57 protein-coding genes and 1 tRNA gene (2 of these 58 running past the window's edge) are annotated in these 57,671 nt (G+C 42.9%); 45 read left to right on the top strand and 13 right to left on the bottom strand.

Annotation, left to right across the window (positions count from 1 at the left end):
- Positions 1–231, bottom strand: the 5' portion of a protein-coding gene (locus tag Q0R52_RS23460; protein WP_295799365.1) for a GNAT family N-acetyltransferase. It extends 207 nt beyond the left edge of the window; 231 of the gene's 438 nt are visible here — the first part of the coding sequence; its start codon is at positions 229–231; the stop codon falls past the left edge of the window.
- A gap of 208 nt (positions 232–439) precedes the next feature.
- On the opposite strand from Q0R52_RS23460, the gene Q0R52_RS23465 reads away from it, so the two are divergent.
- Positions 440–1,087, top strand: coding sequence for a hypothetical protein (locus Q0R52_RS23465; protein WP_295799368.1), 648 nt, complete (start codon positions 440–442; stop codon positions 1,085–1,087).
- Positions 1,088–1,173: 86 nt separating this feature from the next.
- On the opposite strand, the gene gap is transcribed toward Q0R52_RS23465, so the two are convergent.
- The 3 genes from gap to Q0R52_RS23480 form a co-directional block, all read right to left on the bottom strand.
- Positions 1,174–2,166: a type I glyceraldehyde-3-phosphate dehydrogenase gene (gap, locus tag Q0R52_RS23470; protein WP_295799371.1), complete on the bottom strand. Its 993-nt coding sequence runs from the start codon at positions 2,164–2,166 to the stop codon at positions 1,174–1,176.
- 145 nt (positions 2,167–2,311) lie between these two features.
- Complete coding sequence (locus Q0R52_RS23475) at positions 2,312–3,415, bottom strand: MraY family glycosyltransferase (RefSeq protein ID WP_295799374.1); 1,104 nt, start codon at positions 3,413–3,415, stop codon at positions 2,312–2,314.
- A 114-nt stretch (positions 3,416–3,529) separates the two neighbouring features.
- On the bottom strand, positions 3,530–4,276 hold the full coding sequence (locus tag Q0R52_RS23480) for a glycosyltransferase family 2 protein (protein WP_295799377.1): 747 nt from the start codon (positions 4,274–4,276) through the stop codon (positions 3,530–3,532).
- An 83-nt stretch (positions 4,277–4,359) separates the two neighbouring features.
- On the opposite strand from Q0R52_RS23480, the gene Q0R52_RS23485 reads away from it, so the two are divergent.
- The 43 genes from Q0R52_RS23485 (at position 4,360) to Q0R52_RS23695 (ending at position 47,793) form a co-directional block, all read left to right on the top strand.
- The gene (locus Q0R52_RS23485; protein WP_295799380.1) at positions 4,360–5,142 is read left to right on the top strand and encodes a polysaccharide biosynthesis/export family protein; all 783 of its coding nucleotides are present in this window, start codon (positions 4,360–4,362) and stop codon (positions 5,140–5,142) included.
- A complete protein-coding gene (locus tag Q0R52_RS23490) occupies positions 5,143–7,578 on the top strand; it encodes a tyrosine-protein kinase family protein (protein WP_295799383.1) in 2,436 nt (811 codons plus the stop codon). It begins immediately after the preceding gene.
- Between the two features lie 12 nt (positions 7,579–7,590).
- The gene (locus Q0R52_RS23495; RefSeq protein ID WP_295799386.1) at positions 7,591–8,106 is read left to right on the top strand and encodes a UpxY family transcription antiterminator; all 516 of its coding nucleotides are present in this window, start codon (positions 7,591–7,593) and stop codon (positions 8,104–8,106) included.
- Between the two features lie 146 nt (positions 8,107–8,252).
- Positions 8,253–10,040: an asparagine synthase (glutamine-hydrolyzing) gene (gene asnB, locus Q0R52_RS23500; RefSeq protein ID WP_295799389.1), complete on the top strand. Its 1,788-nt coding sequence runs from the start codon at positions 8,253–8,255 to the stop codon at positions 10,038–10,040.
- A complete protein-coding gene (locus Q0R52_RS23505) occupies positions 10,033–11,154 on the top strand; it encodes a glycosyltransferase family 4 protein (RefSeq protein WP_295799392.1) in 1,122 nt (373 codons plus the stop codon). Before asnB ends, Q0R52_RS23505 begins: the two co-directional genes overlap by 8 nt.
- Positions 11,147–12,010 (top strand): ABC transporter permease, encoded by an 864-nt coding sequence (locus Q0R52_RS23510; RefSeq protein WP_295799395.1) that lies wholly within the window; start codon positions 11,147–11,149, stop codon positions 12,008–12,010. Before Q0R52_RS23505 ends, Q0R52_RS23510 begins: the two co-directional genes overlap by 8 nt.
- 75 nt (positions 12,011–12,085) lie before the next feature.
- Positions 12,086–13,387 carry an ABC transporter ATP-binding protein gene (locus Q0R52_RS23515; RefSeq protein WP_295799398.1) on the top strand — a complete coding sequence of 434 codons (1,302 nt, stop codon included), beginning with the start codon at positions 12,086–12,088 and terminating at the stop codon, positions 13,385–13,387.
- The gene (locus Q0R52_RS23520; RefSeq protein WP_295799401.1) at positions 13,384–14,478 is read left to right on the top strand and encodes an FAD-dependent oxidoreductase; all 1,095 of its coding nucleotides are present in this window, start codon (positions 13,384–13,386) and stop codon (positions 14,476–14,478) included. Before Q0R52_RS23515 ends, Q0R52_RS23520 begins: the two co-directional genes overlap by 4 nt.
- Complete coding sequence (locus Q0R52_RS23525; protein ID WP_295799404.1) at positions 14,475–15,011, top strand: methyltransferase domain-containing protein; 537 nt, start codon at positions 14,475–14,477, stop codon at positions 15,009–15,011. The genes Q0R52_RS23520 and Q0R52_RS23525 overlap by 4 nt, the downstream gene beginning before the upstream one ends.
- A complete protein-coding gene (locus Q0R52_RS23530; RefSeq protein ID WP_295799407.1) occupies positions 15,011–15,661 on the top strand; it encodes an SDR family oxidoreductase in 651 nt (216 codons plus the stop codon). The genes Q0R52_RS23525 and Q0R52_RS23530 overlap by 1 nt, the downstream gene beginning before the upstream one ends.
- On the top strand, positions 15,645–16,613 hold the full coding sequence (locus Q0R52_RS23535) for a glycosyltransferase family 2 protein (protein WP_295799408.1): 969 nt from the start codon (positions 15,645–15,647) through the stop codon (positions 16,611–16,613). The genes Q0R52_RS23530 and Q0R52_RS23535 overlap by 17 nt, the downstream gene beginning before the upstream one ends.
- Positions 16,614–16,639: 26 nt before the next feature.
- Entirely contained in the window at positions 16,640–17,287 is a 648-nt protein-coding gene (locus Q0R52_RS23540) for a CatB-related O-acetyltransferase (protein WP_295799411.1), read from the top strand.
- Entirely contained in the window at positions 17,280–18,161 is an 882-nt protein-coding gene (locus Q0R52_RS23545; RefSeq protein ID WP_295799413.1) for an alpha-1,2-fucosyltransferase, read from the top strand. Before Q0R52_RS23540 ends, Q0R52_RS23545 begins: the two co-directional genes overlap by 8 nt.
- Entirely contained in the window at positions 18,154–19,092 is a 939-nt protein-coding gene (locus Q0R52_RS23550; RefSeq protein ID WP_295799415.1) for a glycosyltransferase, read from the top strand. The genes Q0R52_RS23545 and Q0R52_RS23550 overlap by 8 nt, the downstream gene beginning before the upstream one ends.
- 8 nt (positions 19,093–19,100) lie before the next feature.
- Positions 19,101–19,685 (top strand): acyltransferase, encoded by a 585-nt coding sequence (locus Q0R52_RS23555; RefSeq protein ID WP_295799416.1) that lies wholly within the window; start codon positions 19,101–19,103, stop codon positions 19,683–19,685.
- Positions 19,686–20,867, top strand: coding sequence for a glycosyltransferase family 4 protein (locus Q0R52_RS23560; RefSeq protein WP_295799421.1), 1,182 nt, complete (start codon positions 19,686–19,688; stop codon positions 20,865–20,867). It abuts the gene before it with no gap.
- Positions 20,867–21,748 carry a glycosyltransferase gene (locus Q0R52_RS23565; RefSeq protein WP_295799425.1) on the top strand — a complete coding sequence of 294 codons (882 nt, stop codon included), beginning with the start codon at positions 20,867–20,869 and terminating at the stop codon, positions 21,746–21,748. The genes Q0R52_RS23560 and Q0R52_RS23565 overlap by 1 nt, the downstream gene beginning before the upstream one ends.
- Positions 21,749–21,753: 5 nt before the next feature.
- Positions 21,754–22,500 carry a glycosyltransferase gene (locus Q0R52_RS23570; protein ID WP_295799428.1) on the top strand — a complete coding sequence of 249 codons (747 nt, stop codon included), beginning with the start codon at positions 21,754–21,756 and terminating at the stop codon, positions 22,498–22,500.
- Positions 22,501–22,527: 27 nt separating this feature from the next.
- Positions 22,528–23,226, top strand: coding sequence for a methyltransferase domain-containing protein (locus Q0R52_RS23575; RefSeq protein WP_295799431.1), 699 nt, complete (start codon positions 22,528–22,530; stop codon positions 23,224–23,226).
- Positions 23,227–23,234: 8 nt separating this feature from the next.
- Positions 23,235–24,179 carry a hypothetical protein gene (locus Q0R52_RS23580; RefSeq protein ID WP_295799435.1) on the top strand — a complete coding sequence of 315 codons (945 nt, stop codon included), beginning with the start codon at positions 23,235–23,237 and terminating at the stop codon, positions 24,177–24,179.
- Positions 24,140–24,631 (top strand): DapH/DapD/GlmU-related protein, encoded by a 492-nt coding sequence (locus Q0R52_RS23585; RefSeq protein WP_295799436.1) that lies wholly within the window; start codon positions 24,140–24,142, stop codon positions 24,629–24,631. Before Q0R52_RS23580 ends, Q0R52_RS23585 begins: the two co-directional genes overlap by 40 nt.
- Before the next feature lie 4 nt (positions 24,632–24,635).
- Positions 24,636–25,532 carry a glycosyltransferase gene (locus Q0R52_RS23590; RefSeq protein WP_295799439.1) on the top strand — a complete coding sequence of 299 codons (897 nt, stop codon included), beginning with the start codon at positions 24,636–24,638 and terminating at the stop codon, positions 25,530–25,532.
- On the top strand, positions 25,533–26,537 hold the full coding sequence (locus Q0R52_RS23595; protein ID WP_295799442.1) for a glycosyltransferase family 10: 1,005 nt from the start codon (positions 25,533–25,535) through the stop codon (positions 26,535–26,537).
- On the top strand, positions 26,537–27,520 hold the full coding sequence (locus Q0R52_RS23600; RefSeq protein ID WP_295799444.1) for a glycosyltransferase family 2 protein: 984 nt from the start codon (positions 26,537–26,539) through the stop codon (positions 27,518–27,520). The genes Q0R52_RS23595 and Q0R52_RS23600 overlap by 1 nt, the downstream gene beginning before the upstream one ends.
- The gene (locus tag Q0R52_RS23605; protein WP_295799447.1) at positions 27,517–28,371 is read left to right on the top strand and encodes a hypothetical protein; all 855 of its coding nucleotides are present in this window, start codon (positions 27,517–27,519) and stop codon (positions 28,369–28,371) included. The genes Q0R52_RS23600 and Q0R52_RS23605 overlap by 4 nt, the downstream gene beginning before the upstream one ends.
- Positions 28,364–29,335 carry a hypothetical protein gene (locus tag Q0R52_RS23610; protein WP_295799450.1) on the top strand — a complete coding sequence of 324 codons (972 nt, stop codon included), beginning with the start codon at positions 28,364–28,366 and terminating at the stop codon, positions 29,333–29,335. Before Q0R52_RS23605 ends, Q0R52_RS23610 begins: the two co-directional genes overlap by 8 nt.
- Positions 29,336–29,365: 30 nt before the next feature.
- A complete protein-coding gene (locus Q0R52_RS23615; RefSeq protein ID WP_295799453.1) occupies positions 29,366–30,490 on the top strand; it encodes an acyltransferase in 1,125 nt (374 codons plus the stop codon).
- Entirely contained in the window at positions 30,474–31,424 is a 951-nt protein-coding gene (locus tag Q0R52_RS23620; protein WP_295799455.1) for a glycosyltransferase family 2 protein, read from the top strand. Before Q0R52_RS23615 ends, Q0R52_RS23620 begins: the two co-directional genes overlap by 17 nt.
- Positions 31,421–32,569, top strand: coding sequence for a glycosyltransferase (locus Q0R52_RS23625; RefSeq protein ID WP_295799457.1), 1,149 nt, complete (start codon positions 31,421–31,423; stop codon positions 32,567–32,569). Before Q0R52_RS23620 ends, Q0R52_RS23625 begins: the two co-directional genes overlap by 4 nt.
- A complete protein-coding gene (locus Q0R52_RS23630) occupies positions 32,569–33,549 on the top strand; it encodes a glycosyltransferase (RefSeq protein ID WP_295799462.1) in 981 nt (326 codons plus the stop codon). Before Q0R52_RS23625 ends, Q0R52_RS23630 begins: the two co-directional genes overlap by 1 nt.
- Positions 33,546–34,577: a glycosyltransferase family 4 protein gene (locus Q0R52_RS23635; protein ID WP_295799465.1), complete on the top strand. Its 1,032-nt coding sequence runs from the start codon at positions 33,546–33,548 to the stop codon at positions 34,575–34,577. Before Q0R52_RS23630 ends, Q0R52_RS23635 begins: the two co-directional genes overlap by 4 nt.
- Before the next feature lie 12 nt (positions 34,578–34,589).
- Entirely contained in the window at positions 34,590–35,309 is a 720-nt protein-coding gene (locus Q0R52_RS23640) for a methyltransferase domain-containing protein (RefSeq protein WP_295799468.1), read from the top strand.
- 1 nt (position 35,310) lies between these two features.
- The gene (locus Q0R52_RS23645) at positions 35,311–36,534 is read left to right on the top strand and encodes a glycosyltransferase (protein WP_295799471.1); all 1,224 of its coding nucleotides are present in this window, start codon (positions 35,311–35,313) and stop codon (positions 36,532–36,534) included.
- Positions 36,531–37,820, top strand: a complete 1,290-nt coding sequence (locus Q0R52_RS23650) for a glycosyltransferase (protein WP_295799474.1) — start codon at positions 36,531–36,533, stop codon at positions 37,818–37,820. Before Q0R52_RS23645 ends, Q0R52_RS23650 begins: the two co-directional genes overlap by 4 nt.
- Positions 37,817–38,977 carry a glycosyltransferase family 4 protein gene (locus tag Q0R52_RS23655; RefSeq protein ID WP_295799477.1) on the top strand — a complete coding sequence of 387 codons (1,161 nt, stop codon included), beginning with the start codon at positions 37,817–37,819 and terminating at the stop codon, positions 38,975–38,977. Before Q0R52_RS23650 ends, Q0R52_RS23655 begins: the two co-directional genes overlap by 4 nt.
- The gene (locus Q0R52_RS23660) at positions 38,964–39,809 is read left to right on the top strand and encodes an FkbM family methyltransferase (protein ID WP_295799479.1); all 846 of its coding nucleotides are present in this window, start codon (positions 38,964–38,966) and stop codon (positions 39,807–39,809) included. The genes Q0R52_RS23655 and Q0R52_RS23660 overlap by 14 nt, the downstream gene beginning before the upstream one ends.
- A gap of 3 nt (positions 39,810–39,812) precedes the next feature.
- Entirely contained in the window at positions 39,813–41,216 is a 1,404-nt protein-coding gene (locus Q0R52_RS23665) for an exosortase Y-associated Wzy-like protein (protein ID WP_295799483.1), read from the top strand.
- Positions 41,213–42,346, top strand: a complete 1,134-nt coding sequence (locus Q0R52_RS23670; protein ID WP_295799484.1) for an XrtY-associated glycosyltransferase XYAG1 — start codon at positions 41,213–41,215, stop codon at positions 42,344–42,346. The genes Q0R52_RS23665 and Q0R52_RS23670 overlap by 4 nt, the downstream gene beginning before the upstream one ends.
- Entirely contained in the window at positions 42,339–42,956 is a 618-nt protein-coding gene (locus tag Q0R52_RS23675; RefSeq protein ID WP_295799487.1) for a class I SAM-dependent methyltransferase, read from the top strand. The genes Q0R52_RS23670 and Q0R52_RS23675 overlap by 8 nt, the downstream gene beginning before the upstream one ends.
- Positions 42,956–44,377 (top strand): exosortase Y, encoded by a 1,422-nt coding sequence (gene xrtY, locus Q0R52_RS23680; RefSeq protein WP_295799489.1) that lies wholly within the window; start codon positions 42,956–42,958, stop codon positions 44,375–44,377. Before Q0R52_RS23675 ends, xrtY begins: the two co-directional genes overlap by 1 nt.
- Positions 44,364–44,918 (top strand): WcaF family extracellular polysaccharide biosynthesis acetyltransferase, encoded by a 555-nt coding sequence (locus tag Q0R52_RS23685; RefSeq protein WP_295799491.1) that lies wholly within the window; start codon positions 44,364–44,366, stop codon positions 44,916–44,918. Before xrtY ends, Q0R52_RS23685 begins: the two co-directional genes overlap by 14 nt.
- A 6-nt stretch (positions 44,919–44,924) precedes the next feature.
- Positions 44,925–46,223 carry a hypothetical protein gene (locus Q0R52_RS23690; RefSeq protein WP_295799494.1) on the top strand — a complete coding sequence of 433 codons (1,299 nt, stop codon included), beginning with the start codon at positions 44,925–44,927 and terminating at the stop codon, positions 46,221–46,223.
- The gene (locus tag Q0R52_RS23695; protein WP_295799496.1) at positions 46,213–47,793 is read left to right on the top strand and encodes a hypothetical protein; all 1,581 of its coding nucleotides are present in this window, start codon (positions 46,213–46,215) and stop codon (positions 47,791–47,793) included. Before Q0R52_RS23690 ends, Q0R52_RS23695 begins: the two co-directional genes overlap by 11 nt.
- A 74-nt stretch (positions 47,794–47,867) precedes the next feature.
- Here the strand turns inward: Q0R52_RS23695 and obgE are convergent, their stop codons facing one another.
- From obgE to Q0R52_RS23725, 6 genes are all read right to left on the bottom strand, one after another.
- A complete protein-coding gene (gene obgE / locus Q0R52_RS23700) occupies positions 47,868–48,866 on the bottom strand; it encodes a GTPase ObgE (RefSeq protein WP_295799499.1) in 999 nt (332 codons plus the stop codon).
- 92 nt (positions 48,867–48,958) lie between these two features.
- Positions 48,959–49,531, bottom strand: a complete 573-nt coding sequence (locus Q0R52_RS23705; protein WP_295799502.1) for an adenylate kinase — start codon at positions 49,529–49,531, stop codon at positions 48,959–48,961.
- Positions 49,532–49,675: 144 nt separating this feature from the next.
- Positions 49,676–49,749 (bottom strand) — tRNA-Arg (locus tag Q0R52_RS23710).
- Entirely contained in the window at positions 49,740–49,982 is a 243-nt protein-coding gene (locus Q0R52_RS23715) for a GIY-YIG nuclease family protein (protein WP_366520939.1), read from the bottom strand. Before Q0R52_RS23715 ends, Q0R52_RS23710 begins: the two co-directional genes overlap by 10 nt.
- On the bottom strand, positions 49,958–50,131 hold the full coding sequence (locus tag Q0R52_RS23720; RefSeq protein WP_295799508.1) for a hypothetical protein: 174 nt from the start codon (positions 50,129–50,131) through the stop codon (positions 49,958–49,960). Before Q0R52_RS23720 ends, Q0R52_RS23715 begins: the two co-directional genes overlap by 25 nt.
- Before the next feature lie 52 nt (positions 50,132–50,183).
- Positions 50,184–50,645: a redoxin domain-containing protein gene (locus Q0R52_RS23725; RefSeq protein ID WP_295799511.1), complete on the bottom strand. Its 462-nt coding sequence runs from the start codon at positions 50,643–50,645 to the stop codon at positions 50,184–50,186.
- A 134-nt stretch (positions 50,646–50,779) separates the two neighbouring features.
- Between Q0R52_RS23725 and Q0R52_RS23730 the strand changes: the two genes are divergently transcribed.
- Positions 50,780–53,167, top strand: coding sequence for an ABC transporter permease (locus tag Q0R52_RS23730; RefSeq protein WP_295799513.1), 2,388 nt, complete (start codon positions 50,780–50,782; stop codon positions 53,165–53,167).
- Between the two features lie 195 nt (positions 53,168–53,362).
- Here Q0R52_RS23730 and Q0R52_RS23735 read toward each other — a convergent pair whose 3' ends face one another.
- From Q0R52_RS23735 to Q0R52_RS23745, 3 genes are all read right to left on the bottom strand, one after another.
- A complete protein-coding gene (locus Q0R52_RS23735; protein WP_295799517.1) occupies positions 53,363–54,979 on the bottom strand; it encodes an ATP-dependent DNA ligase in 1,617 nt (538 codons plus the stop codon).
- The gene (locus tag Q0R52_RS23740; RefSeq protein ID WP_295799520.1) at positions 54,976–56,103 is read right to left on the bottom strand and encodes a ligase-associated DNA damage response exonuclease; all 1,128 of its coding nucleotides are present in this window, start codon (positions 56,101–56,103) and stop codon (positions 54,976–54,978) included. Before Q0R52_RS23740 ends, Q0R52_RS23735 begins: the two co-directional genes overlap by 4 nt.
- 190 nt (positions 56,104–56,293) lie before the next feature.
- Positions 56,294–57,671 carry the 3' portion of a carboxy terminal-processing peptidase gene (locus Q0R52_RS23745; RefSeq protein ID WP_295799523.1) on the bottom strand. The gene runs 773 nt beyond the window's last position, so the window shows 1,378 of its 2,151 coding nt (coding positions 774–2,151); its start codon lies beyond the right edge, outside the window; its stop codon occupies positions 56,294–56,296.

The raw sequence follows: 57,671 nt of genomic DNA on the forward strand, positions 1-57,671 counted from the left end.
AACTGTAGCCATGCCGCGTAACTGGTACCCAACGCCTGTAAACTCTCCATAAGACTGCGGATGAAAGGACGCTATGCAAACAAGTTCATCACCAACGTAATAGCCCAAATGAAATGCACCGGGTAACATGTCAGTTGGAAAAATGCATTCTTCGTGGCTTAGTTTCGCTTCGCGCAAAACATTGTTTCGTATGGCTAATAGTGTATCATCAATCTTAATAAACTTAATCATAGTTTTTAAAAATAACTCCCGCGAGGCAAAAATGGGCAATTTTTCCCCAACTGTGCTAACTTATCGCCACGGGTTAATGCTACCACAAACGCGGCCTCCGGGTAAATAAGTGCCATTTCGGCGTCAATAGGCGGTTTTTTACAGCTTCGGCAAAAATAGCACAAGTATTGCATTAATATTTACGCAGGGCCTATAGAATCACAATTTTATGAAAACAGTATTTTCGTTATTATTAATTTCCGTTATTCTTTGGGGCTGCAGCAAGAAAGCTGATGTAACGCCTGTAAAATCAACAGATACGAGCAAAACTGCCGGCCCTACAAATCCCATTTCGGCAAAACCAGATTCGACTGTAAAATTAACAAAGGACGACACCGCACATATGGCCGCCTTTATTATCTATGCCCAAAAAGTTAAAACCAACGTATCGGGCAAAACCCTGGTGATGGCGTTTGACGAAAATGTAAATATATTTTTACTGGCTGAAGGGTATCAAAAGACTTCAGCCATACATTTGAAAGAGGACTGGAAAAAAACGGCGCTGGCAGCTTTTGATTTTACAACGGTAAACCAGGACGGCCAAACCACATTTAACTCAATAGATGATAACTTAAACAATGTGAAGTTTAAGACTATTTCAGATACCACCATAAACGGGGTTCCTGTAAAAAAAGTTAACGTTCATCGCAAACTTACTTTTTCAAAAGTTTACGGGTCGGCACAGCTTGCAACTGATCAGCAAAACCTGCTTCTTGCCAAAACCGATGAGTTGATTACTTTTTCATCGTACACTTATTATAATCAGAAAAACTACCCTGTTACCAGCGCTGTGGCATATGTGCAGTATGTGAAGTAAGTTGTAAATGTTGGGAAACGTCGTATAGGTTGTAAAAGTTGAAGATATGAATTGCTCAACAGCTGCAACTTTTATAACCTATACAACTATCCTTTCGCGATAAGCTCCACCAAATCAGCAAGGCGGCCCGAGTAGCCCATTTCGTTATCATACCAGCCCACAACTTTTACCAGGCCACCAACTATCGAGGTAAGCTGAGCGTCAAAGATGCAACTGTGGGTGTTGCCTAATATATCAGTCGATACGATTGGGTCTTCGGTGTATTCCAAAACATTCTTCATTGCGTCCTCTGCCGCGTGTTTAAAGGCTATGTTTATAGCTTCAACGGTAGGCTGTTTTTTGAGGCTGCAGGTAAAATCAGTTAGTGAGCCATTTAGCACAGGTACTCGTATTCCCGCCCCGCCGAGCCGACCCTCCAAATGCGGGAAGATGGCCGTTATGGCTTTAGCAGCCCCGGTTGTAGTTGGTATAATTGAACCGGATGCGGCCCTTGCCCTGCGTAAATCTTTGTGCGGCGCATCGTGCAGGCTTTGATCGCCCGTCATGGAGTGCACGGTGGTGATATAACCATCAATAATGCCCCAGTTGTCGTCAAGTATTTTAACCATGGCCGCAACATTATTAGTGGTACATGATGCGTTTGATAAAATTGTCGACGTCAGGTCTATTTGCCCATCGTTAACCCCAAGTACAACCGTAGGTATACTCTTATCGGTAGCGGGGGCCGATATAATTACCTGCCTGGCCCCGGCTGCTAAGTGCTGCTCGGCACCCTGCTTTGAGGTGAATTTCCCGGTTGATTCTATTACCAAATCGATATCCAGCTCTTTCCACGGCAAATTTGACGGACTGGCTTCTGTAAGAATTTTTATAGGCCGGCCATTAACAATTAAATGGCTTTCATCAAAATCAACTGTCCCTTTAAAGCCACGGTGTACCGAATCGTATTTAAAAAGGTGTGCGAGGGTTTTGGTATCAGTAAGGTCGTTAATGGCAACAACCTCTATGTTTTCCCGGGTTAAAATATTACGTAAAAAAACACGGCCTATACGCCCGAAGCCGTTTATGGCAATTCTCATAGTAGCGGTTTATAAAGGCAACAAATTTACGGTTTAACAATCAGAGACAAGAAAGAACCGTGGCAATAGGATTTTAATATTACAATAAAATAAAAAAGCCGGGATATTTCCCGGCTCCGTTGTTGTTGTTATTTATTGCTTGCAATCAAACAAATAAATTCCGGAGTGCCAGGCTTTCGCGTTCTTTTGAGCGCAGGAAAAAGGTAATCAGCCAATTAAACGCCATGGACATTAATACAATTAAAATAATAAGTACTGTATTGCCATATTCTTTTAATAACAGTACCATAAATATGGTTAAAATATTAGCGGCAGTTAAAATAAGCGTAGTTTGTAAGTGGCTGAAACCCAGTTTTAACATACGGTGATGTATGTGGTTACGATCAGCCACAAAAGGCGAACCGCCGTTGGCAATACGCACAACAAAAACCCTGATTGTATCAAATATCGGGCCTATTAAAATGGCAACTGCCAGTGCCGGGGCTTCGTAGATTCCGGGTAGCTTGTTAGGGGTAAGCATATTTACCTGTATAAACTTTAATGCCATCACTGCCGATATTAAGCCAATCAGCAATGAGCCGGTATCGCCCATAAATATTTTAGCGGGGGTTATATTAAAGCGTAAAAAGCCTAAAATTGAGCCAGCCATTGCAAATGAAACAGCCGCCAACTCATACTGTTTAATGTATATGAATAATATTGCAAAGGCGCCGTTTGCTGTGATTCCGGTAGTTGCGGCAAGACCATCGATACCATCAATTAAATTGAAAGCGTTAACAACCAGCAGGATTATTAAAATTGACAGACCTGCGCTTACTACGTAAGGCATCTCGTAAATTCCAAATACACCATACATGCCTGTAAGGCGGATATCGCCCAGTATCACCAATATGGCACAAACAACAAATTGTATTACAAATTTTGTGTTAGAGTTTACACCCGAAAGATCGTCTTTTATGCCCATCGCAAATAATATAATACATGCAGTGAGCAAGTAATTTATCGGTAACGATTTATCTGTCATGCAAAACAGGAGCGAAGTAATAGTAAAACCAACAAAAATAGCTACCCCGCCAAGCCTTGGTATACCGTGGTCATGCTCTTTTCTGAAATGTCCAAGGTCATCGTATAGGTGGCGAAAGCGGGCTACGTGTAAAATTGATGGGATTGCAAATGAAGTTATCAGCAGGGATACGGCGATAATGAAAATGTAATATATAAATGTGTAATTATGTAGAAAATCCATCATCTTTAATCGTTTACGCTAATTATACAATAGTTAAATTTGGTGAGTGCAAGTAAATAACAATTGTTAAGTTACCCATCCACTTATTATTAACATATTAACATTATTTCATACTGATTAAAAGTATTGAGTTATCTTACGTATCGGCTTAACTATTAATGCTATAAAAGGGAGCCTGATACCGTTATTCCTCATGGCCTTCAAATCAAAGAACATTCCTTTTACGCGGGCGGTTATGCTTTTGTTGCTCTTTCCGCCTAATTTCATCTTAATTATTATTTTTTTTAAATAGTGTGTAGTTAACTTATTGACATACAGATATCTGGTCATTAATTCATAGTCTGCTGCAGTCCCGTAATCAAGGCGATAAAGGCCGAATTGATCAAATAAATTGCGTCTGCAATAAAACGTTGGGTGTGGTGGCATCCATCCGAATTCGAGCTTTCTGCGCGAAATTTGTCCCGAGCGCCATTTTCGGACTACAGCGTCTTTTTCGTTTATATAATCAAGATCGCCATAAATAATATCTGCATTATATTTGCGGAAAGCATCTGCAATATGGCTTAATACCGAATTATCGGTAAAATAATCATCGGCATTCAACATGCCAACAATATCCCCGGTGGCTAATTTGATGCCTTTGTTCATCGCATCGTATATCCCGAGGTCCGGCTCCGAAACAAAATGATTTACATAATGTGCATAATTATTAACGATGTTGATAGTTTTATCCGTCGAACCTCCGTCGATAATTATATATTCGATGTCGGTATAATTCTGGCTTTTAACTGACTCAATGCAGCTTTTTATAGTGCTTTCGGCGTTAAAACAAACCGTTATTATAGATATTTTTAAATCGTGCACGTAGTGGGATTGGGTGTTTATGACGGCAAATTTATGTAAATTTGGGTCGATACCTGGTAAACATTAAGCATGCCGTTAATTTTATGCATAAATTAATCTATAGTTTTTCAGTTTTGGGTTTGCTATTGGTATTTGCTTCGTGCTCCACCACGCAATATCAGGTGCTCTTTCAGCAAAAGAAATCGCTTACCGACACCGCCTATCAAATGGCCGATGCTACCGGTGAATATCATATTAAGTCGCAGGATATTTTACAGGTTAGAAATTTACAGGACACCAAATACCTTGTTGATAACTCGGCCAAAAACAATGTGAATAACAATGTTTTAAATAGCCCTACAGATAACCAGAATTTCCAGGTTGATGATGAGGGGTTTGTAATATTGCCGGCGATAGGCCGCATAAAGGTGGCTGGCTATACCAGGGGCGAGGCGCAAAAGCTGGTTGAAGATGCTTATCGCAAAAGCGTTTTAGTAAACCCCATCATCGAGCTTAAAATAGTAAACCTTAAAGTGATAATGTTAGGCGAAATACGTTCGCAGGGCAGTTTTCCGTTAACCAAGGATCATACCAGTTTGATTGAAATGATTGGGGCTGCGGGTGGTATTACAGAAAAAGCAAGCGAAAGTAATGTTAAAATTATACGTGGTACCGAAAAAAATCCAAAAGTAATTTTGGTGGACCTTAGCAATATTCAATCTATCAACGACCCGCGAACTATTCTGCAAAACGGGGATATTATTTACGTTGCGCAAAACAAGCGCGCTACACGCACCGATAACCTGCAAAGTTTTTCAACCGTTTTTCAGCCTATCCTTTTGTTGTTTAATACAGCCTTAATTGTTCTTACACTTATTCGTCATTAAATGGAAGAAACAGATAAGATTAAGCCCAGATTACCCAGCCAGGAGATAGATTATTTAAAAATAGTGAAAATACTCCTAAGCCGTTGGTATTGGGTTGTAGGATCGCTTGGAGTTTGCCTGATAGTTGCTAATGTGTATTTGTGGTACACCCCTAAAACCTACGCTACGGGAGCAACCCTGAAGTTTGAAGAAAAAAAGTCAGAAATATCTGACCTTATAAGCGTTCCTGGTGTTAACGATCGGGGAACAGTTTCGAAAATTCAAAGCGAAACAGTTGTTTTACAGAGCTCCGCGCTTTTGCTTAATGCAATTAAGCATCTTGACTACCGGATTAGCTTTTTCGTAGTTGGCAGGGTGCTTAACCGTACAAGCGAGTTATATCCGCAAAAGCCGCTGGATATAGCGCTTGTAAAATTTGATAGCCTGAACTTTTTTCACGACCTTATTACCTTTAGGCCCATTAATAGCGGCAACTTTAGCATCAGTCACAAAGTATCGGGGCGCGATGTTAAAATCAACTGCAAATACAATACGCCATTTACCATCGGGCCTACTGCTTTTAGCATTAAATACCCGGGATATATGCCCAATACGGCCTTATACCTTTTTAAGTTAAACGCCCCGGAAGATTTTATAGGCAGAGTTCGGGGTGGGCTTCACACGGCCGAAACTGCCAAAAACTCGAGCATAATTTCGCTGCAGGAAGTAGATTCAAACCCCCAGTTTGCGGCCGATGCTTTAAATGCCGTAATGAAGGAATACCTTAACTACGACCGTAACCAGCGCACGCAGTCGGCCTCGCAAATGATAAAATTTATTGACAGGCAGTTGGATTTCCTTGCAGGCGAGGTAAAGGGATCGGAAAAATCGATTCAGGATTATCAAAATAAAAAAAAGATAATGGATGTTTCGACGGCTTCAACACGCGCAATTAACAAGGCCACCGAACTTGAGTCGCAAAGTTCATTGTTGAAAATTGAACTGCTTGCTATAGATCAGCTTAAACAAGACATAGTTAAATCTGACAATAATGAGCTTCCTAACTTTAATATGGGCGGCGCAGAGTATAACCAGCTAAACGCAGCAATTACAAGCCTTAATACGCTTATAACGGACAGGAAAATTGCATTAAAGACTTTCACCAGCAACTCGCTGACCGTACAGGACATTAATCAGCAGATATTACAGGTTAAAAATAACATCTTAAACAGCCTGGCATCAACACACCAGTTAATAGCCAATAAAATAGATTACCTGCAAAAACAATTGGGCCCTGTAAATCAACAGTTATCAGAACTGCCTTCGGCAGAGCGTGACATGGTTAGCTTAAAGCGCGATTTTGATATTAATGATAAAGTTTATTCATTTCTTTCGGAAAAGAAACTCGACGCACAGATAAGCAGCGCCGGAATTTTGCCCGGTGCCACTATAATTGATTTAGCCCAACCCAATTTTAGTCCAATCTCACCAGACGAACACGGGGTAAGACGCTCTGCAGAAATTTTTGGCCTTGCCATAGGGTTGGGGTTAATTATCCTGATAAGGATACTAAACCCTTACATTTATGATAAAGAGACTATTGAAAGCCTGACGACAATACCCATAATAGGCGTGATACGAAAATTTCCCGAGGAAATTGATGAGTACAGCACACAGATTTTAGCAGTGAGCAAGCCTAAATCAATTTTCGCCGAGTCGGTGCGGTCGGTCCGGACCAATTTAAGTTTCCTTGCGTCCGAAAAGAAGAGCAAAATTATCTGCATTACATCGGAAGTGGCAGGCGAGGGGAAATCATTTGTCGCAGTGAACCTTTCAAGTACTTTGTCGCTTATCGACAAAAAAGTAATTTTGGTTGCTGCGGATTTGCGGCGGTCAAAACTGCATAAAACATTCCACGTACCAAACGATCTTGGACTGAGCAATTACCTGGCAAACCAGTGCACCGCTAACGACGTAATTTCGCACTCAAATCAAGAGAACCTTGATTTTATAGTTTCGGGCCCTATCCCGCCCAATCCTTCGGAGTTATTGCACTCAGTCCGGATGACTGAGTTGATTGCCGAGCTTACTTCGAGGTATGATATAGTAATGATTGATACCGCACCGATAGGACTGGTATCTGATGCAATACCTTTAATTAGGGCCAGTGATGTCAACTTGTTTGTTATTCGTTCGGGTAAATCAAAATTTTACGCCGCTACTGTTCCCCAACGGATTGCGCAGGAGTATCACCTGGACAACACTGTAATTGTACTTAACGCGTTTGCCCAGGATTTGCTGCACTCCAGGTATTATACCACCAAGTTTACGGGCGAAAATTATGGAACTAAATATTATTATTATTCCGACTACACCGGATACGAAAGTTCGGGCTACTATATTGATAAGGATGAAGACAAATGGTGGCGCATAAAAAACTGGTTTAAAAAAGGCTGAATGCAATAAAGTATGACTTTATTAACAAATAAAGATACCGCCAAATGGTACCCGGTTTATACTAATCCACGTGCCGAAAAACAAGCTTGCCAGGCATTAGTGAGCAAAGGCATTGAAACCTACCTGCCGTTACACCGCCAACTTAAGCAGTGGAGCGACAGGAAAAAATGGGTTGAAGAACCCTTTATTAAATCGTACTTGTTTGTGCGGATAAATGAGCACGAACAAACAGAAGTATTAATGACAAAAGGCATAGCCCGGTTTATATATTTTTCGGGCAGGATAGCATCAATGCCCGACCGGCAGATTGATGAACTTAAACTATTGATGGCAAGCCCCTATGAGTTGGAGGTTACCGCGGAGCATTTGCAGCCAGGGGAGAAAATTGTAATTAAAGCGGGCCCGCTTAAAGGGCTCACGGGCGAAATAATATCATATCGCTCACAAAAACAATTGGCATTGCGCCTTGAAAACCTGGGTTATTCCATAGTGGTTTATGTGGCATCATCTTTACTTGAAAGATTTTAAAGCAGATACTATAACGTTACGTACTGGTTGATATTTCGGTTTTTAGCCGGAATACATCTTAGTAATAATACTTAAACACCTGATTGATAATAAGTTTCAATTTTAAATTGTGACTTACGAAGCGAAGCTATGAATAAATATAACCTATGTGCAGGATTGCCGGAATAATTTCAAAACAGCTTTCAACTGCCGAGATTAGTAACAGCGTACAGATAATGTGCAATGCATTGAAACATGGCGGGCCGGAAGATGAAGGCATATTTTTAGCAGAGAAGGTAAATATGGCTTTTGGCCACCGCCGCCTTTCAATAATTGATTTGAGCCAGAATGGCCATCAGCCGATGGCAGATATGCAAAAGCGAGCCTGGATTACTTTTAACGGCGAAATTTATAATTATCCCGACTTAAAAAGGGAACTATTAAAGTTAGGTGTGCAATTCCATTCGGAGAGCGACACCGAAGTTATTTTAATGGCATATTTGCATTGGGGCACAGCAGCGTTTGCGATGTTGCGTGGCATGTTTGCATTTGCGCTATATGATGTAGATAAAGCAGTAACTTACCTGGTTAGAGATTCGACGGGGATAAAACCACTTTATTACCATGCGGCTAACAGGCAGTTGATTTTTGCATCAGAAATTAAAGCCATTAAAGCAGCAAACCCCACAATTGGACCCGACCAAACGTGGCCGGTAAGATTCTTGGCCCTCGGCCATATACCAGAACCATATACAACTTTAAAGGATGTATTCAGCCTGGAAAAGGGACACTTTTTAGCCTGGAAACATGAGGAAAATAGCTTCACGATAAATTCATATATCAATACTCAACAGGTAACCGCGTATATAACAGACATTGAGACAGCGCGGCAGCAAATTCATGACTGCCTAAAAAAAGCAATAAAGCGCCAGCTTATATCTGACGCGCCTTTAGGGGTTTTTTTGAGCGGAGGGATTGATTCAAGCCTGATTTCGCTACTGGCGAATGAAGAAACCGAACATCTCAAAACAATTTCTATTTATTTTAATGAGAAAAACTATGATGAGCGTGTTTATCAGAACACAGTATTGGGTAAACTGAAGGGCGAAAAGCTTGCACATCTGGTACAACAGGCCGATTTTGAATCGAACTTTCCGCACATAATTTCGGATATGGATATGCCAACTACTGATGGCATTAATACTTGGTTTATAAGCAAGTACGCACGCCAGGATGACTTAAAGGCAGTGCTGTCGGGCGTTGGAGCGGACGAGCTTTTTGGCGGCTACCCATCATTTAACAGGATCGGATACCTGCAATATCTTCGAAAAATACCGGCTGCTTTACTTGGCGCAACCAACCTCCTCGGCGCCGATAGGTACCGGAAAATTTCCTTTCTAAAACACAATCATCCGTTGGCTGATTATCTTTTGTTGCGCGGGCTGTTTGTTCCTGACGATATTGCCAGAATACTTGACGCAGACGTAAGGCAGGTTAATGAAATTTTGTTTGGTGAAAATTTAATACCCGATTTGGGGCCTTATGATAAAGAACACGCCGCCTGGTTTGAAACCAACATCTATATGCAAAACCAATTGCTGCGTGATACCGATGTGCTGAGCATGAGTCACGGACTTGAAGTAAGGGTGCCGTTTTTAGACGAAGATTTTCAGTGCCTGGTAAACAGCATTTCGCCCGAGATAAGATTTAACCAGCATCAACCCAAAAAGCTGTTAATTGATAGCTTCAATGGCCTGCTGCCCGAGACTATTTGGAACAGGCCCAAAATGGGCTTCACCTTTCCTTTGCAGGAGTGGATGAGCAAGCATACAGAAATAAGTAATGCCAATTTATATAAAGGAAAATTGGCGCAAGATGTGGTTAAAAAATTTAAAAAAGGCCAGTTGCATTGGTCAAAAATATTCGCCCTGTACCAAATTCAATTGAATGATTAAAAGGGTAATCCTGTTTTCGTTGCAAACATTCAGCACTACCGGCGGCATCCAAAAAATGACACGGACGCTTGCCCATTCACTGCATTTACTTGCCTTGCGTAAAAACTGGGACTTCTGCCTTTGGTCGGCATATGATTCTGATAGTGATTTAATGCCGCAATACCTGCCCGCAGAAAAGTTTACCGGCTTTGGCACTAACCGTATGGCGTTTGTATTAAAAACTATAACCGGGGCCAAAAAACCCGACGTTATTATTATCAGCCACATTAATCTTGCCCTTGTTGGCCTGCTTATAAAAATTATTAATCCTAAATGTAAGATATGGTTGATTGCGCACGGCATTGAAGTATGGCGTCCGTTGTCAGTATTAAAAAATGCTTTTTTAAGGCGATGTGATAAAATTATATGTGTAAGCGACTTTACAAAGCAGCAGATGATAAAACGGCATAAAACCGACGCTGAGTTATGCGAAGTGCTTAACAATGCAGTTGACCCTTTTATTAAATTACCGGAAACGTTTACAAAACCCGACAGGCTGTTAAACAGGTACCGATTACTAAGTACTACTCCTGTTATTTTTACGCTGACGCGCCTGGCATCGACTGAGCAGTATAAAGGGCACGACCAGGTTATAAAAGTTATAAGTAGATTGAAAGATAAATACCCGGGGATAAAGTATATTCTTGCCGGCCAATATGACCATAAAGAAGAAATCCGGATACAGAAGCTTATAAGTGAGGCCAAGGTTGAGGAGCAGGTAATACTTACCGGTTTTATTGCCGAGGAAGAAATTCCGGATTATTTTTTACTGGCCGACCTTTTTGTTTTACCAAGTAAAAAGGAGGGGTTTGGAATTGTTTTTATTGAAGCGATGGCTTGTGGCTTACCTGTTATTTGCGGTAATGCCGATGGAAGTGTAGATGCCATTTGTAACGGTGAACTTGGGACGGCAGTAAATACCGACGATTTGCCCGAGTTAGAAAACGCGATAACAGAGTATTTAAATTGCCCGCTAACTACCGCAAAACGGCAGCACTTGCAGCAGGAATGCTTGCGGCACTTTAATGAAACCGAATACATAAACAGGCTTGAAAAAATGTTGACTAATGATTGAAGCACCTCCCGACAAGTGGGATATTGAATTAACCGCCGAAAACAACCTGCTTGATTTAAAGCTGAAGGATGTATGGCATTACCGCGACCTCCTTGTGTTGCTGGTGCGGCGCGATTTTGTATCATTTTACAAGCAAACTATATTGGGCCCATTGTGGTTTTTTATACAGCCGCTGTTTACTACCATTATTTACACGTTTGTATTTGGCAGCCTTGCCAATATATCAACGGACGGGCTTCCGCAGCCGCTGTTTTATTTAGCCGGCATTACCGCGTGGAATTACTTTGCCGACTGCCTTACCAAAACCTCCAGCGTGTTTACTGCAAATGCGGGGCTATTTGGCAAAGTGTATTTTCCACGACTTATTGTGCCGTTAAGCATCGTGGTATCAAACCTAATCCGATTTGGGGTGCAAATGGCCTTATTTGTTTTAATGATGATAATTTATTGGGTTAAGGGCGCTTCCTTTCACCCTAATGCATACCTGTTACTATTTCCGTTCTTGCTGATTTTGATGGCAATGCTGGGCCTGGGGCTGGGCATGATAATTTCGGCGATGACCACTAAGTACCGTGATTTGACATTCCTGATCACCTTTGGTATACAACTGATGATGTATTTAACCACCGTTATTTACCCGCTGTCAACAGTAAAACAGAAATACCCGCATTATCAATGGATGGTGGAATACAACCCCATGACATCAATTATTGAGGCATTCAGGTACGGCTTTTTGGGGCAGGGTACTTTTACTATGCTGTCATTAGCTATAACAACTATTATCACGATAGTAATTATGCTATTAGGTATCATCGTTTTTAACCGGGTTGAGCGCAATTTTATCGATACCGTATAAAGTGTTCCACGAAACATGTGGAACAGCCTGGAACACTTTGGAACAGTTGGAACACCTCACATTTAATAAATTTTAATGTCCGTAGTAATTAAGGTTGAAAATTTATCAAAAGCTTACCAGTTAGGCGATATCGGTACAGGCACCATTAGCCGCGACCTGGAGCGCTTTTGGGCAAAAATGCGGGGGAAAGAAGATCCTTTTTTAAAAATAGGTGAGGTAAATGACCGCGCTGTTAAAGGTGAAAGTGATGTGGTTTGGAGCCTGAAAGATATAAACTTTGAAATTCAACAGGGCGACGCAGTAGGTATTATAGGGCGAAATGGCGCTGGCAAAAGTACGCTGCTTAAAATTTTAAGCAGGGTTACGGCCCCTACAACGGGCTCGGCAAAATTAAAGGGGCGCATAGCCAGCTTGTTAGAAGTTGGTACCGGCTTTCATCCCGAATTAAGCGGCCGGGAAAACATTTATTTAAACGGCGCCATACTAGGCATGCGCAAAGCTGAAATTAAAAGAAAGTTTGACGAGATTGTTGATTTTTCGGGTGTTGAGCGTTATGTGGATACCCCGGTTAAACGCTATTCATCGGGTATGTACGTACGGTTGGCTTTTGCTGTTGCCGCACATCTTGAAAGCGAGATTATGATTGTTGATGAGGTGCTGGCGGTTGGCGACGCCGAGTTCCAGAAAAAGTGCCTCGGCAAAATGGGCGATGTAAGTAAAGGCGAGGGAAGAACAGTACTGTTTGTGAGCCATAACTTAACTGCCATAACGCGCCTTTGCAGCTCATCAATGCTATTGCGGAACGGCCTGCTGATAGACCATGACGCAACTCATAAAATTATCACCAACTATTTGAGCACCGACGAAGTATCAACCTCCTTCATGCAATGGGAAATTGGTAATGCCCCGGGGAACGGCGTTGCCCGTATTCTAAGTGCCGGGGTATTTGATGAAAGCTACGAGGTGTATGAGTATATCGACATCCGGAAACCTGTGATAATTAAAATGGAGTATGATGTATTGGTTGACGATGTTAAATTAACCCATGCGTTTGTTTTTTATAATGAGCACGGCATACGTCTATTTGACTCGCATGATGTTAACTCTGCCTGGAGCAGCAACTCGGTGCGAAAAAAAGGCAGATATACTGCGGAAATGTTGATACCCGGCAATTTCTTTTCAGAAGGCAAAGTGAAAATCAGTCCGGCGGTCATCACCTCCGACCCCTTTGAGCTGCACGCCTATGCCGAAGATTCTATCTCGTTTTTAGTAAAAGACAGCATGGATGGCGACTCGGCCAGGGGTGAGTATGCCGGTAGCTATGGAGGGGTAATTAGACCATTGTTTAACTGGAAAGCTGATTTTACAGGGCGATGAGAATTTTGATTATAGGTGCGGGTCTTTTTGGCACATCAGCAGCCAATATATTGGCTGATAAAAATAACCAAATTGATTTGATTGAGGCTGAAAGCGATATTATGCAATTAGCATCAAGGGTTAACCATAACCGGATACACCTTGGCTACCATTATTTGCGCAGCATCCAAACAGCCGAACAAAGCATCGAGGGCCTGTTGTCATTTTTATTTAATTATGGTAAATCAGTAATTCATCAATTGCCCAATTACTATGCCATTGCAAGGGAAGGGAGCAAAACCACGCCTGCCGAATTTGTTAGCTTTTGCGACAATGTTGGTATTGGTTACGATAACGAATATCCTGATAGTAAATTCTTAAACAGGGATAAAATTGAAGAATGCTTTAAAGTACCCGAACCGGTTTGGGACTACGAAAGATTAAAGAAAATCATTAAAAGCAATCTGAAAAAATCTAAAATCAACCTGCTGCTGGGCACCGAATGCACTAACCTAAAACAGCTGCCTGATAAAACCTTTGAAGCAACATTTAACAATGCAGTAAAGCATTACGACGTTGTAATAAACACTACTTATTCAAACATCAATAAAATAAATAAATACCTTGGGGTTGAGCAGAAAAGGCTGCTTTTTGAAAATGTGATTATCCCGGTTTTTAGATACCCTACACCGGCAAAGGGCTTAACAATTATGGACGGGCCGTTCTGCTCAGTAATGCCACGGGGCAGGGTAAAAAACGAATTCCTGCTTTACCATGTGAGGCAGTCTGTTACCCAATCGCAGCTGGCAATTAATAACCCCGGTTTTGGGATAAGCGATATTTTAGACAAGGATGCGGAAAGTGTCATTTACCAACAATCTGCATTGTTTATGCCGTTTTTAAACGACGCAGTACACGCAGGGTATAATAAAACCACCAGGTTGGTTTATGAAAACTGCGATGACGCGCGTATAACCGAACTACATGTTTACCCGGAAGTGAAAAATTACTTTTCGGTACTATCAGGCAAGGTTACAACCTGTATACAGGTGGCACTAGAAATTAAGCATATACTGCAAGGCAAACAAAAATTAAAAAGGGCAAAAATATGAAACTCCACTTAGGCTCGGGCAAAAACGTTAAAGAAGGGTATATTAATATTGACAAGTATGTTGACTTTCCGGGTGTGGAAAAGCTGGATATATTTAATTTGCCTTATGCCGATGACTCTGTCGACGAAATTTTATCAGAACATTTGGTGGAGCACATAGGGTTTAAGGACGAAGAAAGGTTTTGGCGGGAATGTGCAAGGGTATTAAAGCCCGGTGGAAAGCTGGTAACAGAAACGCCGGATATGGAATGGTTATGCAAACAGTTTTTAGAAGCTGAAGACTCGTTTAAGGAGTTTTATAAAGTAGGTGCCAAAGATCATTACTTTGGCAACGGCCGGTCGGTTGAGCAGCGCTGGGGAATGATAACCACCCACTTTTTTGGCAATCAAAACGGTGATGGGCAGTTTCATTATAACGGCTATACCAAACAAAAACTAATACGTATTGCAGATATGATTGGCTTAAAAGACTGCACTGTTGTGAAAATATTTAATAAAGGCGCGCAGGCACTGGTAGCCACCATGATAAAATAATGAAGGAAGATGTTTTGATTTTTGGCGGCAACAGCTTTTTGGCGAAAGCCTTTAATGACAAATACAAAGATGCCTACGCCATACATAACGTTTACCGCAACGACCAAACCAAACAGCTGAATTTCGACTTTGAAAGCGATGATACCGAAAGTATAAACAATAAACTAAATGGCAATTATAAAGCTGTGTTATTTTTCCAGGGGTTAAACCCGTCGGTTGGCGCAAAAGATATTGACGTTGAACATTTTTCAAGGATGTTGAAGGTAAACCTTGTTACCCCCACGCTGCTCATAAAAAATTTGGCCGGCAAATTAAGTGAAGGCGCATTGGTATTATTTATATCGTCAGTCGCCAAAAAGAAAGGCAGCTATGACCCTGCATATGGAAGCGCCAAAGCCGGGTTAATTGGCCTGATGCATAGTTTGGCAAATGCCTATAATCAACTAAGGTTTAATGTTGTTTCATTGGGCCTTGTTGAAAATTCGCCGGTTTTTAATAATATGACGGAAGATTTCAGGCAGAAACATGCCGGCAGGATGTTTAATGATGAATTTATTAAGGTTGAAGATGTAATAAACATTGTAGCCGAACTGATAAATAATAAAAGCATAAACAGGGCAGATATTGAAATAGATGGCGGATACAATTAATCATCAGCCTTTGGTAACCGTTGGCATTTGCTGCTATAACCGAGAAGAGGGTTTTAAGCACACTTTACAATGCATAACCAACCAAACATATAAAAATCTTGAAATAATTATTTCGCAGGATTTTAATGAAACGCTTGATTTCGGCCCTATTGCCAGCGCGGCCCACGACGAAAGAATAACATTTTATAAACAACCAAAGCGGTTATCAATGTATAACAATTTTTGCTTTTTGCTTGAAAAGGCAAATGGCCAATATTTTATGTGGGCCGCTGACGACGACTGGTGGGCGCCTGAGTTTATTGAAAAAATAATAGCGTCGCTGCTTGCCAACCCTGCGGCCGTTGCCGGGTTCTGCGATTTTATGGAGGTTGATGAGGACAATAACAGGATTACATCGTACCCAAACCATCTGCCCCTGTTACAGGAATTTGTTACCGGTAATGATGTTAAGCGGGTGAAAAATTATATAAACCAGTTTGAAGGTTTCGGTAAGGCAAATCTTTTTTATGCCATATTTAAAACCAGCGTATTACGCTCGCAACAGGTAATTGATATTTTAAAAAAAGGCGATTTGCCAGGGGATATGCTGATTAACCTGGCAGTATTACTGCAGGGCGAACTGGTTGTTGTACCCCAGCTACTGCGTACATGCACATATACACCTGTTAAGGGTTATATACAGGAGACGCATGTCCCAAGGTTAAAAAACCTGTTATTTATAAAAGTAAATTTTGGCGGATTGCGGTACCTGAAGAAAAAATGGAGCGACTATCTTTACAGCCATTTTGCCGTTATCCGAAACTCGGGGCTGGACTTTCCCCAAAAAGTCAGCATATACCTTGCTGTAATAAAGAAAATAGCGCTTTTCTATTATGATCTGCTTTGTATTAATGTTTACCTGAGGGGCTATAACATATTTTCTAAAATGAGAAGGCAAAACACGCTTAGTTAAATACTTGCATGTCGTTAAAAAGCTATTTGAAGAGAATTTTGGGTAAATTGGTTAAAAAATCAACAGAGGCAACGTGCAACCCGGAACCCGTGTTAAACTACTCTTTTCACAACAGCACTATGGGCCACAACTGTGCTATAGGTAAGGATTGTTACGTTTATAATACAAACATTGGCGATTATACTTATCTAAGCTCGGCCGTATCGGTAATGAATACCGCGATTGGTAAGTTTTGTTCTATTGCTCAGGGCGCTTGCATAAGTTTGGGCATGCACCCATCGTCAGAATTTGTAAGCACGCACCCCGCTTTCTTTTCCCTAAACAAACAAAACGGCATGACGTTTAGCGATCAAAATTATTTTGCAGAAATGGGCGAAACCAAAATAGGCAATGATGTTTGGATTGGGGTTAATGCGATTATTATGGATAACATTACAATAGGCAATGGAGCCATCGTCGGCGCCGGGGCTGTTGTAACGCATAATATCCCGGCGTATGCCATTGCTGTTGGGATACCGGCAAAAGTTATAAAATACCGGTTCGAAAAAGACGAGATAGAATTTCTTGAAAATTTTAAATGGTGGGATAAAGAGCACGATTGGCTAAAAAATAATTTCAAGGATTTGCACGATATTAAATTGTTTATGAAAAAGCATGCAGCCGTTGGTGATTAAACTACAAGGCGGGCTTGGCAACCAAATGTTTCAATATGCATTTGGCTTATCAGTTGCTAAAAAAATGAACGCACAATTGTATCTCGATTTATCTTTTTACAATCAAAACCACGGCCTTACGCCGCGAAGCTATGCCCTGGAGGTTTTCGGAGGCCAAACAAAAATTGCTGAGCGTAAAATTGTCGATAGTTTTTTTCGTCCCGGTTTATTGCAAAGGGTACTAAAAAAAGCCGGGTTGGATAGGCATACCCTATACCGCGAAAAAACGATGCGGTTTGACAAAAGTGTATTTGATATAACTCCACCAGTATACTTTGAAGGCTTTTGGCAAAGCGAGCAATATTTCAATTCGATAGAAAACGAAATAAGAAGTGCTTTTGCTTTCAAAAAGCCGTTAAACACGCAATCCCAAAAAATTGCCGGCGAAATTGCGCAACAACAGCATCCGGTTAGCATACACGTGCGCCGGGGGGACTACGTAACCTCAGCAAGTACAAATGAATTGCACGGCATTTGCTCAATTGCTTATTACCAAAAGGCTATTGCTTTAATTAAGCAAAAGGTAACAAACCCAACATTCTACTTTTTTTCGGACGATGCAGAATGGGTGGCCAAAAACCTCATTGCCACCGACGATAACGCAGTACTGGTACAACATAACGAGGGCGATGACAGCTGGCAGGATATGGCCTTAATGAGCAAGTGCCGCCACCATATTATAGCTAATAGTAGCTTTAGCTGGTGGGCTGCCTGGCTTAACCCAGGTAGTGAAAAGATGGTTATTGCACCCGCTAATTGGTTTGCGGCAAAGGTATCTAATTTAGATACTTTGGATTTAATCCCTAAAAATTGGATACAACTACCCAATGACTGAACCATTAGTATCTGTAATTATGCCTGCCTTTAACGCGGGGCAATTTATTGCAGAGGCAGTAGATTCGGTTATCAAACAAACTTTTACCGGTTGGGAGTTAATTATCGTAAACGATGGCTCGACAGATGATACCCAAGCCATTGCCGAGCGATATGTTGCGGGCGATGCAAGAATTAGACTGGTAAAACAGCAAAATAAAAAATTAAGCGCCGCGCGCAACACCGGGATAGCAAATGCAAAAGGCGAATGGGTTGCATTTTTGGATGCCGATGATTTTTGGGTCGCCGGGAAACTGGAAAAGCAATTGGTTGCCGCGGGAAAATACCCCGCAGCGGGCGTTGTTTTTAGCGATGGCTTTACCTATTATAATAACGACGTAAAAACGGCACAACCCTATGGTACCATTGCTGGTTACTTTGCGCCTGCCGATATTTACAAATTGGAATACCAGGGTAATTACATTCCTGTTTTATCGGTACTGGTAAAAAAAAAAGAACTGGATACAGTGGGCCTGCAGGACGAAAAACTGCGCGCGTGCGAAGACTGGGACTATTGGCTACGACTGGCCTTACAGGGCGTTGGGTTTTACGGAATGGAGGAAAAGCTGTTCTACTACCGCAGGCATGCCGCCAATATGTCGAACGACAATAGTTTAATGAGCTTGGCTAACGCGACAATCTTTATTAAAAATTTTAAGCCGGAATTGTTACCGGCCGAAGATATTAAGCGTGTTACAGGTTTTATAAACCGGACCATTTGCAGCCTTATCAAGCCAGGTAAAATTAACGAGGCACTGTTTTTGAACAATGGCATGTATAATATTACAGGCAGCGGCCTTAGGAAATGGGGCTCTTTTATTATGGAAAAGCTGGGTAAACAATCATACTACCCTGTAAGATTGATTTTTAAAATGGATAGGATACTGACCTGATATTGACGATGAGACAGGCCCTGAAAGACATGATCGGTAAAATTATCACAAAGCTTAAGCGGGTTTACGAGGGGTATAAGTTGAAGGTAATATACAATAACCCCAACATAAGCATTGGAGGCAGCCTTATAATAGAAGAATATTTTTCGGCCTCGATACCTGCCGGTAACTTCGCTCTAAAGCTTGGTACGGGCGTTCATTTTAAAAAGTATTGCGCTATTTTACTGGCGCCAAAAGCTGAATTAACTATCGGCGCAAATGTTTTTTTTAACAATTACTGCTCCATTAACTGCCTCGAAAAAATCAGCATTGGCGAAAACACCCAGTTTGGGGAAGGGGTAAAGATGTACGACCATAACCATACCTACACCTATGCGAACGATGTGCTGGATGTGGACAGGCATAACTTTAAAACTGCGCCCATCACCATCGGCAAAAACTGCTGGATTGGCAGTAATGTGACCATATTGAAAGGCGTAACCATAGGCGATAATGTTATTATCGGTGCCAATAACCTTGTTTATAAATCGGTGCCGCCAAATACTGTTTTAAAGTTTAAGGCGGATTACATCATTCAAAATCATACCGGATAATTGGCGAAAACCCAGGTAAATAAAACTCTGTTTATAAGCCACGAGGCATCACGCAGCGGTGCGCCGATAGTACTATTGCACCTGCTGAAATGGATTAAGAAAAACACGGACTTGCAGTTTGATGTATTATTATTAACCGATGGCCCATTAAGAAGTGATTTTGAAACGCTTGCAGAAACGTTCGTTTTGAGTAAGCTTACGCGGCAGCACAGCTATCAATCGCGCATAAAAAGAAAGCTGCGTAAAACAACGCTGAACGACGAATACAAAAAAGCAGCGGCCACGCTGGCAAAAAATAAGTATAGCCTGGTATATGGCAATACCATTGTGAGCCTGCCATGGTTGACCATATTTAAAGAAAACCACGGTATTAAAACCCTTTGCTGCATCCACGAACTGTCGTATGCTACCGGGTATTTTTTTACTAATGCTTATATCGAAGAAAACCTGGCGCTCACTGACGGAGTTATTGCGGTGTCGGGTGCAGTAAAAACGCATTTAATGGCATCGTTTAATGTAGTGTCTGAAAAAATCAGCCTCCATTACGAGTTTATTGATACTGATGTAACGCCTGCATTTAATAATGATTTGCAGGCAGTATCGGGCATTGATAAGGGGCAGTTTGTAATTGGTACGGGCGGTGCGCCATCATGGCGAAAAGGTACCGACCTGATTATCCTCCTGGTTTTAAAACTAACGGAACTGTATCCGGGTTTCGATTTTAAAATAGCCTGGCTGGGAGCTGATGCCGGCGACGAATGGGCAAAACTACTCAGGTACGATGCAGTTAAATGTGGCGTTGATGATAAGCTGCTGTTTATATCAAATAAACCCGACCCGCTTAACTATATTAATTTGTTCGATGTTTTTGTGCTTTTGTCGCGCGAGGACCCGTTCCCGTTGATAGTGCTGGAGGCTGCGTTTTTAAAGAAACCGGTTATTGCATTCGAAAACAGCGGGGGTATACCTGAATTTGTAACCCAGGGTGCCGGGCTGCTTGCCCCGTATTTAAACATAACCAAACTGGCAGAACTGGTTTATCAGCTTAGCCGCGATAGCGATGCCGCAAAGCAGATGGGTATTAAAGGAAATGAACTGGTAGTAAATAACTACAGTATTGATCAGGTAGCGCCGGCCATTTATAAACAGATTGATAAGTTGACAAGCCCGGCTGTAGCATAATGCTTTCGTTAATAATTTGCGCAAGGGCAAGCGATATACCGCCATCATTGAAAGAAAATATTGCAAAGACCATTGGTGTTGAATACGAAATTGTTGTGATTGATAATTCGGATAACCGTTACAGCATATTCAGTGCGTATAACCTGGGGGCGCAAAAAAGCAAATATCCTTATTTGTGCTTTATGCATGATGATATTGCTTTCCATACACCAAATTGGGGCGCAAAAGTTGTCGCCCATTTTATTGATGAAAATACTGGCGCGATAGGCATCGCCGGCAGCCCGTATTTTCCGGCCATGCCTGGTGCCTGGTGGAGCAGTAAAGCAAGAAACGAGGTAACGGTAAGCAATAACGACGGAGTTATTACACCCCATATTCATTACTATCCACATAAAGCAGAGAAAAATGAATGCGTAGTGCTGGATGGGGTCTGGATTTGCATACGGCGGGTGCTGTTCGAAAAAATAAAATTTGACGATGCTCATTTCAACGGGTTTCATTTTTACGACATTGATATTTGCCTGCAGGTACATCAGCTGGGTTATAAATTGTATTGCGTATTTGATGTATGGATACAACATTTTTCGATGGGCAGCACAAACAGGGACTGGCTCGACAATGCATTGCTATTGCAGCAGAAATGGAAGAAGGTGTTGCCTGTACGCTGTATTCAATTTAGCTACATACAAATCTGTAAATTTGAATTGCGGACTTTAAATGAATATCTGGATGCGTTGTTGCGAAATGGTATTGCAAAAAAGGACGCTTATAAAGTAGCTGCCAAACAGCTGGCAAGATTTTGGAGAGCGTATTTTTATTATCAAACCCCTTTTTATATCTACAAATATTTCACCAAGATTGCTAATTATGGCAAAAACTAACAGATATGCCGGTTAATATTGACATCCTTATATTAAGCTATGCCAAGAGTGAATACCTTAAAGGCTTAACCATTCAGACCATCGATACACTGATCGCTTCGGAAGACCCGGAAAAGATTAAGTTTAATGTATTGGTTATTGAATCGGAAAAAAGTTTGCAGCCTTACCAGTTTGAAAACTCCACCACCATTTATCCAAAGGAAGAGTTCGGCTTTCATAAATATCTAAACATCGGCATTAATCAAACTAATAGCCCTTACGTTTGCCTGTGTAATAACGATTTAATTTTTCATAAAAATTGGGCTTCAGAAATAGTAAAAGCAATGGACGACGATGCCGCCATGTTGAGCGCCACGCCCTATTGCCGCAATTTTCATACCCAGGAAGGCTTTCCTGAAAATGCCCCGCCGTTGGAAGGATATTACGGTGTGTTAATAGGCTGGTGCATTTTTGTGAAAAGGGAGATATTTGATACCATAGGCTTGCTCGACGAAAATTTTGTTTTTTGGTATTGTGACCATGATTATTTAAAAACACTCGAAAAGTTCGGCGTTAAGAATTCTCTCATTTCGTCATCGTTCGTTACCCACCTGGGAAGCGAATCGCTAAAAAACCTCGACGAAAATGAACACAACAGGCTTACTCAAATTCCCAGGTTTTACTTTAGCTACAAATGGCATCATCACTCGTATATAAGGCTGAAGCTTGAAACTATGTTATTTAAATTAAAAATGCTTTTGAGAAAGTCTTAGGGCCTCCCAACGCTGACATCAAAACAAATGAAAAAAAAACTGTACGCCATTTTCCCTTTTATCCCCAAAGTTAATTTAGCTATCGGCACATATTTATATGGCCTGAAAGTAAAATTGAGCGCGAAGGCTGTAATACGGGAACTAAGTAATCAACGAGATTTATACGCCAACGTGGGTTGCGGGAGCGGGGGGTTAAAGGGCTGGACAAATGTCGACCTGGGCAATCATGAAAATGTTACTTACCGGTTTAATTGCAGCAAATCAATCCCCTTTGGCGATAATTCTGTAAAAGGCCTGTTTACCGAGCATTTTTTTGAGCACCTTGAATATGAAACTGAAGTGCCTTTCTTTTTAAAAGACTGCCACCGGGCTATGCAAAAAGGCGGCGTGATGAGAATTGTTGTTCCCGATGCCGAGAAATATCTCATCGGGTATGTACAGCCGGGCTGGGATTACCTAAAACAAACCCGCCCGCTGGATGATGATTTAAACGACTTATCGATGGGTATTAAGTATCAAACAAAAATGCAGTTGATAAACGAGGTGTTCAGGCAAAGCGGGGAGCACAAATATGCATGGGACTTTGAGACAATGAAACTTAGCCTGCTTAAAGCAGGATTTTCGGAAGTGTATAAAATGGCTTTTCTTGAGTCGAAAGACCCCGTGTTGAAGATCGATAAGGAAGTAAGAAAACCGGAGAGTTTATACGTGGAGGCTATAAAGTAGGATCAGACTTGAAACATATTTTTGACGAAAACTATTCTATCATAACCTTTGCCACCAATAACCTTAAATATGTGCAATTCGCTTTTAATTGCGCCGAATCGGTGTTGCTGCATAATGATATTAAAATCTTTATCGTTTCAAACCTTGAATTCAGTATTCCCGCAAGGTTGCAGAAAAATGTGTCGGTAATAAGAGCGAAAGAAGAACACGCGGCATTGGGAATTGGAATAAAGCTTTATATAGATGAATATCAACAAACGAAGCAATCCTTGTTTATCGACTCGGATTGTTTATGCTTTGGCAATCTGCAGCCAATATTCAGTGCGTGCGCTGACAAACATGTTTCAGTTGCCGGAACGATGGTCGACGCCGCCAGGTGGGTCGGCGATGCGCAGGCGGCCACTATTGAAAAGGAATTTGGTATAAAACAGCTGCCCCGGTTTAACGGCGGATTATACTACCTGGCAAAAAGTAAAAAAACCACAGAAATATTTGAAGCCGCGCGCAGTATTATTCCTGAATACGACAGGCTGGGTTTCAGGCGGATAAACAATAAGTGGGTCAACGAGGAAGGTTTGATAGCAATTGCCATGGTTAAGCATGGTGAAACACCCATACCCGATGACGGGCGTTATATGACAGATTTGTATACCGATCCACATCCCCGCAAATTGAATGTGCTAAAGGGAATCATAGTGCTAAAAAACCCGCCGAAAGGCGAGCCGAGGCACCGGCCCTGGTATCCCGAGGGAGATTACTCGCCCGTGATCATCCATTTCGGCGGGACTAACCTTAACTCATATATATATCGCTCGCAAGTTTTACTTTTGCGGCTTTATAAAAATCATATCCAACCAAATATTGCGACGCAGGTTGTTAACTTGTTTATTCACTTACCATTCAGAAGTTTAAGATGGCTAATTGGTTCGTTACGAAACTTAAAAACCAGCTGAAAAAATACAACAGGTTTATAAACCGTATTAAAGTTAGCCGCTTTAAAAAAACGCTGCAGCATTGCGGCGCTAACACCTCGATCCAATTTCCTGTTTGCTTTGAAGGGCCCGAACATATTTCAATCGGCAATAACGTATCAATCAACGCCTTTGTACATATGTGGGGACATGGCGGCATTAATATCGGCAACGATTGTTTGATAGCATCGCACGCATCTATCAACAGTGTTACGCACAACCCGGACGTTTCGCCTTACAGGAACAGTATTGAAACCCTGGCTGTAAATATTGGAAGCAATGTGTGGATTGGCAGTCATGCCGTAATATTGCCGGGAGTAACTATTGGTGATAACTCAATAATAGGTGCAGGTGCCGTGGTAAATAGGGATGTTCCGGCAAATGTTACAGTTGCCGGCGTGCCGGCAAAAATCATTAAAAATCATAGCGTATAATCAGGTGAAAGCCATAAAGCTGACATACATACTAGCCACACGCAACCGGCTGAATTTTCTCAAAATAACGTTGCCAAAGCTAATTGCTGCAATGCAGGATGACGAGGAAATTGTAGTGGTTGACGGCAACAGCACCGATGGCGCGAAAGAATATCTTCAGGGGCTATTCGAACAGGGAAAAATACAGCAATTTATTTCGGAGCCCGACCGCAACCAGTCGCACGCGTGGAACAAAGCATTTATGCTGGCTAAAGGCGAGATCATCAAAAAAATAATTGACGACGACGTGCATTGTTATACCGCAATAAACAAATGCAAGCACTTTATGCTGGCAAACCCGGCGGTTGATATTTGTATTTCGCATTGCCTGGCAACGGATATTACTAAACCCGAAAACATACATATTGCAAGCCGCCTTAAACAATACCAGGATTGGAAAGACGGCAAAACCACTTGCTTTACATTCACCGATGTGCATATGCTGATACGCAAAAGCGCATTGAGCTATTTGGGATTGTTTGACACGCAATTTGCCATGATGGACTGGGAGTACTCATTGCGTTGTTCGTATCTTAAAGCCAATATTGCTTACTACACGGGCTATAATGCGTTATCGGTAAGTACCCCCGGCAACGTGAGTTCGCAAACAAATGCGGCCCGGCTGAAAAAAGAAGGGCTGATTGGTAAAACAAAATATGGCTACGAGGGCGACCGGGCTGATATTTCGCTTTTCTCGGAATTTAAAATTGCAGTAGGAAAGGCCATCAACTACAAGGCGGCGAACAGCCTCAATGATACGCCACAATTGCCTGCGGAAGATGAGCTGGGTGCCCTTTACAATAAATTGTATGAAGAAGTTGAGGACTATAACCGGCGGGACGATTTTATTTTTATTGCATAAGTGAAACAACAGATAAAAATAAAATTTCAAAACGGACCAGCGCTTGAGGGGGTGATTAAAGAGGTGCTTAACATAGTGCTGGATAAATTCGAGTTTATTGAAACCGAGGAGCCTGATTTTATATTTTTTGGCCCTTACGGTAATGATATCCCCAAGCCGGGCCCCTATAAACGGATAGGCTATTTTTGCGAAAACATTACCCCCGATTTGGATGCATGTGAATGGGCATTTGGCATCCCAACAGAAAAAGAAATAAACAACTATAAATATAAACGCATCCAGTGGCATAATTTAGACCCAGAGGACCTTGTAAAGAAAGACTGGGATGCTGAAAAGATACTGGCCTCCAAAACCAAATTCTGTAACTTCTTTTATTCGCACCCGGTACAGTACCGCGAGGAGTTTTTCAGGCAACTGTCGAAATACAAAAAGGTGGATGCCCCCGGCAAAAGCATGAATAACATGCCTTCTGTCGATAGCCTGTACAAAGGCGGTAAGTGGGCTGTTAAACACCAGTTTTTGTCCGAATATAAATTTACAATAGCATTTGAAAGTTATGTTTACCCCGGCTACCAAACCGAGAAACTTTATGATGCTATGCAATGCCAAAGTCTGCCGATATATTGCGGCGATCCACTGGTTGGCGAGATATTTAATACCAAAAGTTTTGTTTTCGCAAACGATTATATCCATACCGGCAACCAGGCCCTGGTGCAATTTTTAGAAAAAAAATCGCAACTGAATTTTGTCGATATCAGGCCGATGTTTTATAAATCGCCGAAGGACAGGGTGCAACGAAAATTGAAATCCATCGGCAAAAATTTAAAAATGAGGCTGCAGTTTAAAAACCTGGATTTCAGCGATCTCATCGACCAGATAATTATGCTGGACAAAGATCCTGATAAATATATGGCCACCCTGAACCAGCCCTGGTTTCATAATAATATTCCGCCTGTCAATTTTTCATTGAGAGAACGGTGGATAGAAATTTTCTCAGGAAAATAATGGATAAGCCGTTAGTGTCAATTATTATCCCCCTGTATAATGCCGAAAAATATATTGCAGCTACCATGCAATCGGCTTTAAATCAAACCTGGACAAACAAGGAAATTATTGTCGTTGATGATGGGTCAACCGATAATTCCCTCGCTATAGCAAAGCAATTTGCAGGTGAAAACTTCAGGGTAATTACTGGTGTAAACAAAGGGGCGAGCGCGGCGCGAAATATAGGCTTAAAAGAGGCAAAAGGAGAGTACATACAATTTTTAGATGCCGATGATTTGCTGAGTGAAGATAAGATAGCTGCACAAATGGAAGTGCTGCTTAATTCGCCAGGCTATGTTGGCTTATGTGGAACCGTGCATTTTCAGGATGGGGATGATCCTTTCAGCGGCGCCAAAATTGACGAGTGGTATATTGGAGGTTCAGATAACCCTGTCGACTTTTTGACTAAGCTATATGGCGGTGCCATTGTTGGTCCCCAATATGGTGGTATGATACAGCCTAATGCATGGCTAACACCAATGTCCCTGATTAACAAAGCCGGCTGGTGGAACGAGATGCGCAACCCCGATGATGACGGTGAGTTTTTTTGCAGGGTGCTGCTGGCGTCGAAAGGTGTAAAATATGTGGCGACCAGCACAAACTACTACCGGAAATTTATTACCGGCGACAGCTGGAGTGCTCACCGCAGCCATGAAGCAAGCAGCAATATTTTAAAATCGACTTTACTTAAAGCGCAATATCTTTTGGCAAGAACGGATGAACCGATAGTAACGCGAATATTTAGCCTGATGTTATGGGAAAACGCATTTAGCTGCTACCCATATTTTAAAGATTTAAGTTTAACAGCCCAACAAAAAGCCGAAGAATTGGCGCCGGATTATAAATATAACCCCTATAAAAACGGGCTGCCTTTGCTTTTATCAAAAATTACAGGCTGGAAAGCGGTAAAATACCTTCAATATTTAAAACATAAAACTAAATGACTGTAGCTGCGGCGGGCGTAACTTTAGTAATATTTACCTGCGAAAGCCGGGAGCACCTGCTGGTTAAGACCTTTCAGTCATTTTCGGCGGCATGCGGCTATAAGTTTCAAAAAGTAATTTTAGCCATTGATGGCCAGGTAGACCCGGCAGCAATTGCGCAAATAAACCCCGACGTTATTTTGCAGTACACCAAAAGGAGGGGCTATGCGCATAGTATATCAAAAGCGTTAAAGCTTATCGATACCCCTTACTTCTTTTGGCTGGAAGACGACTGGACATTTCACAGGAACATAGATGCGCCTTATTATACCCAAATCCTGTCTGACCATCCTGATTGGGCCGAGATAGTTTTCAGCAAAGACGGGCCGCTGGTTGCTGTTTCAAAAGTTAAACCGCTTGGCGAAAACCTGTATGAAACCACTTTCGGTTTTTCGGCTAACCCATGTTTTTGCAATACCGGGCATTTACAGCAGGCCTTCCAATTATTGGAGCATGCACCCAAAGGCGACAAATTGGGTGAAGACGGATTTGAGAACTTCCTGTCAAAAACATTCGAAAAACAAAACATTAAATGTGTGATGGCTGACCCGGTTGACCACCTGCCCATATCGCATGAGGGTTTCCTGGAAAGCACCCCGCGAAACTGGCATATGACAAATTCGCTGGAAACAAAAACGAGCAACCATTTAATGACTATCCCGGTGCCGTCAATTGCCCGCAGGCTGTTAATGGTTTTTAAACTCGTTTCGGCATTTTGCAGGCTGGCTATTGGTCAGCTTGGCAATAATAAAATTTATGAATTCTGTTTCAGGGTGATCGCATCAGCAAAAACCATTAAAAAGGATGAGTGAGCAACGCTATGTATTAACCATTGCTACCGGCAAAAAGGTATTTGTTGATATGGCTGCAAACCTGGCCCGGTCGTTTTTGTGGTGGCACGGCGGCGGCGATATTCAATTCCAGTTGGTTACAGACCAGCCGCAATTTGTGCCGGCTGACGTCATCGAAAAAATTCAGATAATTAAAGTTGAGCCGGGTCAGCTGGGCAAAGGCTTTTCGGCCAAATTGCAGCTCGACAACTTAGTGAGCGATGGCAAAACCCTGTTTATTGACAGCGATTGCCTGGTATTTGGCCCGCTGGATATTGTGTTCGAAAAATTTAAAGGCGCTGCGGTATCTGTTACCGGGGGCTACATTTCCGCCGGCGATTGGTTTGGCGATATTGGATCAGTTTGTAAGAAATTCGATGTGCCGCATATTCCAAAATTCAACGGCGGACTATACTATATCGAGAAAAGCGAAACAAGTAAGAAAGTTTACGAAACCGCCCGGCAGCTTGAGACGGATTACGATAAGATAGGCTTTCTACGTTTACGCGGGTTACCAAACGACGAGGTGTTAATGGCCTTGGCTATGCAACTGCACGGCCAGGTACCGGTGCCTGATGATGCCACGATAATGAGCGACTTACAGGCTTGCCAGGGTAAATATGAAATTGATGTGGTAAATGGCGTCCGCTCGTTAAACAACCCACCATACCCTAGCCCTCTGCACCAGGATTGGTATCCCTTTAAAACAGTTTCGCCGCTTATAGTGCATTTTCTCGGCTACTACACTTTACATTACCCTTACCTGCGCGAAGTTTACAGGTTAAAAAAGGCACTGGCGAAAAAGCTAAACCGGCTCACCGAACTGGCAGCTATCCTAAAGATTGAAGCGCCGGCCAGGATAAAAGAACAAATAAAAAAAACCTTCAGGCCATTATATCACAGGCTTGCAGGGGTACGAAAAATAAAAATATCTGAACGGGTTTAAATGCATTTTTAATATCGCCACAATAGTTTTATGAAATATTTAAAGGGCCTTGATACCCTTAGAGCTTTTGCAGTACTTATAGTGATTATACAACACTGGGGGCCGCATAAGTTCAAGTCAGGTATACTGACATTTATTTTTTCGAGGTTAATTCCGGAGGGCACTTTTGGGGTTGATCTGTTTTTCGTTTTAAGCGGATTTCTTATAAGCAAAATATTGTTTGTTGCCAGTGATAAAGCGGCCCCGGTGGAAAGGTTGCATGTTATTAAAAATTTTTACTTCCGCCGTGTATTGAGAATTTTCCCTGTTTATTTTCTCTTGGTGCTATTGGTTGTATTTGTTTTAAATGATACATATGCTAAAGAGCACATCGCGTACTTTTTAACGTATACATCAAATTTTTTAACGCTCAAAACAGTAGCGTGGGGAAGTATTGCGCACACATGGTCGCTCGCTGTCGAAGAGCAGTTTTACATTGTTTGGCCGTGGATAATAATTTACACGCCCAAAAAGTATTTATTCGGTGTTATATTAATATCGATAATTCTCGGTCTTGTAAGTTCAGTAATACTGCGAAACATGTACGGCCCTTTTTTTTATTTACTGCCGCTGCCTTGTATAACAGCCTTTGCAATTGGCGCACTATATGCTTATGTAGAAAACTACGGTCATTTTAAAAGATTAACAACCAACATATTGCTGATTTTACTGCCTGGAAGCTTGGCCTTATTATTTTGGCACAACATGGGGAAGGACATTGTGTTAATACGCGTTGTAAATTCAATTGTAAGTATCAACCTGATAATTTACGTTTGCAGGGAAAATTATAATATAGTAACGCGATTTATTTTTAATAACAAGGTATTGGTTAATATAGGTAAAATAAGTTATGGGATATACTTATATCATTATATACTTCCGAAGTATTATAACCAGTTTGTTAATTACTTAGCCACTAAAGTAACCCTGAGTGATAAACTAATTAAAATGCTGACATTCCCCCCGTCGGGTTATTTGATTGACTTTGTGCTTGTTTTACTCACAGCTGTGATATCATATAAATTTATTGAGCTTCCATTTTTGAGATTGAAGAAAAACTTCGCTTATTTATCGGACAAACCTGTAGCAGTAAAACCAAATGAGTTCAGCATTTGATATCAGCATAATTATTCCTGCTTACAACCGCTTGTGGTGCTTGCCTGAAGCTATAGAGAGCTGCCGAGGGGCTGTTTGTAAAATCGAAATTATTGTTATTGATGACGGCAGCACTGACGGCACGCTACAGTGGTTGGAAAAGCAACCTGATATAATCGTGGTAAAACAATCTAATTCAGGTAAATGTGCTGCGGTGAACAGTGGCTTTAAAATTGCAAAAGGTAAATATATCCGCTTTTTAGACTCGGACGACATGCTTGCCGAAGATGCCAATGATGAACAGTTTGCGCTGGCCGTAAAAACCGGGGCAGACATTGTGGTAAGTGGCACCCGAGATTTTTATAACGGCGGGCAAACTCTTTACACGCGGTGCTTTGTGGATACCGACGATTTTATTGCGCAGCAATTGGGTGAAGGCTATGGTTCGCATTACTCGGCATTTATTTTTAAAAAGGAATTTCTTGAAGACATACCACACAACCCGGAGTTTGCGTACAGGGATGACCGACTGCTGATCCTGGAAGCTGCTTTAAAAAATCCCTTTATTGCGGTTCACCCTGGCATTGCGCTGGCACACCGTTTAGGCCATAACGACCGCTTACAAATAACCCAGGGTGTAAAGCAACGAATGCAGAACTATCAGCAGTTGATGCTTTACAAAAGGATCGTGAATCAATTGGCCGACGAGAATAGGTTAACGAAACGGCGAATAGAAGCAGCAGCGAAGGTATTATGGACATTGGCCCACTGGATTGCAATTTACAACCTGACCGAAGCAAAAGAAGTCGTTAACTGGATATACGAACTTAACCCGGAGTTTATCATTCCCGAAAAGGGCGCGTTAGGGTTTTTCTATAACAAAGCAGGGTTTACGGCAACCGAAAAGCTATTGCGGATTCGCCGTATTTTTAAAGGCAGGGTATTTAACAAATGAAGATATTTCTTTCTTTTTTACAGTCTGAGATTCAGCACCCCATCCCAGCCTATAGCTTTTGGCAATACTATATTAAAAAAGGTATAGCGGAGGCCGGGCATACCTGGGATGAGGCACCAGGACTTGATTGGGCTTTTGGCATTGTTCCGAAAAGCATAGAGGAGCAAAATAGCTGGAAGGGAAAAGTTTGGGAACAGACAGTTAATTACCTCGAAGAAAATCCAGCCGATGTTTTTCTGAGCTACCTGTACCCGGCGCAAATTGATAGCGGCGCAATTAACCGGATTAAAAGCCTTGGGATTGCCTGCGTTAATTTTTTTTGTGATAATGTGCGTGAGTTTAAAAAAATACCTGCGGAGTTTTCGGTGTTTGATTTAAACTGGGTGCCTGAGCAGAAGGCTATAGACCTTTATAAAAGCGCGGGCTATAATTATATCAACCTGCCGATGCCGATATGGCTCGAGCCTAAATTACGTGTCCCGCAGGGCGAAGCTAATAGCCTGCTAACATTTATCGGTTCGAAAGATATACAGCGGCAACTTTTTTTTGAGAATGTTATGCTGAAACGGCCTGATTTACCTTTGGCGATTCACGGGAAGGGATGGGGTGAGGGCGCAGCTGAGCCGGTGTTGGCCGCGAGACATTATTCTCTCGGGAACAAATTAGCTTTTCAATTCAATTTTATAAAGGAGAACGGCACTTTGCCGTATCTCCGCAAGTTAAAGCAACGCAAGCTTTCGGCAGAAATAAGCCCTGTATTAAAAGCAAAAGTGGGCGGGCCCATCAGTTTTGAAGAGTATAACCAATTAACATCGGCAAGCATGATAACAGTGGGTGTTAACAGGTATCCGTCTTATAACTTTCCGCTTAACCAACCGAATACTTATTCGCGGTTGCGGGATATCGAGGCACCGATGTTAGGCGCCTGCTACCTTACCGAATACACCGAGGGGCTTGGAGATTTATACGATTTTGACAATGAAATTGCTGTTTACACTGATGCAAGCAGTTTTATTGCAAAAGTTGATGTGTTGCAAAAAGATAAGAAGCTAAGGAAAAAGCTAAAGGTCAACGGGCAGAAACGCGCGCTGCATGACCATTCGATTGCTCAATCCCTTAATAAAATAATTCAAAAGATTAGGTAGTGGCTGTGATACATTTATACTACCAAAAACCGCCGCTGAGGTTTAAGTATATCCCGGGAGACAGGTACATTTTTCGCGTTTTGCGAAACCTGGTTAAGGGAAAAAAAATAAGCGGGTTGGATAAGGTGTTTATTAACCTTTGTAAGGGCTTTGATGAACTAAGTGTCGATTATACTGTAAACTTTCCGTATCATAAAATAAAACCAGGCGAACCGGTTATTACTCTTGGCCTTGGACAGTTTGCCCTCAAAGGATATAAACAACCTAACCCTGTGATTGCGGGAATAGGGTTAATGACACACCCCTGCCAGTGGCCTACGCTGCCCCAGGAGTACCCCGTAACAAAATACCTGCAGCATTCAAAGTGGACGATGGATATTTATGTGCCTTATTTCGGCAACGAAACGTGCGATTTATGGCCGTCGGGTATCGACACCGGCCATTGGTCGCCGGTTGAAAACGTCGAGAAGAAAATTGATTTTTTGGTTTACAGCAAGTTCCTGTTTGATAAAGAAAAGAACGGCGCCGAACTAAAGCGGCCCATATTAAATAAGCTGGATAAGCTAGGTTATAGCTATCGCGAAATTGTTTACGGCAGTTATATTGAAACAGAATACCATGATTTGCTGCAGCAATGCAAGGCGATGATTTTTTTGTGTGAGCACGAAAGCCAGGGGTTTGCTTGTTGTGAAGCAATGGCCATGAACGTGCCTGTTTTTGCCTGGGACCAGGGTTTTTGGCTCGACCCTAACAGGTTTGAGTGGAATAATCCCGTGGTGCCGGCTACATCCGTTCCATTTTTTGATGAACGGTGCGGGATGACTTTTAAAAATTTTGAAGTATTTGAAGAAACCGTTACCTCGTTTTATAACAAAGTAAAAAACGGCGATTTTGCCCCGCGCGACTACGTATTGCAAAATCTCACCTTAAAAAAGAGCGCCGAACGAATGCTGGAGATTGTAAACAGCGTATATAAATGAAAATACTGCTGATAATGGATCCCGGCATACCTGTACCGCCGCCCTTATATGGCGGGCACGAGCGGCTGGTATATATGTTTGCAGAAGAATATCAAAAGCAGGGCCACGAGGTAAGCCTGCTGGCTGGTCCGGATTCACACATTTCGGGCACCTGTTATGCTTTTGGCGAAAACAACCTGGAGAAAACGACCGCGCAAAAAAATAGAGAATTGCTGCAAGCCTGGGCGTTTTTGAGGAAGCGCAGGAACGAATTCGACCTGGTACACAATTTTGGCAGATTGATTTACCTGCTGCCTGTTTTAAACAACCCGGTGAAAAAAATAATGACCTATGGCCGACCGGTTTCTGCCAGGGGGATAAAAATTATAAACGTGTTGCCAAACCGTGATTTAATATTTACTGCGTGCAGCAATTATTGCGTTTCGACCGGCAATGTTGCCGGCAAGTGGAAAACAGTTTATAATGCTATCGATTTCGCCCAATACCGGTTAATTGACAACCCCGGCGAAAATGCCCCGCTAATGTTTCTTGGCCGTCTTGATAAAGTAAAAGGGGTGCATACCGCTATAAAAGTTGCGAAAGCTACCAACCATCAATTAATTATTGCTGGTAATATTCCGCATACCGCCGATAACCTGGAATATTTTAAAACTGAAATTGAACCGCTGATTGACGGTAAACAAATAAAGTATGTGGGTGCGCTTAACGATGCGGGAAAGAACGACTACCTGGGAAACGCTAAAGCCCTGCTTTTCCCTATAGAATGGGACGAACCCTTTGGAATGGTAATGGTTGAGGCCATGGCCTGCGGCACACCAGTAGTTGCATTTAGCCGCGGCTCGGTGCCCGAAGTGGTGACCGGGCAAACCGGTATAAAAGTTAATACATTTGAGGAGATGGTGGCAGCTATAAAACCGGCTGCCGGCATCGACAGAAAATTGTGCCGCGAAACAGCTAAGCAAAGATTTGATTGCCCGGTAATAGCAAAACAGTACCTGCAACTTTTTAGCACCGCAAATAAAAATTGAATTGAACAATTTATGACCGTTAAACAAAAAATAGGTAAGCTTATTACTAAAATGTCGCCGGTGTCGCCGGAAAGCCTAACTATTTTACGCACCGAATTCCGGGCTTTCAGGAGCAGGGTTAATTACCGTTTGAATCCCTTTAAAAGGCTTAACGTTGCAAAATATTCGGCTGGTGAAAATATTAGTTTAAATGTTGGCTGCGGCCCTTTCGGGCATGATGGGTGGGTCAACGTAGACTTGATGAACTTAAATAATGTTTCATTCACTTTCGACTCGAGAAAGCATTTACCCTTTAAGAACAGCACTGTAGACAGGATTAGGGTCGAACATTTTTTTGAGCATCTGGATAAAATATCGGAAGCGCCCTTTTTTTTAGATGAATGTAAAAGAGTAATGAAGGATGGTGCGGTTTTAAGAATTGCCGTGCCGGACGCCGAAATGTTTATTGAGGCCTATTCTAAAAACGATAAGAGCCTTTGGAAGGCGTTGGGATATGATATTGAGGCGCTCCCCGGAAATTTCGACACAAAAATTGCCATTCTTAACCATATTTTTCGGCAGGATGGTGAGCATAAGTATGCCTATGATTTTGAAGCGTTGAATTATTTTTTGGCGAAGCATGGGTTTAAAAATATAACCAGGCAAAGGTACCGGGAATCGCTTGATGAACAATTGATAGACGATCAGGAGAACCACAGCAATCATTCGTTATACGTTGATTGCATGAAATAGCTTGAAGAAAATTGTTTTAATTTCGGTAGGGCAACCGTCCACCAATCCCCGGCTGGTTAAAGAAGCCAATAGTTTGGCAGAAGCCGGATTTGATGTTTATGTCGTTTACTCTTACTGGACTGAGTGGGCATGGCAGGCAGACAAGATTCTTTTTAAAGAAGTGAAATGGAAGCCTATACTGGCAGGCGGCTCGCCGTTTGAAGATAAAATTACCTATTTTTTTAGCCGGGTACGCGTAAAGTTATTTGGCTTTATTGTACGCAACATAACATTGCAATATGGCATAGCCGAAATTGCCAAAGGACGAACATATCCAAACCTGGTAAAAATTGCCAAATCAATTAAAGCCGACCTCTATATAGCACATGTGCAAGCGGCCTTGCCGGCAGCAGTAAATGCAGCAAAAATAAATAATGCGAAATGTGGCTTCGATGCAGAGGACTTTCACCGCAATGAGGTTACCGACGATGTTGGTGACTTAGATTATAAGGTCGCCAGGTTTATCGATGATAAATATCTTCCGCATGTAAATTATTTGTCCACGAGCAGCCCATACATCAGCGCGGCGTATCACGATTTATATAAAGATATATCGCCTGTTACTATTTTAAATGTATTTCCAATAGATAAGCGTGTGCCTAAACCGCAAGCACCGGCAGTGGCGGCCATCAAACTTTTTTGGTTCTCGCAAACAGTAAGTGCCGCACGTGGAATTAGTGATTGCATCAGCGCTTTGAAGATGATAAATAACCAGGGCATCGAATTGCATTTATTGGGTTATGCCGATATGGAAACAAAGCAGCAACTGGCAACTCTGGCAGGTGATAGCTTTAAGCTGGTATTTCATGACCCAATTGCGCCCGATGAGATTATCCGGTTTGCATCAGCTTTTGATATTGGCCTGGCGATGGAAGACAGCATCCCTTATAACCGTGATATTTGCCTTACCAATAAGATTTTCACCTACATGCAGGCAGGTCTTACCATAATAGCAAGCGACACAACTGCACAAAAAGGCCTGATGGGTGAGTACCCCGAAACCGGGAAAGTTTATGAGAACAGGAATGTTCAAAGCCTTGCGCAGGCTATAGCATACTACGCAGCTAACCGGGATGAATTGTATGCGGCAAAAAAAGCATCTTACAATACAGCCCGAAGCAAGTTGAACTGGGAAAGCGAAAGTGAAAAGTTTCTGGCCCTCGTTAACAAAACACTGGCAAGTTGAAACGTGTCCTGATTATCTCGCCGTACTTCCCGCCATCGAACGCTGCCGATATGCAGCGTATCCGTACCAGCCTGCCGCATTTTAAGCAATTTGGTTGGGATGCTGAAGTAGTAACGGTGGATGAGAGTTATTCGGAGATGGTGAAAGATCCCCTGCTGATGCAAAGTTTGCCCGTTGACTTGAAAATACACAGGGTAAAAGCGCTAAGCAAAACACTGACAGCAAAAGTTGGTTTGGGTAGCCTTGGTTTACGATCGCTTTGGCACTATCGCAAAACGGTAAACCAACTTTTAAAGGCGGGAAAATACGACCTGATTTATTTTTCGACAACCCAATTCCCTGTTTGTGTTTTAGGTGCTTACTGGAAAAAGAGATTCGGCGTGCCGTATGTAATTGACATGCAGGACCCGTGGCACTCCGAGTATTACCAGGATAAGCCCAGAGAACAGCAGCCACCAAAATATTGGTTCTCTTACCGCCTGCATAAATACTTAGAGCCCATTGCCATGAAACAGGTTGGTGGGTTGATAAGCGTATCGGCAGGTTATATAGATGAGTTAAGGGCCCGGTATGTGCGGTTAAAAGACATTCCGGCGGCTACTATTACATTTGGGGCTTTTGAGCCAGACCTTAAAATAGCTGCAGACAATCAGCACAAGTTTGAACCATTGCTGCAAAAAGGGTTTGTAAACATAGTTTACGTTGGCCGTGGCGGGCTGGACATGTATAAAGCTGTAACACCGGTTTTTGAAGCGCTAAAAGATGGCTTGGCAAATCAGCCGGAATTGTTCGGAAGATTGAAGTTCTACTTTATTGGTACCAGCTATGCACCCGCTGGGCAGGGCGTAGCGACATTAGCCCCGCTGGCAAAAAAGTATGGAGTTGAAGATAGCGTAATTGAATTGCCTGGAAGAATCAGTTACTACCACAGCCTGGCGACTTTACTGCAGGCTGACGCTTTGTTTATACCAGGATCTGATGACCCGCAATATTCAGCTTCGAAGATTTATCCTTACCTGCTAACGCAAAAGCCTCTGCTCGCTATTTTTAACGAAAATAGCAACGCCGTAAACGCATTAAATGAATGTGCCGATGACGCCGTTGTAATAACCTTCGGTGCCGGGGCAAATCGACCGGAAAATGTATTACAACCTTTGTTCGAAAACTGGGCAAAAGGTATTTTTACGCCGATACACCTGAAAAAGGAGTTTGAAAACTACAGCGCCAAAAACCTTACTGCAAAGCAAACTGAACTGTTTAACAAAGTTATTGGTATAGGGCAATGAAAAAACTGGCTATTATTACTACCCATCCAATTCAATACTACGCACCAATCTTCAGACTTTTGCAGCAGCGCAACAACATCAGCATAAAAGTGTTTTATACACTTGGTGAAACTATCGCGCCCAAGCACGATCCCGGCTTTGGCAAAAATATAAGCTGGGATATCCCGCTGTTAGACGGTTACGATTTTGAGTGGCTGGTTAATATTTCACCGGCGCCGGGTTCACATTATTTCAAAGGCATAGTTACCCCCGGTGCTATTGAGCAAATTAAAAAATACCAGCCCGATGCTTTATTGGTTTTCGGCTGGGCCTACAAATCGCATTTAAAAATAATCCAATATTTTAAAGGTAAGAAACCTGTTTATTTTCGCGGCGATTCCACCTTATTAGATAAGTTAGGAGTGGTGAAAAGTACGGCAAGGCAAATTTTTTTAAGGTGGGTTTACGCCAATATCAGCCATGTGTTTTATGTTGGCACAAACAATAGGGCGTATTACTTAAAGCATGGGCTAAATGAAAACCAGATGACCTTCGCTCCGCATGCAATTGATAACGAGCGTTTCTCACAAAACCACTCTGAAAATGCCGTATCGTTTCGGGCCGGACTTGGTTTAAATAATGACGATATATTGGTACTGTTTGCAGGAAAAATCGAAGCGAAAAAAGCGCCGTTGATATTGTTGCAGGCCTTTGTTAATTTGAATAAAAGTGGTGTTCATTTGTTGTACGTCGGAAATGGCCCACTTGAAATCGATTTGAAAGCTAAGTCAAAAAATGTTTCTAGAGTTCATTATATTGATTTCCAAAATCAATCTCAAATGCCTGCGATTTACCAGGCCTGCGACCTTTTTTGCTTACCATCCAGCGGTCCTAACGAATCGTGGGGGCTTGCAGTAAATGAAGCGATGGCCGCCGGAAAGGCTATATTAGCGTCTGACAAAATAGGCTGTGCTACCGATCTGGTTAAATCAATGCAAAATGGTGCTGTGTTTAGAGCGGGTGATGCGGCAGATTTAAGCGAAAAGTTAGGCCTTTTGACGATGAATAAAAAGCGACTCGCGAAATTTGGCGCAGCATCAAAATTGATTATAAAAGATTGGAGTTTTGAACAAATTGCCTTGGCAATTGAAAATAAGTTATTGAATGAAGCGACTTGACCGCATAAAACTTGATTTTACCCGCAACTGGAAACTGCCCGGTAAGGAACGCCTTTCCAATTTGCTTAGGCCTTCGGATCAGCTTAAACAAAGTATAAACAACGGCATTGTTTGGCTAACCAACGAAGATATCGCCATTTACACCAGCGCCGATAGCTATATCGAATATTCGATATTGAGCACCGGCACCTACGAAGATGAAATTAACAAACTGATACGGATATCCCTTAAAGACGGTTGCAACGCGCTGGACATTGGCGGTAACATAGGCTTGCAAAGCATCCGCATGTCGCAATGTGCCGGGCGAGCCGGCAAAGTTTTTGCCTTTGAGCCGTTGGAATATCTCCGCGAGAAATTTAGCCGTAACACAGCGCTCAATAAAGCTGACAATGTTACACTTTTTCCCTATGCTTTATCCGACGAGGAGAGCGAAGCTGATTTTGCGGTAAATCCCTGCTCGTGGAACCAGGGCACCTTTAGCCTCAGTGGCAGTTCGACCGGACCCGGTACGCAGCGTGTGCTGATTAAAGTGGCCGATGATCTGCCCGAAATCCAAAGCCTGCCATCGCTCGACCTGGTAAAAATTGATGTGGAAGGGTTTGAGTTCCAGGTACTGCGTGGTTTAACGAAAACCTTGCATAAACACAAGCCGCGCATAATTTTTGAGTACGATGACAATTATTGGCGCAACAATGGGCAGAGCATTGCTGATTGTTATGCCTTTCTGCAGGCAATAGGTTATACCATTTACCAGGTATCATCAGTAGGGTGCGAATTGTTAAAGAGCGCCGAAGCTATTGAGGGCGGTAACTTATTTTGCATCCCGGTTTAAATTATGGATAAAGAAAATAACTACGCTAAATTCCTGGTGCTTTTTTTGCCCTGGGCTTTGGCTATGTTATTTTCGGCGTTGCCAATTGCATCTTATTTTATTGCCTGGCTGGGTTCGTTTTTTATATTTTACGTTACACTAACCGGTAAAATAAAACCGCTGCCCGATGACCGCACGATGGCTGAACAGTTGATGCGTCCGATTTTTATAGTCCAGATAATATTTGCCGGTTATATGTGCTGTACGTCGATATTTTATTTTTTAAGCCTTATGGGCTACGAGTATCTTACAAAGGTAAACACGATACTGGCATTAGACGAAAACGCTTTGCAACTTGCCGCGCAGTGCCAGCGGTATTATTGTTTAGCCCACGCAGCGTTTGTATCAGGTATTTTGATGTTTATGAAATACCCGGCACATTCAAAATACTATATAGAAAAAGAAAAACTTGCGAATCTTTTATTGCAAATGGCCCTGATAACTTTTCCGGTGTCATTGCTGTTTTTAAAGCTGCCGGGTTTGTCGCAATTTTATGTACAACTGGGTTCATTAAGCTTTATAGCGGGTACGCTTGCACTGGCGTTTGCTATACCGCTTAGAAAAATGGGAAACACGATGATTTGTGCTGCCTTATACCTGTTTAACTTTTATCAGGCCTTTACTTCCGGCTTTAAAGAGCCGATCATTATCAGCATTTTGGTTTTGGGGGTATTTTTGTACCCGAACTACAAAAAAGTTGTAACCGTCACTTTCGTTCCCCTGCTGCTGTTGCTGTTTATCTACCTGCCATCGTTTGTGGGCAGTCTTCGTCAGAGCACCTGGGCTGGCGACGAAAACAAAGATGACGCAACTGCAATTGCGTTGGATGCCGCGCTTAACCAGGATGCTGACGACAATACTAACTGGGGTTTTCTGATATACCGCCTTAGTGAAATAGAAATGTTTACAAAGTTTGTAAAATCGACACCCGCAAATGTTGATTTTTACGGAACTGATTTGATTAAACAATCAGCCATTGCTATTGTGCCAAGGATATTTTGGCCCGCGAAACCTATAACCGAAGACTTAATTATGGAGCGTGTTTACGCCGCGAACGTAGTAAACCGTAACTCAAATGTTTCGGCTAAACCGGCGTATGTTGTTGATGCTTATTTATCTTATGGTGCCATCGGCATTTTTATTTATTTGTTTGCTTATGGCGCTGCGGCACAAATAATAGCCATAAAGGCCGAAAAACTATTTGGGGGATATATTTTAGGCGCAGCATTGATATTCAGCGGGCTATTCCAGATATTTTGGCGCGGCCTGAGTTTTGAGTTTATAGTAAACTCGGTGTTCTGGAGTTATGTAACCATGATTATTGTGTTCAAAATACTGCGGTCAAAAAATATACTTAAGGAAATTTGAGGGTTCTACAAATATGTGCAGCCTACAAACCGGCTTATATTTACGGCGGCCCAACCATGTCGGTATCGATGTTGGCCGAGCAACTGGAAAAATCCGGTATCCAAACCGAAGCCTATGCCACTACAGCCAACGGTAAAACAGAGCTGCCTGTAACACCCAATACACCTTTGGTGGTTGACGGAGTTACGGTGACCTATTTTAAACGGCTCACAAAAGATCACAGCCACTTTTCGCCGGTACTTTTGCGGCAATTGTGGAAACAGGCTAAAAGTTTTGATGTGATCCACATCCACGCCTGGTGGAATTTGGTTTCGTTATTCTCGTGCCTTGTGGCATTAATGCGTAATGTGCCCGTTGTGGTATCACCACGAGGCACCCTTAGCCCTTACTCGTTTCAGAATAAGAATATAGGGATCAAATGGTTTATTCATCACTTATTGGGTAAGCCTTTGTTAAAACGTTGCTATATCCATGTAACCTCAAAACAGGAGGCAGAAGCAATAGGTAAAATTGTTAAGTCCAAAGGCATTACCAATATCCCAAATTTTGTAAAGCTGCCTGAGCACATTATTGCTGCTAATAAGCAAACCGGCGTTTTTAAACTTGTATTCTTTTCGCGGATCGAAGAAAAAAAAGGATTGGATATTTTGCTGGATGCATTGCCTTTTGTAACCTGTCCATACATACTTACAGTAGCTGGTGACGGGGATTCAACCTACATTAGTACATTAAAAACGCTGGCTGAAAAAAATGGGGTTGCCGACAACATCAATTGGGTTGGCTTTAAAAGCGCTGATAAGTTTGAAATGCTTGCCGGTCAAGATTTACTTGTGCTGCCATCGCACGATGAAAACTTTGGTAACGTAATTATCGAGAGTTTAAGCGAGGGTACGGCGGTGCTGGTAAGCCCGTTTGTAGGTCTGTCAGGCTATGTTACCGAAAATAAGCTAGGTTGGCAATGTGAATTAAATGCCGCTGCCTTGGGTAATATGATTAACTTTATTATCGGCAGGCCGGATGAGCTAACCGCCATCCGCACAATAGCGCCGGGTAAAGTCCGGGCTGATTTTGATGAGGGCCGGCTTGTTAAAAAATACATTGATCTATATAATAATATAATAAATGGCTGATTACCAGGATTACGGCTTCCATAGCGATGGCCCTACGCATAATTTCAGCTACCAGCTGGATGATCTTATCGGCTTAATTGATAAAGATAAAAATCAACACATACTTGATTTGGGCTGCGGTAACGGTTACCTGGTAAACCACCTGGTAAAGCTCGGCTACAATGCCTATGGTACCGATGCGTCAGAAAAAGGAATAGTCATTGCCCGAAAAACAAATCCCGATCGCTTTTTTGTGCAGGATTTATCGTCGGATGCTTTGCCGCCGGAATTACAGGCAATACCTTTTGATACCATTATAACAACCGAAGTTATCGAGCATTTATACAACCCGCAGGCGTTTGCCGATTTTTGCAAACAGCAGCTTAAACCCGGCGGCGAACTCATCGTCACAACTCCTTATCATGGTTATCTAAAAAACCTAACGCTTAGCATTTTTAATAAATGGGACAGCCATATGGACCCGCTGTGGCTGGGCGGGCATATCAAACTATGGTCGAGGAAAACATTGACAAAAGTGTTAACCAACTCCGGGTTCACTGTTATCCAATTCAGGGGTTGTGGCAGGTTTCCGTATTTTTGGAAGAGCATGATTATTAAGGCGAAGCTATAGTGAACGCGCAGTTTTCATTTATTATATTAACTTTTAACGAGGAAATACATTTGCCCCGGCTGCTAGAATCTGTTAAAAATCTGGATGCACAGGTTTTTGTGTTAGATTCCGGAAGTACGGATAATACCATCGCGATAGCAAAAGAGTACGGCGCCGTTATTTTACAAAATGCCTTTGAAAACCACCCAACGCAATGGGACTTCGCTTTAAAAAACTCCGACGTAAAAACGCCATGGGTAATTTGTCTTGATGCCGACCATGTGGTTACGCCGGAACTTAATAATAAACTCTCCACATTTAACGATGAAGATTACCGTGACGTAGATGGTATTTACTTTAACCGCAAAAACTATTTCAAAGGCCGCTGGATTAAGCATGGCGGGTACTTTCCTTTTTACCTGTTAAAAATGATACGGTACGGCGTTGGTTATTCAGATTTAAACGAAGCTATGGATCATCGCATGGTTGTGCCAGGTAAGACGGTTATCTGGAAAGATGGCGTTATAATAGAAGAAAATTTAAAGGAAAACAACATTGCCTTTTGGATAGCCAAACATAACCGTTACAGCGATTTGGTGGCGCAGGAAGAAGTAGAGCGGATGATGCAAATGCGCTCGCAAACCGTTAAACCGCATTTCTGGGGCTCGCCTGATGAACGCACGGCCTGGCTGAAGCAACTTTGGTGGAAACTGCCCCGCTATGTAAGGCCGATGCTGTATTTTATTTACCGTATTTTTTTTCAACTGGGCATTTTGGATGGCCGTACCGGCGTGATCTTTCATTTTTTGCAGGCTTTTTGGTTCCGGTTGATAGTTGATATTAAGATAGATGAAATTTTAAAGCAAAAAGAAGGTTCTAAAGCGGGCGTTGAAAATGGCGCTTCGCCGGTAAAATTTGTGCTGGTATTTATAGCGCTGTTTGCGGCTTTTTACTATTTTAACATATTGTATTTTGGGATTACATCGCCAGGCAATCACTACAGCGCCTTTTTGGCCCAATATCTTAATTATATAAGCGGGTTACGATGGCTGTTGTTAAAAGGCAGCGCTCAATTTCTCGTTTGGCTTGGATTTACTGTTATTACCAACGATTATGAATTATTGGTGCCCGGCCATCCGATTATTCAGTTGGTGTACTCCTGCCTTGGGCTTGGGGTGATGAGTTTCTTTGCTGCTTTTGTGCTGGCTTATCCGATAAAATTAAAATCGAAAATTGGGTTTCTATTGGGTGGATTGCTGGGTATACAAGTTTTAAACATTGCCCGGTTTGTATTGTTAGCCTTGTTTTGGACCCGTAACGAAAACCGGGTTATTGACCATCACGCTATATTCAATATCATTGTGTATATACTAATTGCAATAACGCTTTATTTTTGGGTAAAACGCAACGACAAAACACTTAATAACTATGGGGCAAACTGACCTTTCGTTATATAACAATGCGCCCTTTAACCCGGGTGGCAGCGCCTTGAAAAGACTGTTGTGGTTTTACGTAAATGCAGTTTTTTTAAAAAGTAGTTTGCTGCCTTCGAGCGAAGTGAAAGTTTTTTGGCTGAGGCTGTTTGGCGCTAAAATAGGACAGGGGGTTACCATAAAACCGGGTGTAAATGTAAAATATGCCTGGAACTTAACAGTAGGCAACCACACGTGGCTTGGTGAAAATGTTTGGATCGATTGCCTGGTGCAGGTTACCATTAGCAATAATGTTTGCATTTCGCAGGGCGCTATTTTGCTAACTGGCAGCCACGACTATAAGAAAAGCACCTTCAACTTGTTGACATCGGGTGTAGTTTTGGAGGATGGCGTTTGGATAGGCGCCGGCGCCATGGTAAACCTGGGCGTCACTGCAGCATCGCATGCCGTACTTACCAGTGGGTCTGTGGCCACCAAAAACCTTGAAGCATATTCGATATACCAGGGTAACCCTGCTGTGAAAATCCGCGACCGCGTAATAAACTCTTAACCAACATTGGTAACAGCTGTAAATCATCAAAACAACAAAACCAATAAGTTAGCCCTCGGGCTATTTTGCGTGGTGATGTTTTTAGTGCTGCTGAATATTTTTACGCCTTTACGATTAATTACCGATGGCATAAGGTATTTGAATATATTGGAATATTTTAAAGGCGGACTCGGTGAAAACAGCGTGGCAGCGCATGATGTTCTTCCTCACGGTTATCCCTGGCTTTTGTTTTTATTCGATAAACTTCATCTGCCGTTCCCGGTAGCTATTACTACGGTTAATATATTTTGTGTGCTGCTTGCAAGCCATTTGTTAACAAAACTTTTACCGGTTGATAGCAAACTCGCTTTTTATTCCCTGGTGTTGCTGTCATTTATTAACATTAAGCACTTCACCATGCCTATATCCGACCAGGTATTTACCCTGCTATTTGTGGCAAGCATATACTTATGGTCCAAATTCTGTAGCGGACAGCGGTATTATATAATTTCTGCTTTGGTTTTAACCGCAGCAGCCATATTTGTGCGCACGGCTGGCATTGCAATCGTACCCGGTATGGTAATTTATCTTATTTATAATAACAGGGCGAAGTTAGCCGGGCGTAAAATTTTAATTGGCGGGATCACTATAATACTCCTGGCTGCCATTGCGGTATTTTTGATAAAGTTGTCTATTCTCGAGGCTAAGATCGGCTATCTGAATCAATTGAATTTGGGTACGATGATAAAGGCGCCATCTTCAATAATCGGCAGGCTGCAGTTACATTTTAAAGAGTTGGGCGAAATGGTATTAAATATACCGTACAGCAAGCTTACCGGCAACATTAAAGTTGGAGGGTTTGACACCGCAGAATACCTGTTGATTGTACTTGGCGCAGTTACGTTGTACATAGCGGCAAGGGCCGTTGTTAAATTGAAGTTGATGGGCACTCTTGCCTTTTGGGTGTTTTTGGTTTACCTGATCATGATTTTTTTGTGGCCTTTTTATGATTCGAGGTTTTTGATCCCGGTGATTCCGGTATTTATATACCTTTTATACACTTACATAATTGAGTTTATTAAGTCGCGTTACATCAAAATTATCCCTTTGTTAGTTTACATATCTTTGGGTTTTTTAAGCTTGGCTTATTCCGATGCCATATCGTTAAGCAAAACTTTCTTTATAAATCATTACGGGGCCGATCCTGCGCTGACGGAAAAATACCGTATACATTTAGAAGATTTAAAGCTTAACACAGGTAAAAGGCCAGTGTATAACATAAACGATAACAACGTGCTATTCCTTCTCGAAAAGTATGACCACTAATCAAAAATCCCCTCATAAAACTATTTTAATAATTATCGGTGTGGCCGTGGCACTATTGGGAGTGTTGCTGGTTTTAATTCCGCCGGCACTTTTCCCTGATCCGGCCAACGGTTTCCAGGTTTTACGCTGCATGCAGCTGGGCGGGCCTTTTAATACAATGGTTGCGCCCGACCAAAGCGACATCGCCCAAAACTATACTGAATTTATCACGTGGTGGTCGCCGGGGCAATATTTGGTGCCATATTTTTTTAAGTTGACTGCGGGTGTTAACACCGGGCAGGCTATAGCAATAACCGTTGCGTTGGGACAACTATTCGGCTTGGCCGGCTTTTACATTTTTTTTAAGAAAATCGGTTTTACGCCCATGATTTCAGCACTGAGCCTTTTGTTTATTATCTGCCAGGTTGCGTTTTTTGTTCCATATGTTTTTTATACCGGGGGGGAGGTTTTGCTTTTTGCTTTTGAAGGCTGGTTTTTATTCGGCTGCGTTGCGCTGCAAAAGCCGGATTGGAAGCTATTGCTTTTCGTGCTTCTATCCGGCTGGATCGGCTTCTTCTTTAAATCTTCTTTTTTATGGATGTATATCGCAGGGCTTTTCTGCTTGTGGGTACGGCTATCATTAGGTAGCAAAGGTATAGTTGAATGGCTAAAGAAGGGGTTATGGATAGGTGTGCCTGCTGCATTATCGCTTGCAGCTATTTATATATTGTTCCTTTCAAAAGGCCAAAGTCCGGCCACAGTATCAAAAGGGTTTAAACTAACCACAGCCACGTTCAGCTTCCCGCTGTCAACGCCGCTGCTTTCGGGTTTTTCGCTGGACGATTTTTTTCATGGGCTGCTTTATAACTTCGGCAAACCGATGTTCAACCATTTTTGGTCGGTTGCAATTGTATTTAGCCTGGCAATATTAAGCCTGTTGTTGATTTGGGCATTGATAAAGTCTGTACACAATAATAATTACCGGCTTTTTATTTTTGTTTTCTATTTCGGCGCGTTACTGTTTTTTGGATTTGCTTATTTAAGACAGCTCAATATCTCATACGAAGCCCGGCATTTCCGCATTATTGGTATACTGATAGCGCCGGGATTGATTTACATGGTAAACAGGTTAAAGCGTGGGTATCAACTGGCGTTTACGGTAGTTTGCTTGTGCATCGCCGGTTACAGTATTAACTATGTAATTAAGGGCTACAACATCAATAAAAATCAAAGCGCAAAAGGCACAACTGGTATATCTCAGATTAACATCGACCAGCCATCATTAAACGCCATCATGAAGCTTGACAGGGAGAACAAGAATGCGCTGTTTGTTTTTATAGCCAACGATGTAAGCCTGGAGATACTACATAACCGTGTTATCAATCTTTCGCCTATCGGAGATGATTATAAAATTGATATGGATGACTACAAGTACGATGGGTTTGCCGGCCCATTATTTATCATTCTGCCCGAGACCTACAATGGCCCAAAGGAGAAGTTGGTAATGAAATCGTTTCCTGGGTATACTGGTTTTAGCCTTTCGATGTTAAGCGATAAGTACGTGTTGTATGAGGCGAGGATGAAGAGGTAGTTGATTGGGTTGATTAAGTTGGATTAAGTTTTTCGCGGGTCTGATTTCTTAACTTAATCAACCTAATCAACTTCTTACCCATTAATCTCTTTCCACAACAAATCCTTCAGCTCATCAATATTTTTCTGAGCTACTGACGATATAAAAATAGAGGGAACATCCGTTGGAAGTTCCTTTTTCATTTCTGCCATCAGCTCATCGTCGAGCATATCCGATTTGGTTACGGCCAGCACTCTTGGTTTGTCGAGCATTTCGGGGTTATATTCCTTCAGTTCGTGCAGTAATATGTGGTATTCTTCTTTTATGCTGCGATTGGTATCCGCAGGCACCATAAACAGCAATACCGAGTTGCGTTCAATGTGCCTCAAAAACCTAAAACCTAAACCTTTGCCTTGTGATGCACCTTCAATTATACCCGGTATATCGGCCATTACAAACGACTTCCCACCCCTGTAGGCAACTATGCCCAGGTTAGGTACAATAGTAGTGAACGGGTAATCGGCAATCTCCGGCTTGGCTGCCGACACGACCGAAAGCAATGTCGATTTACCCGCATTCGGAAAGCCTACCAAACCAACGTCAGCCAGTACTTTTAGTTCCAATACGTTCCAGTCTTCTTTGCCGTCTTCACCGGGTTGGGCAAAGCGCGGGGTTTGCAGGGTTGGTGTTTTAAAGTGCCAGTTACCCAGGCCACCGCGACCGCCATCTGTTAATATTCTTGTTTCGCCGTCGGTAGTTATTTCAAACAGTGTTTCGCCTGTTTCGGCGTTTTTGGCTATAGTGCCCAGCGGCACTTCCAATATCTCGTCCATGCCGGTTTTGCCGCTCTTTAACGAACTGCCGCCTGCGCCGCCGTCGCCGGCAATAACGTGTTTACGGAATTTAAGGTGCAAAAGTGTCCATAGCTGGGCATTTCCCTTAACAATAACATGACCGCCCCTGCCGCCGTCGCCGCCATCAGGGCCGCCTTTAGCTGTAAATTTATCCCGGTGCAAATGAGATGAACCCGCCCCTCCGTGGCCGCTGCGGCAACAGATTTTCACATAATCAACAAAATTTGAACCTTGAGACATAATTTTTATTTCGGATTGCGGATGTTCGATTTCGGATTTACCTGATAAATCCAAAATATAAAATTCCGAAATGGGAATTCCGAAATCCGAAATCAGTAAGTAGCAATAATGCCGCCTATCGTGTCAAATATTTCACTGACAGAACCGATGCCATTTATGCTTTTGTATTTATTTTGAGTTTTATAGAAACCCGCAACAGGTGCGGTTTTATCGTTATATTCTTTTATTCGCTTGCGGATAACTTCCGGGTTTGCATCGTCAGGGCGACCGGAATCTTTGCCGCGCAATAGTAAGCGGGATTCCAGTTCGTCATCATTAACCTCCAGTGCAACCATGCCCGATATCGGCGCGTTTTTGCTGGAAAGTAATTCGTCCAGAGCTTCTGCTTGCGCTACAGTACGCGGAAAGCCGTCAAAAATAAACCCTTTAGCATCCTTATTGGCATCCAGCTTATGGCTAATCATCCCGATAACTACAGCATCAGGAACTAATTTACCCTCGTCCATCAGCTTTTTAGCTTCTAAACCGAGTTCGGTTCCCTGCGCAATTTCACCGCGTAAAAGGTCGCCTGTTGAAAGGTGTATCAGGCCGTATTTTTCTATAAGCTTTTGTGATTGTGTCCCTTTCCCAGCTCCGGGAGGACCAAACAATACCAGGTTCAGCATGCTTCTATCAAATTAAAAGCCTTTCGGTACTATACAGAAAGGCTTAATTAGTCTTGAGTCGGCAGTCTTGAGTCTTAAGTCGGGAAAATGCAGAATTGCTTCTGACTCTGGACTTACGACTGAAGACTTATGACTTCTTCAATGTGCACTTGAAGGGAGTCGAACCCCTAACCTCCTGATCCGTAGTCAGGTGCTCTATCCAATTGAGCTACAAGTGCAATATTCTATCTAAAAATTCTCGTCCAACACCCGTTTTAAGGTATTTTTCGCGATTTACAGCTTCCAACAACGTATCGAAGCTCTCTGTATAAACAATCTTCCAAGGCCTATATGCTTTAGTCGATTTTGTGTATCCTGCATTGTGTTGAATAAGTCTTTTTTCAAAGTCGTTACTCATTCCAATATACCTGCGTCCATATTGTTCACTTAATAAAACATATACATAGAACATATATGGTAGTCAGGCGCTTTATCCAATTGAGCCCTGCCTGCAGGCAGGCAGGCAGGCAGGCAGGCAGGCAGGCAGGCAGGCAGGCAGGCAGGCAGGCAGGCAGGCAGGCAGGCAGGCAGGCAGGCAGGCAGGTACAAGTGCTTTTTCAAACGGACTGCAAAGATAGAATTTCTTTTCAAACAGCTGTAATTTTTTTTCAAATTACTTTACTGCAGCATCAATTGCTTCAAAATTTGGCAAGTCGCCGGCCGACTCCAATACCTCAGCGTAAATTATATTTTGCTCTTCATCTATAACAAAAGCAGCACGTTTTGATACGCCTTTCATACCAAAAGCAAATTCGTTATATAAGGCCCCGTAGGCAGCCGAAACTTCTTTGTTGAAGTCGGAAAGTAAATCGAACTGGTAGTTGTTTTCTTCTTTGAACTTGCCCAACGTAAAAAGCGAATCTACTGAAACACCTAAAACAATCGCGTTTAAGCCTTCATAGTAACCAAAGTTATCGCGCATGGTACATAATTGTTCGGTACAAACGCTGGTGAACGCTAAAGGGAAAAAGTGCAGTATTACCTTTTTACCTTTAAAATCAGATAGCGAAACTTCCTTCTTTTCGGTGTTGAACAAAGTGAACTGTGGTGCGGCAGAGCCTGTTTGTAATGACATAGGTTGATTTTTTTATGCAAAGGAATGATAAATATTTAAATGCGCCTTGGAGCGTATCCGAAATTACCCTTGATTGACAATTATTTGTTAAACTAATTATCTAGTTATAAATTTAGAAAAACAAATCATCCGTTATGTTTAAAAACCACTTAAAAACCGCATTCCGCAGCCTGCTTAAAAACAAAGGCTTTACCGCTATAAATATATTGGGTCTGGCTTTGGGCCTCACCACCTGCCTGTTTATTGTGTTTTATGTGTTTGATGAATTGAGTTATGACCGGTATAATATCAAATACGACAGGATATGCCGCGTAAATACAGATTTGAAATACGGCGGGGTTGTTACGTCATTTGCCATTGCTGCGCCACCGGTTGGCGACGCAATGGTGAGGGAGTTTCCGGAGGTTGAAAAATCAACACGCATAGCGCTGGCGATTAACCTGCGGTTTAAGAAAGGGAGCGAGGTTATCGAAGAGGATAGAGCAGTTTATTGCGACCCTGCCATCTTCAGCATTTTTACGCTGCCTATGCTTGCCGGCAATCCCACGACTGCTTTGCATGAACCCAATTCGATTGTTATTTCTGAATCGGCAGCTAAAAAATATTTTAATATAACAGACGGCAATTACCGCGATATTATCGGTAAAACACTGACGCTGGTAAGCAATGAAAGCTCGCTTCATGAAATATCAGGGGTTATTAAAGACATTCCGGCGCAATCACACTTTAAAGCCGATTTTTTGCTCGCGCTTGATGCCAACCAAGACCATAACTGGACCCATTTTAATTTCGGCACCTACATATTGTTAAAACCAGGCGCCGACCATAAGCGCCTCGAAGCAAAATTTGATGCCTTACTGCAAAAAAACATGAACACCGCCGCCTTTAGTTACTCTAAATTTGCTGCCAGTGGTAATTTTATCAAACTAAACTTAACGCAGCTAACAGACATTCACCTGCACTCAAACCGGCAGCGGGAACTTAGCGCAAATGGCAACGCGGATTATATTTATATTTTCTCGGCAATAGCTGCCTGTATTTTAATACTGGCCTGCATTAATTTCATGAACCTCTCAACCGCACGTTCAGCCAACCGTGCACGCGAGGTTGGGGTGCGCAAGGTGTTGGGATCGTCGCGCGGGCATCTTATTGCGCAGTTTTTGTCGGAGTCGGTAATGGTAACATTGGCTGCGGCAATAATAGCGCTAGCAGCGGCCTGGGTATTATTGCCGTTTTTTAACCAACTGGCCGGCAAGCAGCTAACGCTTAATCTGCAAACGTTTGGCTGGCTGGTGCCTGCATTGTTGGCTATTATTTTAACGGTGGGGTTGTTGGCTGGTGCGTACCCTGCGTTTTTCCTATCAGCGTTTCAACCCATTAATGTGTTAAAAGGAAGGCTGGCCACCGGGTTTAAAGGTGGCGTGCTTCGCAGTGTTTTGGTGGTCTTGCAATTCTCCATATCGATATTCCTTATTGTGGGCACATTGGTAGTTTATAACCAGCTTAATTTTATTAAAAATAAAGACCTTGGCTTTAACCGCAGCCATATGCTTGTCATTAAAAATGTAACCACTCTCCACAACCCGGGGGCATTTAAACAGGAAATAAAGCAAATCCCCGGCGTTATAAATGCTACGCTAAGCAGCTTTTTACCTACGGGCAGCCTCAGATTTCCCAATACATTTTCATCAGAAGGGGGCAGGTCGGCCCAGGCAGAATTCTGGACTGTGGATGAAGATTACTTAAACACCATGGGAATGCGCCTTGCACAAGGCCGGAACTTCAGCAACCAATTTGCTACCGATTCATCTGCCCTTATACTGAATGAAACGGCAGCAAAAATGCTGGGTTACACCGGCAATCCGCTACACAAAATCACCAACGTTAAAAAGGACTACCATGTTGTCGGCGTAGTGAAAGATTTTAATTTTTCATCCCTGCGCGATAATGTCACCCCGCTTGTAATGGTGATGGCGCCCGACTGGATGGCATCGTTAAGCGTTAAAGTAAACACCACCAACCTGCCCGCGCTTATGAACCGGATTGAAAGCCAATGGAAAGCATCGGCTCCAAACCAGCATTTTGAATATTCGTTTATGGACGAGGATTTTAATGCCCTGTACAGCAGCGAGCAGCGCATGGGAAAATTGTTTATCATATTTACCGTGCTGGCTATTATTGTCGCCTGCCTGGGTTTATTCGGCTTGGCGGCCTATGCAGCTGAGCAGCGCACCCGCGAGGTAAGCATCCGCAAAGTGTTGGGTGCAAGTGTATCCGCTATTACCACAATGCTTTCAAAGGATTTTATCCGATTGGTTATTATCTCCATAATTATTGCTACACCGCTGGCATGGCTGTTGATGCAAAAGTGGCTGCAGGGGTTTGCTTATCGCCAAAATATACAATGGTGGGTGTTTGTGGTTACAGCTATTGGGGCATTAGTTATTGCTGTTATTACGGTGAGTTACCAGGCTGTAAAGGCCGCATTGGTTAATCCGGCGGATAGTTTGAGGGGGGAGTAAATGGTGGCAACCCGAGACCTGAACGCTTAGTTACGCACCAACGGTGCGGATGTTTTGTTTAGCTGATTTCTACCAATATTTGGCCCAGATGGGGCCGGAAAAAACATTTGTGCCACATATTGGTAGAAAAAAATATAACATAAATACCTGCGTGCCGTAGGTACGCAACCTATTGAATATATTAATGCCAACCTCTCACTCTCCCAACAACGCCCTCAAACTCTCAATTGTGTCGGCTTCTTCTTTCGGCTTATCAAGCCGCCATCGTAAAATGCGCGGGAAACGCAGAGCAATCCCTGATTTGTGACGGGTGGATTTATTTATGCCCTCAAAACCAATTTCAAAAACCAGCTCGGGTTTTACGGTGCGTACGGGACCGAATTTTTCGAGGGTGTTGCGTTTGACGAAGTAGTCGACCTTGTTTATTTCGGCATCGGTGAGGCCGCTGTAGGCTTTGGCGAAGGGGACGAGCTTGTCGCCGTCCCATACGGCAAAGGTGTAGTCGGTGTAGAGATCGGCGCGGCGGCCGTGGCCTTTTTGAGCGTATATCATCACAGCATCGACGGATAGCGGATCGATCTTCCATTTCCACCAATCGCCGCGCTTGCGGCCAACCTGGTAGGCGGCGCTTTTTCGTTTCAGCATAATGCCTTCGGCAATCATTGCGCGCGATTGTTCACGGGTTTGTCCCAACTCCTCCCAGGTATTAAATGGTATCAATGCAGATAAACGGAACATTTCCGGGAAGGGCGTTGCCGCCTGTAATCCTTCGAGAATCACCCGTCGTTCGGCCTGAGTTTTATGGCGGATATCTTCGCCTTTATATTCCAGGCAATCGTAAGCAATAACTGCAACGGGGCTTTCTTCCAATATTTTTTTACTGAGGTTTTTACGGCCGATGCGTGTTTGCAAAACATTAAAAGGCATTGGCTGCCCGTTTTGAAAGCTTAGCAATTCGCCGTCTATTACTGTACCATCCGGCAGGGCTTGTAAAAACGGGTGCAGCTCGGGGAATTTATCGGTTGCCAAATCTTCGCCCCTGCTCCAGATAAAAATCTCGCCGCCGCGTTTAATCAATTGCGAGCGTATGCCATCCCATTTCCACTCGGCCTGCCATTGGTCTTCATCCCCTAAATCAATTTTCAGTTCATCTGTCGATTTTTGTTTTTCGGATGTTTCCTGTATGGGGTAAGCCAGGAAGAAAGGGTAGGGGCGCGAGATATCGTCGGATGCGCTTTGTTCCCGTACCAGTTGTTCGTAGGTATAAGTCTCCGGCATCCAGCTGCCCATTATGCGGTGGGTTAGGGCAGGGGCCTCAATACCGGTAATATCAGCCAGCGCCTTTATAACCAAACTTTGCGACACGCCAACCCGAAAACTACCCGTAAGCAATTTATTAAACACGAAGCGCTCGCTGCTATCCAGCATCGCCCACGAATCCATGAGCCAAAGCTTTTTCTCTTCTTCGGTTTTGGTACTAAGGGCATTTATCTCGGCAATCCATTCGGTAAGTGTTTTGTGGCTGCTGCCCCGGTTTTGCGCCAGCAACAAAGCCATGGTCTCGGCTAAGTCGCCTACCACGTGGTAACTTTCCTCGAACAGCCACGCAGGGATTTTTGACGCCTCGATAGCCCAATTGCGCACCAGGGTGGAATTGATCTGTCGTTTAGGCTTGCGCCCCGAAAACAAGGCCAGCATGTGCATTTTGTCCGTATCGGGCACAGTGTTAAAATAATCTTTCAGAATTTTAACCTTCTCGTTGGTTTTGTTGGTTTCATCGAGGGAAAGGAATAGTTGGGCAAAGGCTTTCATATTTTGACCTCCTTTTTAGCTTCACCTAAATCCTCCCCGAAGGAGAGAACTTGAGCTTCGCTCTTTTCAAAGCCATTTGCCTTCGAGGTGGTTGGATGAACCGTTGGTTCTTCTTCCGGCACACTGTTAATTCCTTCATCGTCGCCGTAAAGGGTGTGTACCTCATGTGCATCGAAGCCTATTTCGTTTAAATATCTCGTAAAAGTCGCAGTGTAGCCATGCGTCAGGTAAACACTTTCGCAGCCCGTGGCGTCAATGGCGCTTATGAGGCCGTCCCAGTCGGCATGGTCTGATAGTACAAAGCCCCTGTCGGCCGCCCGGCGGCGCTTGGCCCCGCGTATGGCCATCCAGCCCGAGCAATAGCCAAAGCTGTAAGGGTTAAACTTTCGCATCCATGGCGTGCCTACAGATGATGGCGGCGCAAGGATGATACCCTTCCGAACCTCTTCCTTCGGCGTATCCTGCGTTATCCGGATCGTTGGGTTAAGTTTTATGCCATTGCGGCGCAGTGCTTCGTTGGTATTTTCAATTACACCGTGGGTGTAAACGTTGCCGATGGATAAATCAAGGTTTTGCAAAATGCGCTGCGCTTTACCCAACGAATACCCCACAATCACCGTGGCCTGGTTGTGGTCTACATTGCTGCGCCACCAGCTGTTTACATCGTTAAAAATATCTGCTTGCGGCTTCCACTGGTATACGGGCATACCAAAGGTACATTCAGATATAAAGTGATGACAGCGCACCGGCTCAAAAGGCGTGGAAATGCCATCATTTTCCACTTTATAATCGCCGGATACCACCCAAACTTCCCCCTTATATTCCACCCTTACCTGTGCCGAGCCGATGACATGCCCGGCAGGGAACAGGCTAATCTCTACACCGTTCTTTATCACTTTTTCACCATACTCAACAGTTTGCAGGTTGATTTCGCCAAGGCGATACAAGAGTACTTCACGCGAGAAATGATGCGCCAGGTAACGTTTATGGCCCAAATAGGCATGGTCGGCGTGGGCGTGGGTTATCACTGCGTCGTCAACCGGTTTCCATGGGTCGATATAGAATTTACCGGTGGCACAGTAAATCCCTTTGTCGGTAAATTCGAGCAGTGGTTTTTTGGACATAGATTAATAACCTGAATTTAGGAAATTGGTTTTAAGCCGGGTGTTTTCAGGTTTAGTATCTGCGTGGCTATTTTACCATAGAGGCGCAGAGCAGGCACAGAGAACGCTGAGGCTTGTATTGTTGATTAGTTTCTAAACAACAAATCCCGGCCGGGGCCAGGATTTGCAATATTTCAGTCAGGATAATTTGTTAGTTACCAGCTGGTAATGTTGTGCTGCTAAATTTGTTATCCAGTGTAATGTAATCTGTCAATATCTGGCCAGCTTCGCGTTTCAGGAAGTCAAGGTCTTCGCCACGCTGACGGGTTTGGCCTTTTTTAAGCGGCTGCAGACCCATTGCCACACGGCGCTGGTTGTTTTCGTCAAATTGTTTCTTTTCGTCGCTATCGCGCTGGTCTTTAAGCTTTTGCTCGTTAAGGGTCACGCTTTTTTCAGCTTCGTGTTTTTTGCCTTCGGCAATGTCTTCCAGCATAAATTTGTAGTTAGGGCTGGTTGCCATGCGTGCATCGTGAAGTTTTGTAAGCTGCGGTAACACGGATGTAAAGTCGCCGACCTTGGTGTAATCGCTTTTGGCAATTATATCAAACGGCATTGCAGATGGCTCTGTGTCTTCACCATATTTCTCCATCGGGATAACAGAAGGGAAAGTAATATCAGGGGTTACACCTTTATGTTGCGTAGAGTTACCGGTGATGCGGTAAAACTTGGCGATAGTTAAGTTCAGCTGACCAAAAACACTCTGGCTGCCGGTACTTACTTTAACCGATTTTTTGTCTTTCCCTACAAGCGCAGCGGCGCGTTCCAGCATCGATGGCGGGATAACCCTGTCCAGATCAATAGCATTTTGAACCGAACCCTTGCCGTAGGTCTGAGTGCCTAAAATTATACCGCGGCCGTAATCCTGTATCGCGCCAGAGAATATCTCGGTTGCAGAAGCGCTAAAGCGGTCGACTAAAATAGCCAGCGGGCCCGAGTAGGCTACGCTTGGGTCCTCATCTTTATCAACTTCAATTTCGTTGTTTGGGTTGCGTACCTGTACTACCGGACCGGTTTTAATAAACAGGCCGGTAAGGTCAACAGCTTCAAGTAACGAGCCACCACCGTTTTGGCGCATGTCCATTACTATACCGTCAACTCCTTGTTGTTTTAACGAGTCAATCAATAACTTAACGTCGTGCGTGGTGCTCTTGTAATTAGGGTTGCCCGATTTGTAATCGTTAAAATCGATATAAAATGCAGGGACAGAGATAACACCTATCTTAACAATTTTACCGTTTTGATTGTATGTACGGATTTCCTTTTTCGCTGATTCGTCTTTCAGGATGATTTTTTCGCGGGTAAGCTCCACAATTTTAGGCTTGCTGCCCACACTCTGGCCTTTTGGTAAAAGCTCCAAACGTACAATTGTTCCTTTTTTACCACGGATAAGGGCAATGGCATTGTCAATGCGCCAGCCTACTACGTTCTGGAACTCGCCGCCTGGTCCTTGTGCAACGCCAACAATACGGTCGTCAACATTTACCTGCTTGCTTTTCTCGGCTGGGCCGCCAGCTGTTAGTGATTTAATG

Origin of the sequence: Mucilaginibacter sp. (assembly GCF_025359345.1) — a bacterium.
Taxonomy (GTDB): domain Bacteria; phylum Bacteroidota; class Bacteroidia; order Sphingobacteriales; family Sphingobacteriaceae; genus Mucilaginibacter.

What these genes read in the sequence shown, in the direction of transcription:
- Q0R52_RS23520 (WP_295799401.1), top strand. Translation starts at nt 13,384, where the DNA reads ATGAGAATTTTGATTATAGGTGCGGGTCTTTTTGGCACATCAGCAGCC.
- Q0R52_RS23565 (WP_295799425.1), top strand. Translation starts at nt 20,867, where the DNA reads ATGCTTTCGTTAATAATTTGCGCAAGGGCAAGCGATATACCGCCATCA.
- Q0R52_RS23465 (WP_295799368.1), top strand. Translation starts at nt 440, where the DNA reads ATGAAAACAGTATTTTCGTTATTATTAATTTCCGTTATTCTTTGGGGC.
- Q0R52_RS23485 (WP_295799380.1), top strand. Translation starts at nt 4,360, where the DNA reads ATGCATAAATTAATCTATAGTTTTTCAGTTTTGGGTTTGCTATTGGTA.
- Q0R52_RS23610 (WP_295799450.1), top strand. Translation starts at nt 28,364, where the DNA reads ATGAGTGAGCAACGCTATGTATTAACCATTGCTACCGGCAAAAAGGTA.
- Q0R52_RS23585 (WP_295799436.1), top strand. Translation starts at nt 24,140, where the DNA reads ATGGCTAATTGGTTCGTTACGAAACTTAAAAACCAGCTGAAAAAATAC.
- Q0R52_RS23535 (WP_295799408.1), top strand. Translation starts at nt 15,645, where the DNA reads ATGGCGGATACAATTAATCATCAGCCTTTGGTAACCGTTGGCATTTGC.
- Q0R52_RS23575 (WP_295799431.1), top strand. Translation starts at nt 22,528, where the DNA reads ATGAAAAAAAAACTGTACGCCATTTTCCCTTTTATCCCCAAAGTTAAT.
- Q0R52_RS23615 (WP_295799453.1), top strand. Translation starts at nt 29,366, where the DNA reads ATGAAATATTTAAAGGGCCTTGATACCCTTAGAGCTTTTGCAGTACTT.
- asnB (WP_295799389.1), top strand. Translation starts at nt 8,253, where the DNA reads ATGTGCAGGATTGCCGGAATAATTTCAAAACAGCTTTCAACTGCCGAG.
- Q0R52_RS23730 (WP_295799513.1), top strand. Translation starts at nt 50,780, where the DNA reads ATGTTTAAAAACCACTTAAAAACCGCATTCCGCAGCCTGCTTAAAAAC.
- Q0R52_RS23660 (WP_295799479.1), top strand. Translation starts at nt 38,964, where the DNA reads ATGAAGCGACTTGACCGCATAAAACTTGATTTTACCCGCAACTGGAAA.
- Q0R52_RS23715 (WP_366520939.1), bottom strand. Translation starts at nt 49,982, where the DNA reads ATGTTCTATGTATATGTTTTATTAAGTGAACAATATGGACGCAGGTAT.
- Q0R52_RS23640 (WP_295799468.1), top strand. Translation starts at nt 34,590, where the DNA reads ATGACCGTTAAACAAAAAATAGGTAAGCTTATTACTAAAATGTCGCCG.
- Q0R52_RS23695 (WP_295799496.1), top strand. Translation starts at nt 46,213, where the DNA reads ATGACCACTAATCAAAAATCCCCTCATAAAACTATTTTAATAATTATC.
- Q0R52_RS23735 (WP_295799517.1), bottom strand. Translation starts at nt 54,979, where the DNA reads ATGAAAGCCTTTGCCCAACTATTCCTTTCCCTCGATGAAACCAACAAA.
- Q0R52_RS23530 (WP_295799407.1), top strand. Translation starts at nt 15,011, where the DNA reads ATGAAGGAAGATGTTTTGATTTTTGGCGGCAACAGCTTTTTGGCGAAA.
- Q0R52_RS23685 (WP_295799491.1), top strand. Translation starts at nt 44,364, where the DNA reads ATGGGGCAAACTGACCTTTCGTTATATAACAATGCGCCCTTTAACCCG.
- Q0R52_RS23570 (WP_295799428.1), top strand. Translation starts at nt 21,754, where the DNA reads ATGCCGGTTAATATTGACATCCTTATATTAAGCTATGCCAAGAGTGAA.
- Q0R52_RS23490 (WP_295799383.1), top strand. Translation starts at nt 5,143, where the DNA reads ATGGAAGAAACAGATAAGATTAAGCCCAGATTACCCAGCCAGGAGATA.
- Q0R52_RS23665 (WP_295799483.1), top strand. Translation starts at nt 39,813, where the DNA reads ATGGATAAAGAAAATAACTACGCTAAATTCCTGGTGCTTTTTTTGCCC.
- Q0R52_RS23605 (WP_295799447.1), top strand. Translation starts at nt 27,517, where the DNA reads ATGACTGTAGCTGCGGCGGGCGTAACTTTAGTAATATTTACCTGCGAA.
- obgE (WP_295799499.1), bottom strand. Translation starts at nt 48,866, where the DNA reads ATGTCTCAAGGTTCAAATTTTGTTGATTATGTGAAAATCTGTTGCCGC.
- Q0R52_RS23620 (WP_295799455.1), top strand. Translation starts at nt 30,474, where the DNA reads ATGAGTTCAGCATTTGATATCAGCATAATTATTCCTGCTTACAACCGC.
- Q0R52_RS23705 (WP_295799502.1), bottom strand. Translation starts at nt 49,531, where the DNA reads ATGCTGAACCTGGTATTGTTTGGTCCTCCCGGAGCTGGGAAAGGGACA.
- Q0R52_RS23600 (WP_295799444.1), top strand. Translation starts at nt 26,537, where the DNA reads ATGGATAAGCCGTTAGTGTCAATTATTATCCCCCTGTATAATGCCGAA.
- Q0R52_RS23725 (WP_295799511.1), bottom strand. Translation starts at nt 50,645, where the DNA reads ATGTCATTACAAACAGGCTCTGCCGCACCACAGTTCACTTTGTTCAAC.
- Q0R52_RS23740 (WP_295799520.1), bottom strand. Translation starts at nt 56,103, where the DNA reads ATGTCCAAAAAACCACTGCTCGAATTTACCGACAAAGGGATTTACTGT.
- Q0R52_RS23625 (WP_295799457.1), top strand. Translation starts at nt 31,421, where the DNA reads ATGAAGATATTTCTTTCTTTTTTACAGTCTGAGATTCAGCACCCCATC.
- Q0R52_RS23495 (WP_295799386.1), top strand. Translation starts at nt 7,591, where the DNA reads ATGACTTTATTAACAAATAAAGATACCGCCAAATGGTACCCGGTTTAT.
- Q0R52_RS23510 (WP_295799395.1), top strand. Translation starts at nt 11,147, where the DNA reads ATGATTGAAGCACCTCCCGACAAGTGGGATATTGAATTAACCGCCGAA.
- Q0R52_RS23550 (WP_295799415.1), top strand. Translation starts at nt 18,154, where the DNA reads ATGACTGAACCATTAGTATCTGTAATTATGCCTGCCTTTAACGCGGGG.
- Q0R52_RS23655 (WP_295799477.1), top strand. Translation starts at nt 37,817, where the DNA reads ATGAAAAAACTGGCTATTATTACTACCCATCCAATTCAATACTACGCA.
- Q0R52_RS23525 (WP_295799404.1), top strand. Translation starts at nt 14,475, where the DNA reads ATGAAACTCCACTTAGGCTCGGGCAAAAACGTTAAAGAAGGGTATATT.
- gap (WP_295799371.1), bottom strand. Translation starts at nt 2,166, where the DNA reads ATGAGAATTGCCATAAACGGCTTCGGGCGTATAGGCCGTGTTTTTTTA.
- Q0R52_RS23475 (WP_295799374.1), bottom strand. Translation starts at nt 3,415, where the DNA reads ATGATGGATTTTCTACATAATTACACATTTATATATTACATTTTCATT.
- Q0R52_RS23515 (WP_295799398.1), top strand. Translation starts at nt 12,086, where the DNA reads ATGTCCGTAGTAATTAAGGTTGAAAATTTATCAAAAGCTTACCAGTTA.
- Q0R52_RS23555 (WP_295799416.1), top strand. Translation starts at nt 19,101, where the DNA reads ATGAGACAGGCCCTGAAAGACATGATCGGTAAAATTATCACAAAGCTT.
- Q0R52_RS23635 (WP_295799465.1), top strand. Translation starts at nt 33,546, where the DNA reads ATGAAAATACTGCTGATAATGGATCCCGGCATACCTGTACCGCCGCCC.
- Q0R52_RS23505 (WP_295799392.1), top strand. Translation starts at nt 10,033, where the DNA reads ATGATTAAAAGGGTAATCCTGTTTTCGTTGCAAACATTCAGCACTACC.
- Q0R52_RS23675 (WP_295799487.1), top strand. Translation starts at nt 42,339, where the DNA reads ATGGCTGATTACCAGGATTACGGCTTCCATAGCGATGGCCCTACGCAT.